Raw genomic sequence first — 57671 nt, forward strand, 5'->3', positions numbered from 1 at the left:
TATGGTGACCCGTGGGGGAATCGAACCCCCGATACCGCCGTGAAAGGGCGGTGTCTTAACCGCTTGACCAACGGGCCATGTTGTAAGTGGTGACCCACCCGCGACTCGAACGCGGGACACCCTGATTAAAAGTCAGGTGCTCTGCCAACTGAGCTAGTGGGTCATGATAGTATACTAACCGAAAGTAAGTTGGCTCCTCGAGTAGGACTCGAACCTACGACCGATCGGTTAACAGCCGATTGCTCTACCTGCTGAGCTATCGAGGAATGAACAAACTGGAGCGGAAAACGAGATTCGAACTCGCGACCCCCGCCTTGGCAAGGCGGTGCTCTACCGCTGAGCTATTTCCGCATGTATGCAATCCTAGTTTTCTTTCTTGCGACTGCTCATTTATAATACCAAAAAATTTGGATAGTTGTCAACATATTTTTAACAAATATTTTTTTCTTAAACAGCATATGATAACTTCATCCTATCAACATATAATATTGTTATATTTTCAATATATTAGACAACCTTGATAGACAAGATACAAAAAAGATTGTAGCACACTATCAGGGATATAGCTTGCTACAATCTTTACTATTTTTTAAAACATCTCATTTTCAAAACCATATTCGTCGTCCAATATGGCCACCAATTGTTCTCTCAATTCTGGTAACTTTTCTTTATACGTGCTCCAAATAAGTCTATAGTTATTTTGCCCATAATTATGAGACAACTGATTTCGCATGCCTTTAATATTTTTCCAAGGAATTTCAGTATGGCTATCCTTAAAATCTTGAGAAACCTTTCCTAATGTCTCTGCAATTACTTGAATTTTATAAGCCAAACCGTCTTGTTCTAATTCATCTCTACGCAAAAAATCTTCCTTATCTTGAATTTTATATAGCTTAACAGACGCATCTAACCTATCTATTAAATCCAATACATCAACTAATATATCTTTGTTCTCCATAGATATCACCATATATATGAATCATATCTCTATATAAATTTTCTTGAAATCGTTTAGTCAATTTATTTCCATCAGTAAGCAAATCTACATCCATTTGCAACACTTCTTTTAAAGTTTCTAAAAGACCGCCCACTTCAAACAAACTAATACTATCATTATCAAAAACTACAAACAAATCTACATCACTAGTTTCTGTAGCCTCACCACGAGCATAAGAGCCAAAAAGATAGGCTGATTTCACGTGATATAGCTCTAGAACCGGAGCAATTAAGTTACGAATCTCATCAAGTGTTTTCATACTACTTCCTCCTTTTCTATATTATACCACATAATTAGTAACTATTACCGTCCATCCTGACGCTTAGATCCTGGTCCATCGACGGCTACATTTACGCTAGCTTCGCCGAATGTTTTCATATCATTTAACATATGCATACCCGCATCAAGGACGGATAGCCCCATGGTGGATCCTAAGGCTTCATCCATTTCAAAGCCGTAGAACAGATGCGGCTTGATTCCCAAGTATTTCATTTGTGCTGCTTGCACTGGTTCCCCTGTATGGACAGATGGGAACACGTAATCCATGACTGCTTCGTTAATACATTTTGCAGCTAGTACGGCTGCTCCTGTTTCCGCCATGTCGAAGACCACTGCCATACGATGGCTAGCCGCCCCCAGGATAAGTCCTGTTAAGACCACCACGTCTGGAGAGCCTACGGTGGCTAATACATGCACGCCGTCTTGGCTCGGCAAATCGTGTTCTGCCAAACTGGCGGTCAACTGTTTTGCCTTTTCTTGAATGCTCAAAGTGCAATTATTCTCTGCCAACAACTCTGCCATCGGATATCCTGTGATTCCTGCTGTGACTGCCAACGCTGAAAGTAAGTTTCTTTCACCGACAGTACCGATAGCTATCGTTTGGTACCCCTTGTGGCTCAATTCATCTGCCAAGGCAAAGCCTACTTCTAAGCCTTGTTCTACGATGTCAGGTGTCAACGCCGCATGCATGCGGAAAAATTTAGATCCTTTGGCTAATTTATGTTGACGCACACCTTCGATGTGACTTGTATCTAATTCTAAGCCTGCATCCACTAAGAACACAGGAGCGCCAATTTTCTTCGCTGCTCCGTGGGTAGCAGAGTGCCCAGATGCTAACCGTTCCATAGCTTTCAAGCTTTCCACGCCATGTGTTTGGTTTTGTGGTCCATCTACAGCGATATCAGCTCCTACGATAACAACAGCATGACGAAGGTGGTTAGGTTTTTCCTCTTTCAGAATCCCTGCCATACGTTCTGTAATACCTTCTAGGCGTGCCAAGGAATACAAGGGTTTTGTTAAGTTATCTATGCGCAAACGGCATTCCTCCATGGACGGTTTGTGCAATGGTTCGATGACAAAATTACGCATGGTGCTCACCTCCTGCAACTTCGCGGAACATGTCCACGGCTAAGTTCAACATTTGCATTTGCATGGATCCGCCTGTGGCCTCACCCAAGCAGAATCCAAGGTCCACATAGGCCTCTAAGCCCAATGTTTTCAGCGCATCTTTATGAGCTTTTTCAGCGGACAAATGAGATGCCATCACGTAATCCATGGTGTGCGGGTTCATAGCATGCGCAATGAGGGCGCAGGCTGTGGTGTTGAATCCATCGATGACCACCAACGCATGGTTTGCCGCCGCTCCTAGGATAACACCTACTAGGCAAGCAAACTCCAAGCCCCCTACGGCAGATAAAACACCCAATCCATCTGTAGGTGGAATATCTGCATATTTTACTAGTGCATCGTAGACGACTTTTTGTTTCACTTTCAACCGTTCGTCCGAAATATTCGTACCTCGTCCCGTTGCTTCGTTCGCTGAAAGTCCGGAGAACTTCGCTGTAATGACTGCACTGGACGTAGTGTTACCAATGCCCATTTCACCCACTAGGAAAGTATTGAATCCTTCTTTCACCTTCTCTTCTACGAAAGCAATGCCCACCTCAACGGCCTCAATAGCTTTATCCATAGGCATAGCTGGTTCTTCTAACATGTTGTTCGTACCATTCGGCATTACCTTGTGATGGTGTAAGCCTGGCACAGCGGACATATCTGCCGCTACCCCTACGTCGATGACTTCAATTTGAGCACCACAATAATTCGCTAGCGCATTGGCTGCGGCCCCTTTTGGAATCAAGTAGTTCATAGTCATGTGCACTGTTACCTCTTGCGGGTAGGCACTGACACCGATTTTTGCCACACCATGGTCACCAGAGGCGATGATCATACAAGGCTTAGGAGCTGCTGGATTTACTTGATTCGTAGCTGCCGCATAATGCTCTACCATCGTCGCTAACTTACCATATGAACCGTATGGAGTCCCCTTACTCCACTGTTCCCCAATTGCTCGTTCAATCTCTTTATTCCGTGGCACAATCCGTGCCAATGTACTTTCATATAAACTCATACGTCCTCCTATGTGAAACCCATCATAAGAATACAAAAAAGCATAGCCCTAGACTATGCCAAGTTGATTCCATTATAAAGTATTTTTCGGTCAGTTTCAATTTTTATATTCATTTCGTTGTTAGAGTGGAATCGCCCACATGCATGTTGTAAAAACTGCCCTACGCGAAAGTTTTGACAACATACATGTGGGCTTCCTATACAGTAGCAAAGATGAAACTATAAAAATTGAAACAGACCGGGGGAAAATTGGTGGGGAAAACCCTAAATACCTAGCTCCGCCCAAACTTCTTCATGATCGTATATCGGCTCTTGGTGTAATACATGTATTGCATCAAGAATGCGTTGTTCGTCTATCATCGACTCTTCTTCTGAAGAATATAGTATTTCATTAGGTATGTCACAATAATTGATATCTTTAAACATAAAAATACCTCCATACTGTCAACTTTACTTTAGGCATTATTCACTTATCTCTAAAATCCCCATAACAGAAACCCCTCAGCCGCAATTTTTATTCATATCTACAGTATATCATACTTTTATACAATACCAATCTCCTTTAGCGACTCAAACCACACTCTTCCCTCCCCTAGGTCGCCCCCGCTCAGAGCGCTTTAAATTCCTCCTCGATAAACGCAAAGGAGCCCCCGTGTATTCTGTCAAAAACTTTCGCGTAGGGCAGTTTTCGGGGCCTACACGGGGGCTCTCAAACCACACTCTTCCCCTAGGTCGCCACCCCGCTCAGAGCCGTTTAAATTCTCCACAGAAAAGCCAGCATATGTTGCAATAAAAACTTTCGCGTAGGGCAGTTTTTATGTGACATATGCTGGCTTTAACAACCACAGGAATTTAAACCGATATGAGCGAACGACCTCTCCATTTGTTTGACTGCCACCGCCACACGAATATCAAGGCTCGTATGATCTCATCGATAGCCATAGCAATCCACACCCCTACAAGTCCCCAACCAAGGACGATACCAAAGTAGTAGGACAAGGTCACCGCAAAGGCCCACATGCCAAAGACCCCAACAAACATAGGGATTCGAATATCTCCTGCCGCTTGTAAACATTGCACCAATACGATATTAGCACCACGTCCAATTTCCAAGAAGATTTCGACAAACAAGACCGCTTTAGCCAAATTTATAATTTCTTGATTATCCGTTACAAGGCGCATCACCGGTTCACAGGCAAAATAAAAGAAGGTACTCAATCCAACACCAATGGAAACGCCTGCTGCCGTTGTGAGCCACACACGGCGGGACACTTCTTCTTCTCGTTTAGCCCCCATGAGGAATCCTACCACAATTTGCGCTGCATTGGCCAAGGCAATGGTGTACATATAGCAGAATGTAGCAATGATATATACATACACTTTTGTTGTAATCACCACGAGCCCCATGAGGTTGACCATTTTCATGATAACCGTCTGTGAAAGTTGGTAAGACAGCGTTTCTCCTCCAGATGGTACAGAGATAAACAGCAATTGTCGTAACGTTTCCCACCGGAATGGGCGCAAATACTCTACTTTCAGACGAGCTGTCAACAGTGATTGATGACACCAGATGATAAGACCCAGTCCCAATGCCTTGCTAATCACACTCGATACGGATGCGCCTAAGACACCCATGCTTGGGATGGAACCCCAACCGTAGATAAGTACGTAATTCAGAATAATATGGACCACGTTCATGACAAGGGCAATCCACATGGTGATACGAGGCATGGAGTGCCCCCGAAACACTGCTACATAGGTCATGTAGATACCCGTAATAGGAATGCTGGCAGCGGTGATATTTAAATAGAGTGCGGTTTCTTCTATAATCTCCGCTGGGACCCCAAGCCATTCGCAGAGAGTTTGATGAAAGATAATGACCACAGCCCCTGCGATAACACTGAACACCGTATGAAAGGCAACGCTAATCGTATATACTTCATCAATTTTATCGGCACGCTTAGCTCCCAAATATTGAGCGATTAAAATGGTGGTAGCTGTACTCATGACAATGAGCAAAAACAAGATAATATTGATAATCTGGTTCGCATTGGCTACGGCAGCCACTGCCGTTTCTGCATACTGGCTGAGCATGAATTGGTCCACATTGCCCAATAACATGAGTAAAAATAATTCTATAAAGATAGGGACACTGAGTGCCCCCACCGATAAAGGTACGCTTTTTGTTACTTTCATTCTAATTCAACTTTCTCTAAGGCGCCGTTCTCCACTAAAGATTCCCAGCTTGCTACCAAGCGATAGCGCGCCTCCACTTCTGCCTCTTTCCAATGTTCACCCACAGGGAACCATTCACTAGGTACCTTGCCACATTTCGTAAAATTCAAGGTATACCCCATGGAGCGCACTTCTTTAGACGCCCACCATGCACCTATACGGTCACGACTGTCTAAATAGACTGTATCTAAACCCGTTTCGGATACCCAAGATACAATCTCAGGCCAATACTCCTCAGGGATTACACTCGCTACCAATGTGTCTTGCAACGCTTGATTCGCCACTTCCGAGGGATTGTCTACTCCTACACCTGGCGTATTTTGTACTTCTTCTAGCACTTGATCCACTATACTTTGTGCTGTGTCCATCTTACTATCGCTCCTTTCTATGCTTGTCTTTTATATCTATCTCTTACTATTCCACATTTATAAGACCATGCTGAAAGTTCTCCCATAGACATGCCCTGTTTCATTCAAACATCTATTGCTATTATATCACAGGCTATGCGTATAGCCTATATTGAAAGCCTTCCCTCGTATTACATTGCAATGCATGCATCGTTCACGCTATTTCACTACTAAGCAAAGATATGGATAGGTACCTGGGTTGTACTATCAAGCACATTAGCTCTTATCTATGGGCAGGCATGGATAAAGAGCGAGGTTGCACTTTCAAATATATTAGTTCTTATCGATTGTCAGACTCGGCAAACGATCTCGTATCTGTTTCGCTCGCTCTAAGTACTGCCCTAAACTATCTCCATTGTCATCCGCATGGAGCAATTGTTTTACAGCAGCTAATTCTTGCTCTACTTGTTCAATGGCTTTCAACACATTCGTACGATTTCCGTAGATAATTTCTTGCCACATACTCGGCAGACCACTGGCGGTACGGGTGCTGTCTCGTAAGCCTCCCGCCGACAAGCTCATACGCTTATCTCCCAGTTCATCATTACCTACGGCAGTAATCATGACGGATGCCAACATATGCGGCATATGGCTCACCATAGCCAAACACCCATCGTGGCGTTTCATGTCCACGTATTCGATACGAGACCCTACGGCACGCCCCATATCGGCTAGTTCCTGTGCCACTGTGGCATCGTATGCTGGTTGTTCCTCATCTTCTAGGACAATCCAGCCCATTTTCTGAAAGAGGTCTTTATGGCCTTCTTCATAGCCACCTTTTTCAGAACCTGCCATAGGATGCACGGACACGAAGTGCACGCCCTCTGGGATATGAGCGTACACGGCATGAGCAAATTCATCTTTAGCACTGGACACATCGGTCACCACTTGCCCCGCCTGAAACAGATGGGCTACTTTCACAAAAAGTTCACTATTTGTCTGTGGTGGTAAGGCAAAGACCACAATATCCGCACCCATGATAACAGGTTCCACCGCTGTGAAAGCCTGTGACACACAACCATCAGCCAAGGCGAGGTCGCAAATTTCCTGACGCCGCGCGTAACCGATGACATCATATGTCGTATATGCTCGTAATGCTTTTGCTAGAGAGGCCCCTAGCAATCCTAATCCAATAATACCAACCGTTCGTGCCATCTATTCCTCCTACACGCAACCTCAAGAAACGTATCTATCTACCCTATACAGGCTTTAAGATGCCCCCACTTACTAATAAGGTACAGCTACTTTTACAAGCATCTGTACCCTTCATTCTGTATTTATTAGTTCTACCACGAATTATAGATTCGGTCAACTTTTATTTGTAGCGCGACCTTTATCCCATGCCAAGATAAATATTGTAACAATGATAAGGGTCATACCTATGATATCCCACTGTGTGAACTCATTGCCCAACAACAACCATGCCAGTACCGCTGCCGAAATAGGTTCTATGGATGAAAGTATGGACCCCGTCACAGCACCTACTCGTCGCACCCCTTCTAGGTATGCATTAAAAGAGACTACTGTGCCAAAAATGATGATACTCCAAAACCCACCATAGGTCCACAAATCCCATACAATTCCTTCAGAACTCGGTTGTGTAGCTATCCATGCAAAGGCCCCTCCGATAAGCATGCCAAAGCCCACGATAGGTGCCGTACCATACTTTTTCAATAGTGGCACTGGTTGCAGCGTGTAGATACCAACTGCTACAGCAGATAGCATCCCCCAGGTTAGAAGTGTATCATCTAACGCTGATATATCCCACACACCTTGTAAAGCAATAATCGCCGTCCCCACCGTAGCTAGTACTACACTGACTACTTCTGCCACCCTTGGTAACGTTAAGCGTGTAATAGATATGTATAAAATAATCAATGCAGGACCTACATATTGTAAGACCGTCGCAATCCCTGCCCCTGCATAGGCAATCGCTTTAAAATAGGTATATTGACACATCCACATACCAAGGACCCCAAATATAACCAACCGCAATGTATCTTTCCAGTCAGAAAAAACCTTAAAAATAGAAGCTCTTCCTTGGTAAAAGGCCGCTACTACCGTAATCACACCAGCAATGACAAGGCGCATAGCTACTACCCATTCTGCCGACATCATCCGCTGTTGTTGCACAAATTGTGAGCACATTCCAGAAAAGCCCCATAGAACGGCGCCTAATGCAATTAGTAACATACCTTTCATTACATATGCGTTCATAGTCCCTCCTTTTACAACCCTTACAAATTATTAACAATTCACGGAATATCTAACTATCATCATTGCTACACCCTATTAACGCCTAATCTTACTCGGCTAATAGACTTTTATGAATCTTTACCACGACCTTGCGAATTTCTTGTACCTCATTCGGTGCAATCAAGGTGCGATGTAATTCTCCAGGATAAAAAATACAATAATCCCCTGGGCGTACATCAATTTTTACCGTACCACTTTCTGTAGGATCGTAAAAGTAACAATCCTTATCATCGTAGGCCTCAACCACGTCCGGAAAAGTTTGACGAATGAGAATCTCCATTTGCTCTTCCCCAGCCACTAGAAATTGTACATCCATGTAATCCTTATGTCCTTCAATCTTCGTCTCCTCATAGACCCTTGTGTTTACAATATCCACATTGGCATACATCAAGTCACCCTCTATGGGGTAGCGACCACCTGCAAATGTCGTGAAATCATGCGCTTTCAAAAACTCAAGAGCTCGTTCTACCGCTTTCGGATACCGAAACTGTGTATAATCAATCGCAATATTTTGATATATCATGACTTACTCCTTTATCTCCGTATATAAAAGGCACCCCACAGCGCCCTATGAATCGTATCTATCTCTATCTACTATACTAGCAACACCATATAAGGTCAAACACAAATTCTGAGAATCCTAGTAATACAAAGCCACCCTACAGCATTCCATTATTCCCTAAATTATGCCACACAAGAAACTCTACTTTTATTCTCTCACAAACTATGCTATACTAAAAACAACAAAGGAAGAGCCACCAACGTGCAGCTAGCGTTAGGCTCATCTCAAAAAATAAGGAAATTGAAATTGCCTAACGTGTGAGGTCCGCAAAACCTCTATTCGTTAGGCGTTTTCATTAGCTATAAAAGCAACGAATAACTTCTACGATTAACATAGAAAATTGAATCAATAAAGATAATTTTTCATATGTAGTCATAGTAACACCCCCTCCCATATTAGAAAGAGATGAGCCCAACAACACGTCGTTGACTCTTCAATTAACATTATACTACAAATTACTCGTACTGTTAATTTTTATCAAAAAACCTACCCCCTAAGGAACGCCGTTACGAGTAGTAGCCTTATGACGTTCCTTACTGACTAAATTACACAAACGCAAGAAGAGCGCGACATGTTCCGAAGCAAACCTAACCACTGTATCAGTTTGCGTAGGAATATGTCGTGCTCTTTTCTTCCCTGAGGAACGCCATTATGCGTAGCAGCCTTGTGGCGTTCCTTTACTAACTAAATCACACAAACCCAAGAAGAGCACGACATGTTCCGGAGCAAACCTAACCACTGTATCAGTTTGCGGAGGAATGTGTCGTGCTCTTCCCTTTATCTAATTAACACTGCCACAGGCTACATAGCATAACAAGTTACGACTCTTCGTGCCCCGCAAATCCCGCAATGATTGTTTCTGCTTGTTTATGTGGCACTTCTTCGTATCCATTGAACTCCATATTAAACACACCTTGTCCTTGTGTCATGGAGCGCAATACTGTTACATAATCTAGCATTTCCACCAATGGAACTTGGGCTTTCACCACAGTGATTCCTTCACGCACACCTTGATCCATACCGAGTACGCGACCACGGCGGCTATTCAAATCACCCATGATATCGCCCATAAATTCTTCTGGACCGATGACATTCACATTATATACAGGTTCTAACAAAATTGGTTTCGCGTCAGGCACACCTTTTTTCAAAGCTTGGGCTGCCGCCATTTTGAACGCCAACTCCGAGGAGTCCACTGTATGATAGGAACCATCTAATAATGTCACTTGGATACCAATCATTGGATACCCTGCCAAAAGACCTTTTTCCAACGTTTCACGAACACCTTTTTCTACAGCTGGAATGTATTGACGTGGCACAGCACCGCCAAAGATTTTGTCGATAAACTCGAACTCACCTTCATATAATGGCGCAATACCAAGCTTCACATGACCATATTGACCATGACCACCACTTTGCTTTTTATGTTTACCTTCTACTTCCACTGTGCCTCGAATGGTTTCACGATATGGAATATACGGAGTTTCCAATTTTGCACGTACTCCATATTTACGTTCCATTTTTTGTAAAATATGTTCTAAATGGACATCGCCCATACAACGCACTTGCATTTGACGACCTTCCACATCTTTCACCACTTCACAAGTTGGATCTTCTTCAGAAATACGTCCCAAAGCGTTCGCTAATTTTTCCTCTTCCCCTTTTTTCTCAGGTACCATAGCTATGCGGTATAAAGGTTGTGGGAAACGGATTGGTGCATATTTCACTTTAAATTCAGCTGTACCAAAGGTATCCCCTGTTTTCGTTTCTGCTAATTTAGGGATGACCACGATATCCCCAGCTTTTGCAACCTCTACTGGCACTTGTTGTTTACCAATTAAGGTCATCATTTTGCCCCATTTTTCTTCTACATCACGGGTCACATTATAGAGTTTATCTCCTACTTTCAATTCCCCAGAGAACACGCGGATAAAACTTTGTTTTCCCGCAAATGGGTCAAGAATTGTTTTAAATACGAAGCCAGTAAATGGTTTATCTGCCACCACGATATGTTCCTCTTGGGAATCCACACCGATAGCAGTCATCACTTTTTTCGTTGCATCTGGCATATAACGAATCATACGATCTAAGACTTGGTCCATACCTATACGGCTCAAAGCAGTACCACACATGACAGGGCATACACGGCCCGTCAACATACCTTCCCGCAAACCTTGACGAATTTCTTCTAAGGTCAATTCTTGTCCATCTAAATATTTTTCTAATAATGTATCATTACCCTCTGCAGCCGCTTCCACAGTCATTTCACGAATTTCTTCTACTTTATCGGATAGCTCAGCTGGCACTTCCACTTCTGTCATATTACCGTTTTCATAGACATAGGCAGTTCGTTTTGCTACGTCTACGACACCTTTGAAAGTAGGCCCTTCACCGATTGGAATTTGCAATGGCATAATCGCTTTACCAAATAATTCCCGCATTTTTTCCAAAGTCCCAAAGAAGTCTGCTTTTTCAACGTCCATTTTATTGATGAAAGCCATACGAGGCATTTGCAATTCTACGCCATACTCCCAAGCACGAATGGTATCGATTTCTACGCCTGTACCAGCAGATAATACCATCAGCATACCGTCTGCTGCGCGCAAAGCAGACCGCACTTCCCCATGAAACTCAGAATAACCTGGAGTATCGATGAAGTTAATTTTATGACCTTTCCATTCACAAGGCGCCATGCCTAATTGGATAGTGACATTCCGTTTGATTTCTTCTGGCTCAAAGTCCATAATATGTTTATTATCTTGACCTTTACCAACAAAGTCTACAGCACCACAAGACAATAATAATGCCTCTACTAATGCTGTTTTACCCGCCCCGTCATGGGAGACCACCGCCACGTTTCTGATCAAATCACTAGTATATTCTTTCATGAACATCGTCCTCCTTTACAGCCGAAAACAGTCTATTGTTTAAGTAATTCTACATACTTTTATAAACTCCTTTGAATATACTGGATTTTATATATGCAAATTACGCATAGTATAGAGTCATGTATAAAAAAAACTAGTATCACTTATAGTTACCTATATATCCGTTACTTCTCTACTAAACTAAAATTTTACTAGGTTAATTCTATAGTTTATGGTATTCTATTAGATATATCATTTCAGAACATACATGGGAAGGGAGTTATATAGTATGAAAGATAATGAATCAAAGACGTCATTGCATCGTGGACTGAAAAGTCGACACATGCAAATGATCGCCTTAGGCGCCTCTGTGGGGACCGGCCTCTTCTACGGATCTGCCCCAACAATCCAATTAGTAGGACCAGGTGTTATTTTCTCCTATTTATTAACTGGTATCTTTATTTTCTTTTTAATGCGTATGCTAGGAGAAATGTCAGTTCGTGAACCTGTGTCTGGCTCTTTTACTTATTTTGCAAGTAAATATTGGTCTTCCTTTGCTGGCTATTTATCTGGTTGGAATTACTGGATTGTGTACATGCTTGCCAGTATGGCGGAACTTGCTGCTATTTCAGTATACTTAGATTTCTGGTTACCTGGTATTCCCCATTGGATGACTACACTAGCTTGTATTACATTAGTGACGGCGATTAATCTCATCAATGTACGTGCCTATGGAGAAGTGGAATTTTTTGCATCACTCATTAAAGTGGTTGCCATCATTGCTATGATTGGTTTCGGCATCTTCCTCATCTTCTTCGGAGATATGGGTACATTTCCGCAAAACTTCTCTAATCTTTGGGTTCACGGCGGATTGTTTCCAAATGGTGCGTATGGTTTCATCGCCTCTATCGCTGTGGTGATGTTCTCCTTTGGTGGGGTGGAACTCATTGGTATCACTGCTGGGGAAGCTGAAAATCCTGAAAAAACGTTACCAAAAGCGATTAACGAGTTGTTAGCTCGTATCCTGATTTTCTATGTAGGTACGATGACTATCATCATGGCACTATCTCCATGGAACGAATTAGGTACTCATGCGAGTCCATTTGTCCAAATCTTTACGAACATTGGCATTCCCGCAGCCGCACATATCTTGAACTTCGTTGTTGTAGTAGCCGCATTATCTGTGTACAATAGCTTGCTATACAGTAATTCTCGTATTTTGCACAGCATGGCATTATCTGGTGATGCACCTAAAATCTTCAAGAATTTAACAGCTACAGGAGTGCCATTGATCGCTACCTTGTTCTGTGCAGCCTTAGCCTTGATCGTTGTATTCTTAACATACATCTTCCCAAGTGCTAGTGATGTGTTCCTACAATTATTGGCTATCATCGTAGCTGGTCTCATCATTGCATGGTTCATCATTCCAGTGACGCACCTTAAATTCCGCAAACGCTTTGCTCGCGAAGGTCGCCTTGATGAATTGAAATTCAAATCCATCTTGTATCCATTTACAAATTACTTCTGCTTTGCCTTCATCGCTATGGCAGTAGGCGTTATGTTAACAATGGATTCTATGCGCACATCCATCTACATCATCCCAGTGTGGATTGGTGCTCTGTACATTGCGTACCGACTTAAGAAAAAATAATATGTAACGCAAAAAGGATAGCTGAGATTGACTCGGCTATCCTTTTTTTATGTCACTACTGTATGAATTTGTACACTTTAGCATGACTTGAGTCTATCTACATTTAATTTAAAATGCAATACTTTTCCACCTTAGTAATAAGACAAACTTTCAATGGAAATTTTCGTGCTTTTTGCAAATGAATTTTTCTTCAATGGAAAACATCGCTATGTTTGCAAATGAAAGTACTCCCTTTGTATTGGATAGTACTATATTTAGAATTTCCTACAAGAAGCGGTTTCGCTAAGTATGACAGATATGATAGTATACTAGTGATAACTAACGTCGTCATTAGTAACGGTGAACACGACTTCGAACTACAGATACGTTAGTATACATGATAATATAACCGCTTATGATTACGATTACATTATGTGTATATTATATTACACTATATGTATATTATATTTACGAGGTACCACTATGGCATGGCTAGAAATCACACTGACCACGACACATGAAGCGTCTGAACTTATAACAGATACATTGCTCGCACTAGGTGCAGAAGGGGGCTATACGGAAGATCCCTATGAATTTGATCAACTCACAGATGATGGATTTGGTATTATCAAACCAGACCGAGAGGAGCTCTACGATTCCTCTGATGTGACTGTGAAAGCTTATATCGATCCCGGCCTATATGCTGTCGATGACTTAGAAGCTCTCATCAACAGTGAGATTCAGCAGTTACAAAGTACTTTCACCATGGATTTCGGCCCCCTCAATCTATCTATTACTATGGCTGATGAGTCTGGTTGGGATGATTGGAAAACACAATATCCTCCGATTTCAATGACGGAACATTTGACGATTATTCCCGATTGGGCGGAGTATAGTCCTCGCGATGATGAACGTGTGATCCGCATCGAACCAGGCATTGCCTTTGGTACTGGCGACCATCCTACTACACGATTGGCGATCCAAACGATGTCTCAGCATTTAACCCCTAAAAGTACGGTTTTCGACGTGGGCACAGGGTCTGGCATTATCGCCTTATCCGCAGGAGCCCTTGGCGCTCAGTCTGTGACAGCCTTTGACCTAGATGAAACAGCCACAGCCAACGCTCGTAACCATGTGGCAATGAATCAATTGGAATCCGTTGTGACTGTACGAACAAATAATTTATTAGAAGGCGTGGCGGAAACAGCCTCTCTCATCGTGGCTAACATTATTACCCCTATCTTGTTACGTTTATTAGACGATGCCTACCGTTGTCTAGAACCTAAGGGCGTATTCATTATGAGTGGCATTCAAGAGGGAGAAGAACAAACACTTATCGATGCAGCCTCAGAGGCTGGATTTATCAATTTATCTACTACTACAGAAAACAACTGGGTGTGCATTACCTGCCATAAATAGTGGAGAGTGCTATGGTCATCCCTACAACATAATAGCGATAGCTTTTTATATCACACATAGAAACTAAATATGGAACAAAAAAGCACGATTCTAAAATTTTCACACACAAAAACCGCGATTTCGCGCACGATTTTAGTTTTCGTGTTTTTTGTGTTTTTTATATCATTGGTAAGAATTAGGTTAGTAACTACAGCTATAACAATATACGGCTATTGTACTTCTATTACGATTTGCTCACCTGTTCGCATCTGATAGCACACTAAACGATAGGCCCTAAGGGCAAACGTCTTGCCTATGTCTTCTATCTGTCCTTTCGATGTATTTGTTACCTCTTGTTGTAAGCCTTTGTAACATTGTGCCTCATCTATCCCCCATGCACTCTGTCTGGGTTCCAACACTCCCTCATCAGCATACAACGGGTCATGTACCAAAGGATGTCCTATATGTGCCATGGTCACTCGAATTTGGTGAGTCTTGCCCGTCCACAAGCGAATGCGCAGGTCTGTTGTATCTTGTGCCGCATCATAGTGTAGCACTTCATATTCCGTTTTTGTCATCACACCCTCTGGGTGTACCTCTTGATGGATGCCATCTGCACTTTTGCGGATAGGTAATTCTAGTACCTCATGCTGTTGTGCCAATCGCCCTTTCAACGTCGCTCGGTACCACTTTTCCAAACGATTATCATCCATCTGCTGTTGGTAAAAGTGTTGTGCTAATCCATGCTTGGCTACTACCACCAATCCAGACGTATCTCGATCTAAACGATTTAAAAACCGTACCTTTCCGCAGATGTTATGTACTTTAAAATAGTGAGCTACCCCATTTGCTAAGGAGACTTGTCCTTTTGAATTCATCGTGATTCCCGATGGTTTATCTACAATAAGAATATCTTCATCTTCATAGGCTATCGTTAAGGGCATTTCTATTGGGTCGTGGTCGATGCGTTCTTTTAAGGGGATAATTTCTAATACCATCCCCTTTGAAAGTTCAGATTTAGCTGTACAAATCTGTCCATCTAATCGAACAGCCTTGGCCCCGAAGAGTTCTTTCATCGTTTTCCGAGGAAATTGATGAATATCTAGCCATTCCCCTAACGTCGGTGCTATCGTATTTTCAATTGTATATGTTAACGTTCGTTTGTCTTTCATACAGTTTCCATTTCATCTTCGTTATTGGTGTCTAAGCCATCTTCCAATACGTACCTTTTGACTCCTATTGGGTCTATCCATACTTTGGTCAAAATATAACAAAAAACTTTTTCACGGTTTCCCACTTTATACTACCTTTTCCTCTGCTATTCTACCTATATTTTATCATATTTAACCTTATAAAACGTCTCTACGTAACAGATCTATTACATTTTCATGCCATCATTTTTATACATTCTTATGATAGCACTTATAGACGATTGCATTTACCTTTTTTACAAAATATGCTATCCTATATACAAAGAAGAGCAAAACGTGTGGCGCGTTAGGCTCATCAAAATTTGACTTTTGTGCCTAACGTGATGAGATACTTCTCTTTACATTAGGCACGGTTTCTTTTATAGGAACACTACTTACGTCGTAGCATTACATATAAGGTGATAATCGCTACTATGAGCATTAAGAAATTAATCCCTAGGGAAAGTATTTCAAATACTGACATAGCATCACCCCCTTTCGGAGATGAACCTAAACCACGTTTTACTCTTCATTAATAGTGTAACATATGTTCTTTGTAATATGTAATATATTTGATTAAGCAAATGTAAAAGCTGTAACGCAATGGTATATTGTGTTACAGCTTTTTATTATAACGATGCTAGCATCAATAGAATACTATCCTTCACCATCTTCCGAAATGCTTTTTCTGCCTCTTTATCTGGCTACACAAATCCGCTCATAGCTATCCCTCCTAGATTTTTTCTCTAATTATATTACCTAAAGTATACACCAACTCCCCAACTTATGACCATACATAACCTTGTAATACTCTCATAGAAACAGTACCATAATATAGTTACACCTTATCGCATTCATACCAATATCCTACACGCAGAAAATCACAACTTAGTCCAAAACAACCTCCCACTGAGGAACGCCGTTACGAGTAGTAGCCTTATGGCGTTCCTTTTTACCTAAATCATACAAGCACAAGAAGAGCACGGTGTGCCCCGAACAAACATCATGAAATGCCGTTTGAGAGGAGTATACTGTGCTCATCCCTTTTGCCATTAAGTTAAGAACGCCACAGGCTACATAGCATCATAAGTGACGACACAAATGACGACATAAAAAAAGAACCATCCGAATGGATGGTTCTTAGCTATGGTGGACGATGACAGGATCGAACTGCCGACATCCTGCTTGTAAGGCAGGCGCTCTCCCAGCTGAGCTAATCGTCCATATGGTGACCCGTGGGGGAATCGAACCCCCGATACCGCCGTGAAAGGGCGGTGTCTTAACCGCTTGACCAACGGGCCTTGTATGGCTCCTCGAGTAGGACTCGAACCTACGACCGATCGGTTAACAGCCGATTGCTCTACCTGCTGAGCTATCGAGGAATAATACAAGAGTTATTATATAGCACTTTCATATAAAATGCAAGCATTTTTTATATATTTTAAATTTTCACTTCGTGTAAATCAATTGTATTTGCTAAAAACTCGGAATTATCTATCTTGCTAGATTGCATAGCATCTTCGATGGCTTCGCACATTAACTCCGCAGCCAAAGTGCCTACCACATTCACATCAGCCACTATAGGCTTACTTGTACCACACAGGCTTTCGCTGACAACAGAATGTTCACAATGGGCAACACCATTTCCATCTTCTGCATCAACTGCTGTACTAGGACAATGTGTACCGCTACGGCCTCTCATGCTTTCAGTATCCACTGAGAACGCATAGATGGTGTCTCCATCAGACAGAGTTCCTACAGGTCGAATGGACCGTGCATAGCCATTAGTAGCCATCATAGCAATCTTGGTTAGTTCACCTTTATGAAAGGCTGCATTCGTCACGATAGCACCGATGGTAGTATTTCCTTTTTCCATACCTAGGCCCGCTTCACACGGGGAGTTACCATCCTGTAAAGTTTCGTTCCTCATCTTAGATTTCACAAATTTACCTAATAGAGGTTTACTTTCACTACGTCCCTCATATTGGTCAAACATCAACTGACAAGCATCCAATATGTTCTGGCGCCCTTCGTCCATGACGCCCCTTAAGGCATGTCCATGACGATCATACACATTGCCGAAGGCATTCACCACCACGACGGCGCCCACTACGAGGTTCCCTAGTTTCGCCGCCGCATAACCAATGCCACCCTTCATAGCCCGTTCCATGCCACATACCTTACCTACGGTAGCTCCTGTACCAGCCCCCACATTGCCAGACATAGGTTCTGTGCTTGTGAAAGTCCTTTCACAAGCATCACGGGCCATCTCTACCGTAGGGCGTGATTTTGGATTGCCATAGGATAAATCGTAAATATCACTTTGGCAAACAATTGGAACCACCCCATAAGCTGTGGGAAATCCAATATTCCGTGCTTCTAAAGATTGCATCACCCCATCGCTGGCACATAGCCCAAAGGCGGATCCTCCGCCTAGGACCAAGGCATTCACTGGAGTTGGCGCTGTCGTCGGATCGAGGACTCCACTTTCACGAGCCGCAGGACCTCCACCACTGATATGCAGTCCCCCTTGGGCACCCTGAGGAAAGCGCAATACGGTCAAACCCGTTTTACCTACAGCATCTGTAGCATTTCCTACCTTTACAAAATCTATTTCATTCCATGTTATGCGTTCCATCGTCATTTACTGCTCCTTTCTTCTCGTTTTTTTGCACTGAGTATCCTAAATGTGTACAAACTGTCTACTTTGAATTATAATTTCATTAGATTTGCTTGTTAGACTACTTTTCAATTTACCTACATTAGATATCAATCCTATGGAATTTAAACCTTTCTACTAGCAGGAATCACCTGTATATCTACCACCGTCATTTCATAGGCACAAAAATCTGACTCAAGTTCCTAACATACGCCATTCTAATGTATAGTGTAAACATACCCTCATCATAGCACAAACAGGTACCTCTTTCTACTAGAGATACCTGTTGATGATTAGTTATGCGCTTCTACTTTCAAAATGGCTTCTGTAAGCAATTCTTCTGTCACTACATAAGGGCTGATGACCACATCACGAACGGAGGCTGCTTTTTTCACAATTATTGGAATATGCTCTGTGGTTAATCCCATGTCTGAAAGTTTCGTAGGCCACCCAATTTGACGATACACTGGCAACCAGCGACTTAACTCGTCATCTTGCTTGTCTGCTGCAAATAACACCAATAAACCATAGGCTACCATTTCACCGTGAAGGTGGTGTTCTTCCGTATGAGAATCTTCGGCGCAGCCATAGCACACAGCATGAGCAATAGTACTATTGAAATCTCCTGGCATGCAACCAGATACAATACCTGTGGTCAGTACAACGGCCATCACCAATTCATCAAAAAGGCGGTTACGTTCTCCCTTTTCATTAGCCGTAAGGGCTTCACGACCATGTGCGAAAATTGGTTCCGCACACATCTTGGATAAAGACAAGCCCACTTGTACATTATAAGACAAGTTACGACCACGTGTAGCCATATGTGTTTCATAATGCTTCGCTATGGTATCACCCATACCTGCCCAGAAATATTGACTTGGGGCTTTCACCAAAATGTCTGCATCAATAAATGTATGCACTGCAGGACGTTTTAGGAAGGCTACGCTATCAAAGGTATGGTCCAAAGTATAAATGGCAATCGCCTCCGATGTAGCCGCACAAGTGGCGGCAATGGTAGGTACTGTGATGACAGGAATATCCCCTAATGCGATACTCGTCAATTTTGTGGTATCTAGGGCCTTACCGCCGCCCACACCGATAAGGAAATCCGCCGTCTGCAAAGATTCCTTTTTCGCTAATTCATTCGTTACTGCATAGGCGCATTCACCGCCAAAATGTACCACCTCTAGTACTTCAACCCCAGCTGTTTCTAGGGCTGGTTGCAAGAAAGGTAATGCCACAGATAACGATGTATCTCCACCGATAATGACAGTTTTCTTGCCTAACTGTTTCGTATACTCTCCTATGGTGTCAAAAATTTCATGTCCCCCAAAGCTATAGCTTGGTAATGTATGTACAGGTCTCATCCAATCATCCTTTCTATGAGTCCACTTAGGGCGTACTATTGTATGTTAAAACATAATACAAAGTATTATAGGACGATTGAAAGAAAATTGCAATCACTATAGGAGATAGGTATACATAGTTCTATGGTTATATATGTTTGCTATGAAAGTACTAGCACACCCGATTCACAGGCTCCCCTTTCAAAAATGCCACAATATTATCCATCACAATATGCGCTCGTGTGACAAAGGCCTCTTGGCTAGCAAAGGCAATATGCGGCGTTAATACTGTACGAGGTGCATCGCATAATGGATGATCTGTCGGGATTGGCGGTTCTACTTCAAATACATCGATGCCTGCGCCACGTAATTTACGGGCATGCAAGGCTTTCGCCAAAGCTTCGTTATCCACCACAGGTCCACGCGCCGTATTGATTAACACGGCTGTATCTTTCATCATATCAATGCGTGTTGCATCGATTACATGGCGCGTCTCTTCTGTTAATGGTACATGTAAGGATAGAATATCTGCTTCTTGTACTACTGTGTCGAGGTCTGTAAAAGTAATCCCTTCTGCCACTAACTCAGGTTTTTCTGAACGGTTATAGGCGATGACCTTACAGCCAAAGGCTTTAGCAATGCGTGCCACTGCACTACCGATTGCGCCAGTTCCCACGACACCAAAGGTTTTTCCATGCAATTCAAATCCAGGTAGTCCATCTTTGGTACCGCCTGTCCGTGTGCGACCATCACAAGGCAATACATGACGTAGTACGGAAATGGCTAACCCAAATACCAACTCTGTAACGGCTTGCGTAGAATAACCGGCCGCATTACTCACAACGATACCTTTTTCACGACATGTTTCCAAATCAATATGGTCTACTCCTGTGAAAGCCACAGATATGAATTCTAGGTTTGGACATTGGCGAATAATCTCCCCTGACAAAGGTTGATTCGCCATGATAATGATAGACGCCTGACGAACACGGTCCAATAATTTAATTTGATTGGTTTCCTTTGTGCCGTATACGACTAGTTCATAGCCTTGTGCCTTAAATGGTTCTGCTAGGGATTGCAACAATGTTTCGGATACACCTAATGGTTCCATCACAACAATTTGTTTCATGAGATAACCTCACTTTCATACTTAGTATACAGGTATTAGTTAGTCAAACTACGTACCGGCGCCGGAATACGACCACCACGACGAATGAACTCTTCCGAACTAAATGGATGCACTTTTATAATCGGTGCATATCCCAAGAGTCCACCAAACTCTACAATATCCCCTACCGTCTTATTTGGTACAGGAATGAGTCGTACAGCGGTCGTTTTATTATTAATCATACCGATAGCTGCCTCGTCTGCAATGATAGCTGAGATAGTGGCTGCCGACGTATCCCCAGGGACAGCAATCATATCTAGTCCCACAGAGCAAACACAAGTCATAGCTTCTAATTTATCTAAGGACAAACTGCCTAATGTAACCGCATCAATCATGCCCTTATCTTCACTGACAGGAATGAAAGCACCACTTAATCCACCTACGTGAGAAGATGCCATAAGGCCACCTTTTTTCACAGCATCGTTCAACAAGGCCAAAGCTGCCGTAGTACCATGGGTACCGCACGCTTCTAACCCCATTTCTTCTAGCACATGTGCTACAGAGTCCCCTACGGCAGGTGTGGGTGCTAAAGAAATATCGATAATACCAAATTGTTTATTCAATCTACGTGATGCCTCTTGTGCTACTAATTGTCCCACACGAGTAATTTTGAAAGCTGTCCGTTTAATCGTTTCCGCTACTACATCAAATGGTTCACCTTTTACAGATTCCAAAGCATGTTTTACTACTCCAGGACCACTGACGCCAACACTAATGGTTGTCTGACCTTCTGTGACACCATGGAAAGCCCCTGCCATGAACGGATTATCTTCTACAGGATTGCAGAAAATCACTAGCTTCGCACAACCCAAAGCATCTCTATCGGCTGTGAGACGGGCTGTTTCTTTCACAATGTGTCCCATGTCAGCCACTGCATCCATATTGATGCCAGCCTTGGTAGAACCGATACCTACAGAACTACACACGATATCCGTGGTAGCTAAGGCCTCTGGAATGGAGGCAATGAGCTTGCGATCTCCCTCTGTATACCCTTTCGATACTAAAGCAGAAAAACCGCCGATAAAATTTACACCTACTGCTTTTGCTGCTTGATCTAAGGCACGAGCGATGGACACATAGTTGGGTAAGTTGGAGGCACCACCAATTAAAGAAATTGGTGTCACAGAAATACGTTTATTAATAATAGGTACTCCTAGTTCACGCTCTAAATCTTCCCCTGTTTTCACTAAATATTCTGCTTCCTTCGTAATATGGTCGTAAATACGAGTGCACATACGCTCCCCATCTTCCGAGATACATCCTAATAGGCTAATCCCCATCGTGATGGTCCGCACATCTAACTTATTATCTTGAATCATCCGATTCGTTTCTAAAATATTTTCAATACTTAACATAGGTACCCTCGCTTATCCCACTCGATGCATGCTTAAAAAGATTGCTGCATTTTGCGCTAAAATTTGAACCCCTAATCGTTCTCCTTCTGCTGCTAACGCTTTTTGGATACCACTTAAATCAGCGGAGTCACTGACCTCACACATCATGATCATATTAAAGATACCATCTAAAATAGTTTGGTTAATGGATACTACATTTACTTCATTGTCCGCTAACACACGAGTCACTCCCGCAATAATACCTACTCTGTCTTGCCCTACCACTGTCACAACTAATTTCATATTTTCATCTCCTATCAAATACGTATCCAATTGTAGTTTCATTATAAATTATAGTCATTCAAATTTCAACGAATATATAAAGTTCTTGACTTTCACTATAAACTATGAAATAATAGTACGATTTGTGAAACAAGGAGGTTCCTATGGCAGATGATCGTTTAATTGTAGCCTTAGATGTGTCCTCACTAGAGGAGATGAAATCCATCGTAACATCCTTAGGCGATTCCGTCAGCTATTATAAAGTTGGTATGGAATTATTTTATGCAGCAGGTGAACAAACTGTAGCATTTTTACGGGACCACAATAAATCCGTATTTCTTGACTTGAAGTTACATGATATTCCAAATACGGTAGCCCATGGTATTAAATCATTAACTCGTTTGGGGGCCAAGTTAATCACCATCCACAGTCAAGGTGGCAAAGTGATGATGGAAGCGGCTATGAACGCTGCCAAAGAACAAGCTGCTGAACTAGGCATTGAGCGTCCTAAACTATTGGCGATTACAGCGCTAACTAGCTTTGATGATGAAAACTGGTCCGCTATTGGTGGGTCTTTACCAATTTCAGACCATGTAGTAAAACTAGCTAAGCTAGCTAAAGAGGCTGGTGTAGATGGCGTTGTCGCTTCTCCATTAGAAGCAAAACTAATTCGTGAAGCCTGCGGAGAAGATTTCTTAATCGTCACACCAGGTATCCGTCCATCTTTTGCGGCTACTAACGACCAAAAGCGTATTGCTACCCCTAGTAGCGCTTTACAAGATGGGGCCTCTCGCATTGTGGTAGGACGACCAATTACACAAGCAGAAAATCCACAAGAAGCAGTTCGTTTAATTGTTGAGGAAATGGAGACAGTTTAAAAATGATGACAGAAGAGAATGTAAAACAATTATTGATCGACACACAAGCTATTTTAGAAGGACATTTCTTGCTAACATCTGGCCTTCACAGCCCTATGTATGTAGAAAAATTTAACGTCTTATCCCATCCAAAATATACAGAACAATTATGCCAAGAGTTAGCTCGTCGTTTTGAAGATCAAAATGTAGAGCTTGTGATCGGACCTATGACTGGTGGCATCTTATTGGCTCACGAAGTAGGTAAAGCCTTGGGTACTCGTGCTATCTTTACAGAACGAGAAAAAGGTAAAATGACATTACGTCGTGGTTTCCGCATTGAAAAAGGACAACGTGTTCTTATCGTAGAAGACATCGTAACCACAGGCGGATCCGTTCGTGAAGTAGTAGATGTTGTAAACGAAGCTGGCGGTGAAATCGTTGGCGTAGGCCTTCTTGTAAACCGCAGCGGTGGTAAAGCAGACTTTGGCGTACCAAACGAAAAAGTACAAGCCTTGTTAAACCTAACAGTGCCAACATTTGAAGCTAGTGACTGCCCACTTTGCCAAAGTGGCACTCCAATGACAGAGCGCGGTAGTAAACATATTAAGTAAAACTTTGCTGTATACCTAATAGGTCTCTCGTCTATTGCAAAATAAACGGGGGACCTATATGTCTATTGTAAGCTGTTTAGAATGTAAAAAGGAACTATACCAAGACGACTAAGTCTTGTATAGTTCCTTTTCTTATATACTGCTACAATCTATGTTTTCATCTGATTATCTAGTGATAATTACAGCATTTAGCTTACTAGGAAGTATGACATCATCTAAGATACATAAATAGGAAAATATATTACCCGTTATATCCTTTAATTTTCAATGCCTCTACTAAACGACGTAATGCCACCATGTACGCAGCGAGTCTTGGGTATACTTTGAATTCTTCTTGCATAGCCCATACTTCTTCAAAGCTTTTTTTCATATTCTTCGCTAATTTTTCGTTTACTTCTTCTTCAGACCAGTAGAAACCAGCTTTATTTTGTACCCATTCATAGTAAGATACAACCACGCCACCGCCATTGGCTAATACATCTGGCAATACAGGAATGCCTTTTTCAAAGAAGTATAAGTCTGCATCTTTCGTTAATGGTCCGTTAGCACCTTCCAAGATTAATTTCGCTTTTACATCTTTCATATTGGCTTCGTTCACTTGGTTTTCCAAGGCTGCTAAGTATAACACGTCTACGTCTAACAACAATAAGTCTGGATTCGGAATGCGTGTCATGCCTGGTTCTTCATAGCCTTCCAAAGAACGTCCATGGGAGTTTGCATATTCGTAGGCTTTTTCTACATCGATGCCGTTTGCATTATACAGAGAACCATGTACGTCACCGATGGCAACGATCTTAGCGCCTTCACGGTGCATCAACAAAGCACCAACAGATCCTACATTACCAAAACCTTGTACAGCAATCGTCAAATCTTTAATAGATTTACCTTGTTTTTCCAAGTAGGAAAGTAATGTAAACATACAGCCACGACCTGTTGCTTCATTACGACCTAAAGAACCACCGATGGCTAATGGTTTACCTGTTACAATCCCTGGTGTCCATTGACCAGTTAACGCACTGTACTCATCAACAATCCAAGACATAATTTGCGGATTTGTGTTCACATCAGGAGCTGGCACATCTCGTTCTACCCCAATGATAGGAGCAATTTTACGAACGAAACCACGTGTTAAACGTTCCAACTCTCTTTCACTTAGTTTTTTCGGATCTACCTTGATACCGCCTTTGCCACCGCCATATGGTAAATGAGCAATCGCATTTTTGATGGTCATCCACGCACCTAAAGCGCGCACTTCATTTTCATCTGCATCTGGATGAAAGCGAAGACCACCTTTAGATGCGCCAAGAACAGAGCTATGTTGGCAACGGTAACCAGTAAATACTTCCACATGTCCATCATCCATTTGTACTGGAATAGCCACGTTCATTTCACGTTCAGGGTGCCGCAACACTTCATAGTCATTGCGTGGAATTCCCAATGTGTCCGCTGCTAAGTCTAATGTTTGCAGCATATTTTCATAAGGGTTGTAATTTGCCATAATACCACCTCGTTTTACATATAAATAGAATGTGTATACCCTAATAGTAACACAACTCATTCCTTATGACTATAGGTTTTCAAAAATTCCTACTTAATTAACAGGTTTATAAACAGTAAATAAATAGTATGTATATAAAAAGCTGATTCTATCACGAATCAGATAGAATCAGCTGTTCTTTGGTATTAAAAAATTGTCGACAACTCAAGTATCCTGCTATGGCAATGGCAATGGATACGGTTGAAAAAGTCATGAAAATGACGATAATTTGGTATTTGATGGCCTCCATAGGACTCATGCCTGCCAAAATTAGGCCTGTCATCATCCCTGGCAAGGCCACAATGCCCAATGTTTTCGCACTATCGATGGTCGGTTCTAAGCTAAATATCAGAGCTTCTCGCAAGATTGCTTTACAGGACTGCATAGGCGTAGCTCCCAAGGCTAACTTAATCTGAATCTCTTGTTCGCGTCGCTTAAAGCTCGTTATAATTTGGCGGAAACACAATCCTACTGCCACCATAGACCCCGACATAACCATGCCTCCTACAGGAATCATTTGATACGGTGTAAAGGATAAGACCTTAGCACTCAATAATACTGTTAACGTAAAAACAGCACCAATACCAATGCTGACACCTGCAATCCATGAGGCATGTTTGATGCCCTGTCCCCGTTTACCTCCATTGATAGCAGCACTGATCAACATCACCAACAATACTCCGCTAGTAAACAAAGGATGGTCCGCACCAAAAATGAAATTCAATAGATAGCCTACGACTACAAGTTGTACGACCGCTCGCAAGGCGCTGTGCAATATTTCTAGCTCCAATCGCATCCGTTGTTGATAGGACACGATAACAGTCATGACGATGAGTCCTGTTGCCATCAGTAAGGATTCATTAGATAAGGTATTAAAGCTCCCCATGTAGCACCTCACATTCTGCAATATGTCCATCTTTCACAGTGATACGACGTTGCCCCATACGAACACTTTGGTCTAGATTATGGGTCACCTGTAACAAGGTTAAGCCTTCTTTATGCAACTGCATAAGACCACGTTCTACCCACTCCGTATTTTCTGTGTCCAAGGCAGACGTCACCTCATCTAATAGCAACACCTCAGGGGCAAACAGCACGCTACGAATCAAGCAAATTCGTTGCATTTCGCCACCGGATAACTCTGTATTCGACTTCTCTAACAACTGCAGATCCACATGAAACAAATCGAATAGGTCTTTGATTCTTGCTTCGTCAACAGAACGACCTCGCATGGTAAAAGGAAAAGCTAGATTCCCTCGCACCGTTTGCCCAAACAAGTAGGGTTGCTGGAAACAGTATGCCACTCGTTGGCGATACTCTGTCGGTGCATAGCTTTCGATAGGCCTACCTCGAAAGAAAATCGTACCTTCCGTAGGAGATATCAAGGAACTTGCCAATTTTAATATCGTACTCTTACCGCTCCCAGAAGGACCTACGATGGTGATGCTTTCACCTTGTTGAACCTCAAAAGAAATATCCCCTAAAATCTGGCGACCATGAAGCATTAAAGAGATATTTTCAAAACGTAATAGTGACATAATGCACGCTCATTATAAAAATTATAAATCAATAACTAGTTCCACTGGGCAATGGTCAGATCCAAATATATCCGTATGAATCTTCGCCTCTTGGATTTTATCAGCAATGCTGTTGGATACTAGGAAGTAGTCAATTCTCCATCCTACGTTCCGTTCACGAGCTTTGCCCATATAAGACCACCAGCTGTAAGCATCTACCGCATCAGGGTATAAATAGCGGAATGTATCTGTAAATCCAGCCGCTAGTAGTTCTGTCATTTTTTCACGTTCTTCATCACTGAAACCAGCATTTTTACGATTTGTTTTAGGGTTTTTCAAGTCGATTTCTTGATGGGCTACATTAAGGTCACCACATAGGATGACTGGTTTTTTCGCATCTAATGCTAGTAAATACTCACGGAATGCCACTTCCCATTCCATGCGATATTCCAAACGAGCCAATTCACGTTGGCTATTCGGTGTATAGCACGTAACTAAGTAAAACTTTTCATATTCCGCTGTGATCACACGCCCTTCTTGGTCATGTTCTTCAATGCCAATGCCATTCACTACGGAATTTGGCTTTTCTTTTGTGAAAATGGCCGTACCGCTATAGCCTTTTTTCACTGCACTATTCCAATATTGTTCATGGTTCGGCAAGACTATTTCAATTTGTTCTGGTTGTAATTTTGTTTCTTGTAAGCAGAACATATCTGCATCTAATGCATTGAATGCATCCATAAATCCTTTTGTCATGGCTGCACGCAAGCCATTCACATTCCAAGAGATTAATTTCATTATTAGTACCTCATAGTATTTAGTAACAAAAATATATATTGATTATATCATAAACTCTTATTATGTATTATTTAGTTTTTTATAGGTATTTATTATTTAAAATCAATAGATTTTGTCCGTATAATCCATATTATTTGCCCCAAAAAATTTAACCCATAAATTTAGGTCAAAAATTGGTCATTTTTTTATGATGAATTGATCTATCTATTATATTACAAAAAGCTCTCTGACCGCAAAATTCCGTTAATTTACTACCTTATTCCTACTTTCTATTTTCGATTTTACTTTTCTGATAAATTAAGATTATAATAAGGAGTAGTTATTTTCGGAGGTTTTTATGTCATTTCTATCAAAAAATTGGGCAGGACTGTTAGCCTGTCTGATCATTTCTATCATCTCTTGGGTTTTAGGAGACTTTCTGCCTGTTGTGGGAGCACCTGTTTTCGCCATTTTTATCGGAATGATTCTCCATCCCTTTCTCACTTCCTATAAACAACTGGATGTCGGCTTGACTTATAGCTCAAAAAAATTGCTTCAGTACGCTGTTATCTTACTGGGATTTGGACTCAATATCTCTCAAGTTTTCGAGGTTGGAAAATCTTCCCTTCCTGTCATCCTCTCAACTATTTCAATTGCTCTGATTATAGCTTTCTTTTTCCAACGATTTTTTAACCTTGATAGAAAGCTAGCTATCCTAGTTGGTGTAGGCTCTTCTATCTGTGGCGGTTCTGCCATTGCAGCGACTGCTCCTGTTATTCACGCCAAGGAAAAAGAAGTGGCCCAATCCATTTCTGTTATCTTTTTCTTCAATGTCTTGGCAGCTCTTATCTTTCCAACTCTAGGTTCTTGGCTCCATCTTTCCAACGAAGGTTTTGCTCTCTTTGCGGGTACTGCAGTCAACGATACGTCCTCTGTAACAGCCGCAGCTAGCGCTTGGGATAGTCTTTACCAAAGCAATACTCTCGAGTCTGCCACTATTGTCAAACTGACCCGTACTCTAGCTATTATCCCTATTACTCTCTTCCTCTCCTATTGGCAAAGCCGTCAACAAGGAAACAACCAAGGAGTAAAGCTTAAAAAAATCTTCCCCGTTTTCATTCTCTACTTTATCCTAGCTTCTCTGCTAACTACTCTTCTCACATCTTTCGGTGTCAGCAATAGCTTCTTTTCACCTCTCAAACAACTCTCCAAATTCCTCATCATCATGGCTATGAGTGCTATTGGTCTCAAAACCAACCTCATTGCTATGATCAAATCCAGTGGAAAATCCATTTTTCTTGGAGCCCTTTGCTGGATTGCTATCATCCTGACTAGTCTTGGCATGCAATTACTCATCGGTATTTTCTAAGAAAAAAGGGAGCCTAAAGGCTACCTCAGAACGTAGACAGACGTCATTTTTGGCGTTTGTCTTTTTGTATGTTCAAAGATATTTTGTCTTATCATCTACTATTCCATCCAAAAATCTGATTTAAAGCAAAATAAAAAGGGATATTCCCTATCCATTTCACTTATTTTTCTATATGTTGTGGTAGAGACAATTTTGGTACAACATACAACTTTCCGAAAAATTGTACTTTTTCGGAAAAATGTACTCCTTTAGGAAAGTATCTAAAAAGTGCCCAAAGTCCTTGGCGCTGTAGGCGTTTCAAGTGATAGATACATCACAAAAGTATCTGAAAAAGCTCCAGGATCATCATCTCAGCACCTAAAATGCGCTATTTTTGCATGAAAAAACGAAAATTCGGGGTCTGCATACAAAAAAATCGGAGGTGTTAGCCTCCAATTTGTTCTATTTATTTTTTATTGTTTTTTATTGTAAAGTAGACCCAACCGAATGAACATAGGTTGTAAAAAGCAAATGAAAAAACTGCGAGGATAATAGCTTCTGTGCCAAAATAGCCCATTTCTAGACCTCTTTTCAACAACAACAAGCCTATAGTTTCGACAACGATCAAAAATAAAAATATATAAAAAATTTTTGCCTTAAGCATATTGTTACCTCCTTAAACATATGGAAAAACGGCAATCAGCATTCACTAAATTACCGTTTTGTTTGAATTCGCTTACATTTTATCATATATTTTCGATATTTACTTTCCCAATATTTTAGGTGACAGTGGCAAATCTTTGTTGGAAAATGAAGCAAAATTTCTTACTTTTTCTATCTGTTAAATTAATAGATTTCTTTAAAGAAATACTATAAAATTTTGGTATAATGTTAAGGCTAGGCTGAGCGATACATAATGGATAACTTTCAATAGAATAACCGGTAAGAATTAAAACACAGAAGATTAGACAGAAGGCTCTACCACCACCCATGCGGAAACAAGATTATATGAAATAAAAGGAGTAACCAATGACAGGAAACTATTCAGCACGTGAATACCGTGATAAATTATATGATGATCTTCATGTTCGATTAAGCGATACAGTAATTTTGATGTGCGCGATTTTTATTGCCTCTATAGGTTTAAATATGAATTCAACAGCTGTTATTATTGGAGCCATGCTGATTTCCCCTCTTATGACACCGATTGTTGGACTGGGATTCGGCTTAGCTATTTTTGATACCCGTTTGATCAAACAATCTCTAAATGTTTTATTGACTCAAGTAGTGGTCAGTTTGCTTGTCTCAGCTCTGTATTTCTGGATTTCTCCCATATCTTATGCAAGTAGCGAGTTGATTGCTCGAACCTCTCCAACTATTTGGGATGTTCTCATTGCTATTGCAGGTGGGATAGCAGGTGTAATTGGTTCAAGAAAAAAAGAAGCGAACAATATCGTGCCAGGAGTAGCCATTGCAACAGCTCTGATGCCACCTATCTGTACTGCAGGCTATGGTTTAGCTAATGGAAATGTACAATTTATATATGGCGCTCTCTATCTTTTCTTAATTAACTGTGTCTTTATCATGCTAACCAATATTGTTGGAACAAGAATTTTGATGAGAAAATCGCCCTTACGCTCATTTAAAGAACTAAATATTAAAATGAGAATTGGGTTGATATCCTTGATTGTATTATTAATTCTTCCTGCCACCTATTCAGCAGTCACGCTAACGATAGATCAGGCACGAAAAGAAGGAATCAAGCAGTTTGTAGGAAAAGAGTTCACCAATCATACGGTCATTAGTCAAGTCTACAAGTCAAGCAAAAATGAATTGGTCTTGACGATTGTTGGCAATCCGCTTTCAGAAGAACAATTAGAAACGCTCCGCCAAAAACAAGCCTCTTACGGTATTCAATCTGTTCATTTAAAAGTCAATCAAGTGAATCAAATTCATAATTCGACAAAATTGGATAGTGAAACGACCAAAGAATTTTATGAAAATATTAATAAGTATATCGATCAAAAACTCTCTGAAAAAAATTCACAAAAAGATCTTCTAAAAGAAAATGAAGAAGACAAGGATTAATGATATTGAACTTATCTCAAAAAAAAGCAACGGATTTGCCGTTGCTTTTTTTCATAGTTGCGATAGTCTTGCTAAACCAGAATCGCCCCATATACCATTTACAGATGCCACTTTTATACGAATAAGAGAATACAATATGAATATTGCTACAAACCTATTTATTGTAAATGAATTTTTTCTTTCCATTGTTGGATTTGTGCCACTTCTTCTGCCACGATTGTTTGTCCAATCTGCATTTGACGTGCTACGCACTCTGGCGCTGTACCGCTGTAGTTACTACGACCTGCTACGCAAGCTTCGATGGTAATGGCATCCAAGATATCTGCTTCAAAGTGGTGTGAAATAGCTTTGAAATCTTCCACTGACAAATCTAACAACACACAACCTTTTTCAATGCAATGTTGTACCGCTGCCCCTACAATGGCATGAGCTTCACGGAACGGTACCCCTTTTTTCGCCAAGTAGTCCGCCATATCCGTAGCATTGGAGAAATCATCGTCCAACACTGCTTTTGTATGGTCTCCATTAACTTTCATATGGCGTAACATGTCAGCTGTAATAGAGATAGCAAAATGCAAGGTATCGATCGTGTCGAAGACGCCTTCTTTATCTTCTTGCATATCCTTGTTGTACGTCATTGGCAGGCCTTTCATGGTTGTAAGAAGTCCCATCAAATGTCCGTAAATACGACCTGTTTTACCACGTACGAGTTCACATACGTCTGGATTTTTCTTTTGTGGCATAATGCTGGAACCAGTGCAATGGGCATCGTCTAATTCGATGAACCCAAACTCTGTGCTAGACCATAGGATTAATTCTTCGCTTAACCGACTTAAATGCATCATCACTTTTGCCCCAAAGCTGAGGAACTCTAGTACATAGTCACGGTCGCTGACAGCATCCATACTATTTTCATAGATGGCATCGAAATGCAACAATTCTTTCGTCATATTTTGATCGATAGGATAGGTCGTACCTGCCAAAGCCCCTGCCCCTAATGGCATCACATTGGCATGTTTAAAGATTAACGGTAAATTATCAAAGTCACGACTGATCATGGAGAAGTACGCCATCATGTGGTGGCTAAATAACACCGGTTGCGCCCGTTGTAAATGGGTATATCCAGGGATAATCACATCTTTATACTTCTCTGCTACTTCTAAGAAGGCTTGTTGCAAGTTCACTAGTTCCTCGCCCATGTGTACCACCGCCTTGCGGATGTACATATGTAAATCCACTGCTACTTGGTCATTCCGACTACGTCCTGTATGGAGACGTCCGCCTGCCTCACCGATGGCATCGGTTAAGCGTTTTTCTATATTCATATGGATGTCTTCTAATGCCACAGAAAACTCGAAATCTCCAGCATCGATCTGCTTTTCAATAGCCTGTAAACCTGCTACGATGGCATTTTTATCTTCCTTAGAAATGATGTGTTGCGCTGCTAGCATTGTGGCATGGGCAATACTGCCTGCCACATCTTCTTTATACATACGGGAATCAAAGGAAATAGAGGACGTGAAGTCCTCTACTGCCTTATCCGTCCCTTTGGTAAACCGTCCGCCCCAAAGTTTCGCCATTATTTTAAACCTGCTTTCTCTTTCATTAATGCATTAATTGTTAAAGGCAATCCGAATAAATTGATGAACCCTTCTGCATCAGCTTGGTTATATACATCATCTTCTTCAAATGTTACAAATTCTTGGTTATACAAGGAGTATGGAGATGTAGATCCTGCGCTGATAATATTACCTTTGTACAATTTCAATGTCACTTGACCGGTTACTATTTGTTGTGTGCTATCCACGAAAGCTTGTAAAGCGCTCATCAATGGGGCAAACCACATGCCATCATACACAAGTTCCCCGTATTTATTCGCCACCAATTCTTTATAATGGTATGTGGCTCTGTCTAGGCAAAGATATTCTAATTCTCTGTGCGCATACATGATGATAGCTCCACCAGGATTTTCATAGACACCACGAGATTTCATGCCTACTAACCGATTTTCTACAATATCCACGATGCCGATACCATTAGCTGCGCCGATTTCATTTAAAGTTTGTAAGATGGTAAGTGGAGACATGGCTTGACCATTCACCGCTACTGGCACACCTTCTTTGAAGTCGATGGTCACCATAGTTGGTACATCTGGAGCTTCTTCTGGAGATTTGCTAACTAAATATACATCATTTTTAGGTGCATTCTTAGGATCTTCTAAATCACCACCTTCATGAGATAAATGCCATACGTTTTGGTCCATGGAGTATGGGTGTTTTTTAGTCGCCACTACTGGAATATCGTGTTTCGCTGCATATTCCATGCAATCTTCCCGAGATTTCAATTCCCACTCACGCCATGGAGCAATGATTTTTGTATTTGGTGAAAGTGCTTTGATAGTCAATTCAAAACGAACTTGGTCGTTCCCTTTACCTGTCGCACCATGAGCAATGGCATCAGCACCTTCCTGTGCGGCAATTTCTACTAATTTTTTAGCAATCAATGGTCTTGCAAAAGAAGTACCTAATAGGTATTTGCCTTCGTATACAGCACCTGCTTTGACCACTGGCCAAATGTAGTCAGATACAAATTCTTCTTGCGCATCAATAATGTATGCTTTTGTAGCGCCAGATTTGATGGCTTTTTTCTCTACTGCCTCATAATCTTCTGGTTGACCTAAGTTTACGCATACTGCAATGACTTCTGCGCCATAGTTTTCTTTTAACCAAGGAATAATAACAGATGTGTCTAAACCGCCGGAGTAGGCTAATACTACTTTGTTAATGTTGCTCATAATAAACCTCTTTCTTTGTGTAAATGACTGCTATGCAGTACCTGTTTCTATCTTATGAACGTATTATACAACCACCTGCATAATAATGCAAGTATTTTTTATAAAAATTCTTTTATATACATTTTTAATCTATATGTTGCTATTCCATAGCCATTTCCTATAACCTATCATTTCATAATTGCTAAGGGCTAAATCATAATGTCTATTGTTTTTTACTAAAAATACTATAACTCTAACAATCTCAACGTTATCACTACTCTGTTACATTACAAATATCTTACGTGTATATAACAAGGACAAACCACTTTACTATAAGATTCTATAAGTCCTATTGTTGATACCCCCTAGATGTGATATGATGAACCCATGAAAACACTTTTTAAACTCATTCTTGTACTTGCCATTGCTGCTGGTGGTTTATATTGGTTCGCTGGGTATACCCCAGAGGACGCTAAAACGACTACGCAACATGTAGCTCATACGATAAAAGAACAAACCATTGAACAAGGGGAAGATCAACTTTCCAGAATCGACCGCATCAAACGTCTCTTTCATTTTAAAGAAGCTGTAGAGGAGGCCATGGATAAACGGGTGCCACTAGAGCATCGCGTTCGCAGCGAAGACATTAGCCCTATAGTAAAACAAGCTTTAGTGGCTACGGAAGATAAACGTTTTTATGAGCATGGAGCGGTAGACTTCTTTAGCATTGGTCGCGCCTTGTATACAAATACCATAGCCGGGCAAACCGTAGAAGGTGGTAGTACCATTACCCAACAATTAGTAAAAAATTTATTCTTATCCTCCAAGCGTATCATGTCTCGTAAGGTGGAAGAAGTATTTCTTGCCTATTTGATGGAGCATTATTACAGCAAAGATGAAATCATCACCATGTATTTGAACACCATTTATTATGGTACCGATTACTATGGTATTAAAGCAGCCTCTGAAGGATACTTTAAGACAGAACCAAAGGACCTTAACTTAAGTCAAGCTGCTGTGCTGGCAGGCATTCCACAAGCGCCGTCCTACTTTAACCCAGTAAGCAACATAGATGCTACAAAACAACGACAACGGACAGTATTAACCTTAATGGCACAACAAGGGATTATCTCCTATGCAGATATCGATAAAGCCTATTATAAGAGACTTGACGCTCCGAAGAAACAACAGAATCACTAAATAAAAATAGAGGAAAGTTGAACAAAACCTATCAACTTTCCTCTATTTCATTTCCTACTTATTTTTTACAATCTCTAGCTGTACATATACTTTCTATATTTGATACCACTAGGCATGACTACTTAACAGTTGCAGAGTGGGCTTATGATTTTTAACTTATTTCCCTAAGTTTCCTACTGGCACATAAATGCTACCACTAGACATAGGGGCAATAGTCCCTTGGTCGTAAATCAACACAATCTCATGATTTTCACGGGCAAAGAAACTATTTGGCTTGCCTACTGTGGCATCTGCATAGATAGATTTTTTACCATCTTTCGGTAGTTGTTGTATTCCTGCTGTAATCTTCTCTTGTGGAAGTCCACCAAAGTCATTTAAGGACAGCGTACGGCCTGTGGTGGTATTAAAAGTAAATCCCTTTTCCACGTTTACCCCATGAGACGCATTGTCTTCTATTGTATAGGATGTGATAGTGACAGAAAAAATACCATTCCCATCTGCTTTAACATCATAACTCATATACAGATTTTGTTTTTCTCCATCTACTGCTTTTTCATTCATCTTTTGGACTTGCTTACGAAGCTTTTCTACATACTCTGTAATCGTCTTATTTATTGCTTTCGTCACGTAAGGACTTACAGATTGCACTCGTGGGTATGTCAAATCCATATGATTTTCTTTCACTGTCTCTGGTTTGACTGTTACTTGCAAACGATCTGTAAACGCTTTTGCCGCTGGTGCTACGATTTGTTTTTTATCTTGTCTAGCTTTCATCGTTTCTTCACGGATGATGCGATTGGTTTCTGGCGATGCTGTTATAGAGATACGTTCACCTACAGCAATCGGTGTTTCTTTCACCACCGTAACATCTGCTGCCTGTAACGCCATCGGTAAACAAGCGGCCATGAATAGAGCGCCAAATATCTTTCTTTTCATAGTCTGTCTCCTTATGATATAGGAATAATTATTTCTTTATATATACACTAACTAGATGAACCTTATATGAATATTTTAACTATATTCTCTCAAAAAGACGTATGTATACAATATTTACTATATTTTTTATTGAAAGTCTATGAGAATACTGATACAATGGATGAGATAGTAGTGTATTTTAAGGAGGTATAACTATGAAGCATGATTTTATGAGTCATGATATTAGCTTACCGGAATTAACAGTCAGAGGTATGTTACTAGGTGCGATTATTACATTAATCTTTACTGCATCTAATGTATACTTAGGGCTAAAAGTAGGTTTGACGTTCTCATCCTCCATTCCGGCTGCCGTAATATCTATGGCAATCTTACGCTTCTTCAAGGATTCCAATGTTCTTGAAAACAACATGGTACAAACGCAAGCATCTGCTGCTGGTACCTTATCTGCAGTCATTTTCGTATTGCCAGGTCTATTGATGATCGGTTATTGGCAAAACTTTGACTTATTGGAAACATTGTTATTATCCGCCTGCGGTGGCTGTCTTGGGGTATTATTTACCATTCCATTACGCCGCGCTATGGTTATGAACAGCGACTTACCATATCCAGAAGGTCGTGCCGCTGCTGAAATCTTGAAAGTAGGCTCCAGTGTTCCTGGTGAAACAGTAAAACAATCTGGTGGTATGAAAGAAATCGTATCTGGTGGCGCATTGGCTGGTATCATCAGCTTTGTTACACAAGGTTTACGTGTCTTAGGCGAATCTAAATCATTCTGGTTCCCTGTAGGTGCTGGTGCTACACAAATTCCTTTCGGTTTCTCCTCTGCCTTATTAGGCGCAGGTTTCCTAATTGGTATTGCTAGTGGTATCGCTATCTTAATCGGTATGATTATTGCTTGGGGTGGTTTCGTACCATACTTAACAAATCATCTACCAAACCCAGATAATTTGCAAGCTATCAAATTCTCTAGCACAGTTTGGAAAACAAAAGTCCGCTTTATCGGTGCTGGTACTATCGGTGTGGCAGCGATTTGGACATTGCTAACATTGATCAAACCAATTATTGAAGGTATTAAATTATCTATTAAGTCCATGACGGCAAGCGCTGAATATCGCGACACACACCGTATGGATACAGATATGAAACCATCTACTATTGGCGTTGTATTTGCATTAATTATTATTGGCTTAATCATTTGCTTCTACTCTTTCGTGTCTGCGCTTCCAATGTCTGCAGGTCTTGCTTGGACATTAGTGATTGCAGGTATCGTAGTGGCATTGTTAATCGGCTTCTTCGTAGCTGCTGCTTGTGGTTACATGGCTGGTTTGATTGGTACTTCTGCAAGTCCAATCTCTGGTATCGGTATCATCGGTATCATCGTATCTTCTCTAGTAGTATTTGCCATCGGTTCTGCCAATGACTTATTATCTACTCCAGAAGGCGTAAAATTCTCCACTGCCTTGGCGATCTTCATGACATCCGTGGTTATCTCCATTGCAGCAATTTCCAACGATAACTTACAAGACTTGAAAACTGGTCAATTAGTAGGTGCTACACCTTGGAAACAACAGGTAGCTCTATTAATTGGTTCCTTAGCTGGTGCCGTAGCGATTGCTCCAGTACTTGACTTGTTATACCATGCATATGGTTTTACAGGCGCTATGCCTCGTGAAGGAATGGATCCTGCTCAAGCATTATCTGCTCCACAAGCTACTTTGATGCGTCAAATCGCAGAAGGTATTTTCAATGCTAATATGGATTGGACATACATTTTCTACGGCATCGTAGTGGGTATCGTCGCTATCGTTGTAAACTTAATTTTAAAATCTACAACAAAATCCTTAACATTACCACCACTTGCAATTGGTATGGGTATCTACTTACCTCCAACTTTGGAAATGCCTCTTGTAATGGGTGCCATCATCGGTTACTTCGTAAATCGTTACATTACAAAACGTGCGAAAGAACGTGCTGGTGCTTATGCAGATGCTGACGTAGAACAATCTAACCGCCGTGGCGTATTGTTCGCTTCTGGTTTGATCGTTGGTGAAAGTATCATCGGCGTTATCATCGCTGGTATCATCGCCTTCTCCGTAAGTACAGGTGGTAGCGAAGCGCCTCTTCAATTAGCTTTCACTGAAGCAAAATCCTATGGTGATACAGCTGAATGGTTAGGCTTTGCAGCATACATTTTCGTTGCACTTTGCTTAATTCGCATCGTTATTGCTTCTAAATTCAACAAAGCAGAAGCAGAAGCAATCGAAAACATGAATAAATAAAACACTACACATATCACAAAATAGGCTGTAACCATTTGGTTGCAGCCTTTTTTACTTCGCTAAAGAAATACACAAATAATAAAGGACTGAAGTAAATTCTAACGCATCATTTTACTTCAGTCCTTTTATATTTGTATCATACTAGCATATACAATGCTACCTTAATGTATTCTTTCTAGCATATACAATGATACTATTATCCATTGTTTCTACCATATTTATAGATCCACACCAGTCCATAGATACATCCGATGACTGTGGCAATCATACCACCAATGGATACATCCCAAAGAAAGGCTAATGCCACACCGATAGTAGTAGCTACGGTAGATACTATCATACTAATGAATAGCATGGCTTTCACAGAACGAGCTAGCATAAATGCCGTTGCTGGTGGACCAATCATACAACCCGTTACCAAGATAGCCCCTACCGTTTGGAAGGATGCCACTGTGGTTAAAGAGGTTAACGTCATCAGCCCATAGGATACTGCCATTGGCATCGCTTGATATACCTTAGCACACACTGGATCAAAGGTGGTAAGGATTAATTCTTTCTTAAACAGCGCAATACATACCGCATTGATAAGGCATACCAACATGGCAATCCATAACAACATAGGTCCTAAGTCATAGGCATCTACGGTAAAGCGTTGGAACGTGGCAAAGGCTAAATCGCCTAAAATCGCCGTATCTACATCGAGATGTATGTGTTTACCAAATAAGGTAACTAACACAATGGCTAAGGCAAATAAGAAGGGAAACACAATACCGATAGCTGCATCTGGTCTAATATAACGACGCCGTTGCATCCATTCCACTGCATACACCGTCCCTACTCCCATAGCAGTAGCACCAATGATGAGCCAAGGGGAGTTCAAATCTTTTGTCACCAAAAAAGCTAATACAATACCTAAAAAAACAGTATGAGTAATGGCATCCACCATCATAGATAAACGACGCAACACCAAGAATGTACCTATGAGGCTACAGCTGATACCTGTCACTGTGGCGATACCCCATATTTCTAAGATATGACTCATCCTAAACACCTCCTCATGAGGCGTTTACCATTAGCCAATACTAAACTTAATAAAATCATACCAGTCATAACAATGATGATAATAGGGCCCGTAGGAAGATTGCCCCATAGGGCGCTCACAAAAGTTCCCATAAAGGCGACTACACTACCACAGATGGCAGCAATAATTACCAAGGTCCGCAAGGAATGAGTCCACTGGCGACCAATCATGGCTGGACCAATCAGCAAGGAGCTAATTAAAATAACACCTACCGTCCGTATGCCTATCACAATAGTCACTACGAGCGCCGCTCGATAAAAAAATCGTACCTTTGACACAGGGATACCCATCAACTGCGCCTCAATAGGGTCAAATACGGTAAGACTCAATTCTTTCCAAAGTATAATAACCCCGCCTACAATGCAGGTTCCACAAATGGCCATCACCCAAATGTCACTTTGCATCATGGTTACAGCTTGTCCAAAGATAAACGTATTCAGACCTGCCTGTCCAGCATTTTCCATAGACTGTACTCGCGTTAATAACACTGTCCCAAATCCAAAGAAGGTTGCTAAAATCGTAGCTAAGGCTGCATCAAAACGAACTCCTTTTTGGGATGTTTTATACATAATCCATTCTGACAAACAGGCCGTGCAAATCGCACCTAGTAATAGCACTGTGGTGTCTTTCACACCTGTTAGAAGAAATCCTGCCACTACCCCAGGTAGTGTGGAATGGGCTACGCCATCACCTAGTAAGCTTTCTTGACGCAATACTGCAAAGGTTCCTATGACGCCACATACCAAGCCTAACATCACCGTCCCCAGTGCTACGATTTGAAATGTATATTGTTGTAATAATTCCATGGTGCCTCCTAGTATGAATATGTCTCATCTAGGATAGGGGATCCCACTATATCTCGAACCGGCCCCATGCCCACCAATCTACGATTCACGCAGAGAACTTGATCAAAATAAGCTTCCAAAGTTTGCAAATTATGATGTACGATTAGCAATGTTTTTCCTGCTGCTTGCATTTCTTTCATAATCTTTACTAACACAGATTCTGTGGTCTTATCAATGCCTTTAAAGGGTTCATCTAGCAAGTACACCTCTTGGTTCTCCACCAAAGCACGAGCTAGAAATACACGCTGTTGCTGTCCTCCTGACAATTGTGAGATAGACCGCTGTGCATAGTCTAACATGCCTACCGTTTGCAAGGCTTTTGTCGCCTCATCTCGTTCACGTTTCCCTGGGCGTGTAAACCAACCTAGTCTGCGGTAGGTGCCCATCAATACCACCTCAAACACCGTAATGGGATAATCCCAATCTACCGCTGAGGTTTGTGGTACGTAGGCAATATGATTATAAATACTATTCCTTTTCACGCCTCCATAAGCAGAAACTGTTTTAGTATCTAATGTTAACTCAATCGTTCCTTCTACTAATGGCACAAGCCCTAACATGGCTTTCACCAAGGTTGATTTGCCGGCACCATTAGGACCAACTATGGCCGTCATCGTTCCTTGTTCAATCTGAAAGGATACATCTTTCAGCACCACCGTATCATCATAGGCTACTGAAAGATGATTCACTTTCAAAATACACTTGCTGTCACTCATCATTTAAGAGCGCCTACAATGGTATCGATGTTGGCTTTGACCATGCCAATGTAAGTGCCGCCTTCTGTGTTAGGAGAACCTAAGGAGTCGGAGTATAATTCACCGCCGATAGCTACGTCCCAACCTTTAGCTTTACATGCTTCTTGTACAGCTTCGATTGTTTTATGAGGAACAGAAGATTCTACGAAGATAGCTTTGATTTTGTGGTCTACAATAAATTGTACTAAGTCGTTCATATCTTTTGTGCCCGCTTCTGTAGCTGTGCTCACACCTTGCAAACCTTTTACTTCAAAGCCATAAGCACGAGCAAAGTAATGGAATGCATCATGCGCTGTAACTAATACACGAGATTGTTCAGGAATTTCTTTTGTTCTATCTTTAATATATTGATCTGCTGCATCTAATTCTTTCATGTATGCTTCGTAATTAGCCACATAATCTTTTTCATGTTTAGGGTCTTTCGCTACCAATGTATCTTTTACCACTTTGGCAGCTAATTTCCAGTTTTGTACATCGAACCAAATATGAGGGTCTTTTGCATCTGGACCTTCTTCTTCAAAGGCTAACAATGTGGATGGATCCATATCTTTAGACACTTCCACTACTGTTTTGTTGGATTTTTTTAATTCTTGGAATACTTGGCCCATTTTACCTTCTAAATGGATACCATTCAAGAAGATTATATCGCCTTTTTGTAAAGTAGATACATCACCTGCACTAGCTTGGTATAAATGTGGGTCTACCCCAGCCCCCATCAATCCTTGTACTGTTACATGGTCACCACCAATTTTTTGTACTAAATCTGTAATCATTGTTGTAGTAGTTACCACTTGTAATGGCTTACTATCTTGTACCGTATCCGCTTGCTTTCCACAGCCTGCAATAGCCATAATACAAACGGCAAACACAATGAACAGCCGCCATAATTTAAATTCTTTCATGGTCTTTCCTCCCTTACTAAACATGTGGGATGTCCTGTACTATCCCTAAATTAAAAATTCCATGAGTCTTACTTATGTATACTATATCACAACTGATAGCATTTCTCAATATAGATTTTTAATTATGTCTTTCAAAGAATGAAAGAATTAGCTATTACCTTTATTATCATTTATATTTATGATAATGGGTATTGTTTATTTGGATGTAAATATATTATTTTCAACTTTTTTATCGCACCTAAATTCCTATCATATAGATGACAAGCTTCTATAGGTGTGATATACTATGGATATAAACGTTGATTAAGTCCATCGGGACAACGAACCCCCACAGTTCCAGCTGTGGGGGTTCTGCTTTTTATAGAGAGCGACCTCTATATGAGGCTAGTTACCTTTAAATCTCTTGTCTAGCCATTTGCAAAAATAATAACTAATTACCCCTGCCACAACAGAGACTGTTACGTTGATTAACAAATCCATCGGTGCACCCCCTTCCTGTCACCAGTATTGGGGAGGTAACATCTATAGTATAACAAAATTTTACGTATTGCAAAATATTAACTAATCAATTTTACAACATAAATAAGATATCCAGATCTTTATAAAACAGTAAACACGGTCACTTCTCTAGCACAGTTCAACCGCACAGGGAACCAATGTCCCGACCCTCGGCTTACATAGGCAAATAATCCTTGCTCTTCGTAGAGTCCTTTCCAATATGGCTTGTACACTGGCACTAGGTTCACGCTCCACAGATTGATCTGTCCACCATGGGTATGTCCAGATAAGGTTAATGGGATATGTCTACGAAATGCTTCAGGGATATAGTTCGGATGGTGCGCCAACAAGATAGGATATGCATTGTCGGGCATACCTTTCATGGCTTTGTCCAACAAGCGTACGTTTTCCTCTTGCACATCATCTTTAAAGTGGTAATCCATGCCCACTAAATACACAGGGCGAGGTCCACCGAATATCTGTTGATGGCTATTGCGATACATATGCATCTTCGTTTGGTGTAACCGCTTCCACACACGCTCTACATCGACACGGTATTCGTGATTTCCTAAAATATAATCAATGCCATCAGGAAAATCTTGTACACGGCTATCTAGATAATCTGCCACTTCATCAAGATACCCCAAATCATCGATTAAATCTCCAGTGATAACCAGTCGATTCGGGTGTTCACTAGCAATGGCATCCACCATTTCTTTCAACTTATCCATGCCGATGAAAGGGCCTATATGAATATCGCTGAGTTGTCCAATTTTATATCCTTTCAGCACCTCTGGTCTATCTTTCAAAGCCAATTGTATCTTGCGTAGTTGTAGTTCACCATTCCCTTGAAAGGCCGCTACTGATCCTGTGACACCTACTACAGCAGGTACCACCACAGCAGTACGTTTAAAGAAATTCCTCCGTGATTCGTCGATAGGACTATCCCCGCTGTCAGAGCGAGCCCCTAAACGCATAAGTCCATAGAATACACCGAAGATCGTCAATACTGCAAAGCTGCCGAACAGTGCTACAACCAATCCATTCAGTTCGATTAGGACCGGGCGCACTAGATCCATCACCATACCACCATGGATACTGTACATAAGACGTTGTAGGACAATCGTTCCTACTGCAAGGGCTAACCCCAGTACACCACCATAGATTAGTCCCTTTCGTTTCGAACCGTTTCTAAATAAGGCTACCCAGTATCCTGTCATAGTTCCAAAAAGAGCCATTCCAAGCACCAAGATTCCTATTAATATATATATTCTCATCTATATCACTCCTCGGTATAGATTAACAAAGATCAATGAATTTACCATGAGGCCCTGCCCAAGGTAAGACGTGAAAGGCCTCTTTACGACAGAGAATCCAATCCTCCTTCAGAGGAATAATCTGACCTTCTGCTATAGCTTGTTGCACCGCTTCATCACCTTCTAGCATAATTGTATTCGACGAATCTATTGCCACCTCTGTAGCTTCTCCTCGGTAGCCTTTCATCGTCCATTTGCGATGGCTAAAAATATGGGTTACTTCCTTTGCCATAGGTCGTTCCATAGTGACGGTAACCCCAATGGATTGTAACCCCTCAATTAATTCTACTTTGCGACTCTCTGCTGTGCCACCTTCTACGCTGGGAAACTCCCACATATTCTGCAGCAATCCTTCTTTGGGTCTTCGATGCAATAGGTAGTACCCATCTACTGTAGAAATAATCCCTACGTATAATTGGACAGATTGTACCTTTGTTTTCTTAATCCGTATAGGTAACTGTTGCTCTGTTCCTACTGCTTTTGCTGCACAATCCTGTACTAACGGACAGGCCTCACAACGAGGTGTTTTAGGAATGCAAATAGATGCCCCAAAGTCCATAAGGGCTTCGTTAAAGTCGCCTGGTCGATCGTAGGGCATAGTATCCTCTACCAAGGAAGTAATCACTTTTTTCCCTACGGTCCCTAAAATATCTTCGTGGATATTGTATAGACGAGCATAGACACGAAGTACATTCCCATCGACAGCAGGTTCACGAAGGTTATACGCAATGGAGAGTACTGCCCCAGCTGTATAGGAGCCTACGCCTTTTAAAGATTCCATTTCCTTCCGCGATCTCGGTACTTGTCCCCCATAGGTTTCCACCACTTCTTTCACACCTTGATGCAAATTACGAGCCCTAGAATAATACCCCAAACCTTGCCATGCGCGAACCACCGTATCTTCTTCGGCACTAGCTAAACTTTCAAGTGTTGGAAATTGTATTACCCAGTTTTCAAAATAAGGACGCATGGCCTCAATTCGAGTTTGTTGAGACATCACTTCCGACACCCAAATCCGATAGGGGTCTTTACTTTCACGCCAAGGCAAATCACGCTTATGCACATCATACCAATCTAATAAATGTCTCGTCCATGCCACTTGGCTTTGCTGTTCTACTTGTTTCACTTCATGCCCTCATATATCCAAGCCGTCATACGGTCTACATCGTCGCTTTCTAGCACCTTTTCTACAGTTATAAATTGCATGGATTCTATCGTACTATTATCTTCTTTGAAAGTAATGATACCTTTCAACTTCTCGCCACGCCAAACCCGTGGAATCCACTCTTCATCACCAGCCCACATATGGTCAAAGGGAGTGTTCTCCAACGTAAACCAATGAGGCTCCATCTCTTCTGATTCCAAAGGAATGCCTTGAAATTGTTCTACCATATATACATAACTAATATGGCTCAACTCCGGTGAGTAAGGAAACTGAAAGTCCAATAGCGCCACTGCCTGTAGGTCCTCTTCTTTCACCAGTAAGGATACTTCTTCGAAGACTTCTCGCACGGCGCAAGCACGGAAACTTTCACCATCCTCAATTTTACCACCAAATCCATTATAATAGCCGGCTCCAAAGCCGCGTTTTTTACGTCCTAATAAAAATAAATTTTCCCGTTTTGGAAAACATAATGTTGTAGGTCTCATTAGTTCCTCCTATTCTTTTTTTATTATATCATGTTTCACACTTTCATAAACCTCGCCCCCTATGATACTATAGTAATAGTGAGGTGAACTATGAAAGAACCATTAATTTTTGATATTGCTCTGGGACAAACAAAGCCCAACAGCATGCACAATCGCGACAGGCACTGCCCATTTTGCGAACCCTCGCAATTAACCGATATACTAGATACATCTGGGTCCATCATTTGGCTCATGAATAAATACCCTGTATTAAAACACACATGGCCTACAGTTATCATCGAAACTCCACCCCATGTGCATACAGAATATTCTAAATTGCCCTTGTTAGATGCGGTCCATATTTTAGAGTTTGGGAGAATGAAATGGGAAGAGGTAAAATCCGACCCTCGTTTTACCTCCGTCTTATTCTTTAAAAATTACGGCCCCATGTCTGGAGGCTCTATTTATCACCCTCACAGCCAAATCATTGGCCTAGAGGACTATGATTACCGTGAAGATATTCACAGAGAACATTTTAAAGGATGGATCATCTATGAAGAGGATGGTCTTCGTATAACCTTATCCAATCATCCTATCCATGGATTCTTTGAATTTAATATGCGGTTTGATCCCCAATTAGATACATCCATATTAGCCAAGTATTTACAACGTACCTTACGCTATGTATTAGAAGGATTTTCTAAATATGTAAAATCTTATAATCTATTTTTCTACGATATAAATGACGGTTATCACTATCTAAAAATTGTGCCACGCTATATAACATCACCACTTTTCATCGGTTATGGAATTCCACAAGTGTGTCATGAAACACGCGCCTTAGAGGTCATCCGTCATATACAGTCATATTTACACAATTCTTTGGAGGTTTAATGAAAGTTTTTGCCATTGGCGATTTACACCTATCTGGGCAACCACCAACAAAACCTATGACCATCTTCGGTCCACACTGGGATAACCACTGGGAACGTATCCAAGCACACTGGCGAGAACATATAGAGCCTGATGATCTAGTCTTTCTAGTAGGTGATATGTCTTGGGCTATGCGCCTTAGTGATGCAAAGGTAGATCTAGATACCATTGCAACCCTGCCTGGGAAAAAGTTTATGATTCGTGGCAATCACGATTATTGGTGGACAAGCCTGCAAAAAATGAATACTCTTATGGAAGGACGTATCACATTCTTACAAGGTAGAGGTTTGTACCATAATGGCATCGCCTTCGGTGGCACGAAAGGCTATATCTATCCACAAGACCCTTTCTTTAAAGAAGCTGATGACCGCCACATCTATGAGCGGGAATTAATCCGTACTAAAGCAGCTCTAGACGCTATGGAAACTGCTATTACTGAAAGTGGTGATGACCCATCTCAGATAACACGCATACTGTTACTGCACTATCCACCCACCTTAGAAAATCATGCCAATGGATTTACGGACCTACTAGAACAGTACCAAGTAGATCACTGCGTGTTTGGTCATTTACATGACAAAGCATCATTTCAAAAAGTACCTTCTCATTGGGGGCATACACAATTACACTTAGTCTCAGCAGATGCTGCTAATTTTATGATGAAGGAGATACCATGAGCCGTATCCACAAAGAACACTTACAAGCAGGGTACATCTTTGGTGACCCTCATAACTCAGAATACCTATACCTACCCGCCGGAGAAGTTGGCTCCAGCGACCCTCGATGCATATTCGAACAAGGGCCTACAAAAGAAGACCTAACCCTAGACGAAGCGTGCCGTATCATCGATCGATATACACTAAAACCATGTAAGCACCCAAAACTAGGCAAACGGTCATTTTAAGGTACCATCTACCTATATTGGTTGCACTATATTTTGACAAATTCATTCATGTATATACTATGGCAATATTATATGTCATTCATAATAGAGTACCACCTATAATAAAATAAGTAGCCTTACGCGACAAACTATGTTACACTAAACATAATAAAAGAAGAGCCATCAACGTGTCTTAGGCGTTAGGCTCATCTCAAATACTAGAAATTTGATTTGCCTAACGTGTTAAGTACTTGCAATACTTATCTTGACGTTAGGCTTTTCACTGACATATTTAAGTAAGTTAAAAATGCTATAACCAACATTCCAAATTGTATTAGTAAACTAAAAAACTCGAATGGTGTCATAGTATCACCTCCTCCCATTAGTTAGGAAGAGATGAGCCCAACTCACGTTGATAGATCTTCTATATTTATAGTATAGCGCATTTTTACATTTCGTTGATATAGATTAAAATAATTATCAATTCCCTAAGAAACGCCGTTGCGTGTAGAACACCAGTGGCGTTCCTTTTTTGTCTAAATAAAGTAATACTAGAAGAGCAGGACATGTTCCGGAGCAAACCTAACCACTGTATCAGTTTGTGGAGGAATATGTCGTGCTCTTCCTTTTGCTAGTAAAAGAAACGCCACTGGTTTCATAACGAAACCAGTGACGTCTTAAAAAGGGGGGTATTTATGTTGTTTGTGTTATGTTTGTGTTATTTGTATTTATATAGTAAGGGAGTTTTAAGGAGAATAATACTAAGATTAGTATTTGCTAGTTTTTGCTTTTACATTGATAACTTCGCCAGTCATTGCATCTACTTTGACTTCAGCTTCTTTACCACTGCCATCGATCATATCTAATTCATATACTAGACGACCATGTTCTTTTTCTACAGACCAATCCATGGCTTCAAAGGCACCGCCCACTTTTTCTTGAGCTTTTGTTTCTGCTACTTCTGGCATGATAATATCATTCACATCAAAGGCTTTAGACATACTATGGCTACCTTTCATAGCTTGCCCATACATCATGGAACCTTGTTGTTTCATATGTTTACCTTGTTTCATTGGTTTTACTTCTGTGTTTAAAATATCTCCATTTTCACGGATATGCATTTCAATTTTTAGACCGTCCACAATACCATCTACTTCATAGGTTGGATTATGTTTTCCATCATAAGAAATACCTACAATTTGTGCATCTGGATATAAGGATTTGAAAGTTGTTACAACCCCTTTATAATCTACATCACTCAATGGTAATACGCTAGGTACCACACTACCTACACCATTCCAAGAATTAATTTTTGCCATTTGATCCGCAGGAACACCTTGTACTTTCGCAGCATTTGCTACACCACTTGCCATCATAAGTCCTGCACCTAGAGCCATTACAGCAGCTCCTAAACGAAACATTTTTTTCATAATTTCCTCCTTCACGTGCCCTATGCATCGTGTCTTATTTTTCTATTAAGGAATATTCGTTATTTCTAACTTGCTTATATCTTACCTTTTATATATGAAAAAAGCATGAAAAAAATATGAGCCTTCTATGAAATTATTATGAATATTACATGAGCTTTAGTAACCCTTTATATCCTTACACAGAGTATCCTATATGCTCATCTACTACATTATATCAAATTTCGATATATATAGGATCTATACTAAATGTTGGGGCTACTCATATAAGAGTAGATGTCTGTTTTATATAAAATGTATTTATAAGGTGCTTTAACTGACCTTTAAGCAATCTTGTATTAAATGTTATAGCTATCTTCCAATCTAGATGTTGGCATGAAGATAATCTGATTTAAGAGCAATTATGACGTGTTAATTTATAATAATATATTTTTGTTGTCCTGAAGATGTCTTTTCTAATATTTTTATATTAGAATTCTCGCTATTTACGTAATTCAGAAAAAGAGATCCCAACAATAATCTATCTTTTCTTTCTATCCTATTCCATTCGTAACCCTTAAATAATTCTCTAAGTAAAAATACCTCATTCGTCTTTAAATTTATCGTTTCTTTAATTGCTATTTCCAATAAAAAGTTCACATCCATTTTTATCACCTCGTATCAATGTTATTAACAACGTTGTTGATAACATTATACCATTTAGATATTCAAATTGCAATAGTCATAAAAATGATCTTACACCTCGAAGTTGGAAAATACATTTACTGCCATTCATAACTGTTATCTCATCTTGGCTCATCAGCTCCTTTCCTGTCTTTTGTAATTGAGTCCATAACTATTAGCATTGGAGCGTGTTTCTGATGTGTTAAATAGGCCGATAGTTTCTTTACCCAGTGTTTTAGATAGCGCTTTAAGTGCGATCTTTTCCTTTCCACTAAGAAAGAAGGTGCTGTCACAGTTACCTACAATAGTATCTCCATTATCCTTGTAGATTGCCTTTAGCTGAAATTGTACCTGCCTGCTCTCGCAGACTATTTTTTTAATCATCATCTTTTTAGTGGTTTTAAGTTATTTGCATAAGGTTTTTAGTTCAGATAAGGCCTTTTCTATAGAAGCTAGAGAGCAGGTTAAATACGTTGTTATGGATATGTCTTTACTATTTAAGTTAGTGATACAAACTATATTCCTTCATGCGCATATCGTGGCAGATCGTTACCATGTGTGTCGTTTGGTAGATTGAGCTCTCGAGCGAGCAAAGCTACTAGAAATATTGCGTATATCCAATGACCTACGCCTGGCGTATGGACTTAGATTAACCTTTAGAAGGATGTAATAACAAAATTAAAGTATTAAAGAGAATAAGTTATGAGGTACGTCATTTTGAATGATTCAGAGTTCGTATGCTTCTATTGAGCAAAAAATAGCACTAGCTATTTAAATAGCTAGTGCTAGGAACTTTCCCCACATTTGACAAAGAGCCCAAATACAAAAAGAGACAACACCGAAATGTTGTCTCTTTATCTGTTTTAGTATGCTAGATAGTAATTAGTGCTTAACCATTGTTAAGATACCTTCCAATTGTGGGAAGAACTCTTGACCAAAGTAAGCAAAAATACCAGAAATAACTAAGTATAACAAGAAGTATTTAGCTACATGAACCATGATGGAACTTGCATCGATGGAATGACGTAATTGGTCAGCTTTTTGTGCATCGATTTTGTGTTCTTCGATGAATGTGTTAAGAGCAGGACCTACGGCACCGATGGCAATCGCAATACTTTGTGGGGAGAACATTTTACCAACACCAGCGGAACCAGAGTTAGTTGCTGCCAACCACAATGCTAATGTATCATGACCAGGTGTCAATTGATGAGCCGCTGCTGTTTGCAATGGTCCGAACAATACGTTCGCATTTGTACCAGAACCTGTCAAGAAGGCACCCAATGCACCAATTACAGGAGCAAATGCAGGGTACATACTACCGGTAGCAGCTACTAATGCATTCGCAATCATGCCAGTCATACCAGAGTATGTCATCAATTTTGCAGTTACTACTACAGAAATGATTGTTACATACGTTAATTTCAAAGTTTTGAAAGTATTAGTTAATACTTGTTTTTGAGTTCCAAGACCTGCTTTTTGGATAAAACCACCAATTAAAGCGGAAATGAAAATCATGATACCAGGAGTCGCAATCCAAACGAATGTGTAAGGTTTTGCATTTACACCAGCATGGATAGGTACAGATGTTTTAAATACCATCAAAGCATTATATACAGCTGGCACCAATTTAGATGTACCAATTAACAAGATGAAAATCAAAATGAATGGAGATGCTGCAATTAAACCTTCTTTAGCAGATACTGTACGTGCAGCGCCAGTTTCAACTTTGTATTCTGGATCATTAACAGGCATTAATTTTGCGATAGCAATGATGACACCCATGATTACAATAGAAGAACCCATAACGGCTAACTCAGGACCACCTGCATACATGCTAATCAATAATTCAGGAATCGCCAATGCTAAACCAGCTAATAAAGTTTGTACAAATACACCTTTAATTGCTTTCACACCGCCCGCAATGATGCCTACGATGAAGAATGGAGTAATTACGTTTAAGAAGAATAATTGCACTGCAATGAATGTACCCAATTCAGCTGGTTGTAGACCAGTCAAAGATGCCAATGTTGTTGTTGGAATCGCAATAGAGCCAAATGTAGTTGGTACGGAGTTTGCTACTAAACAAGCCAAGATGGATTTCAATGGATCAAATCCTACTGCTACCATCATCGCTGCTGGAATCGCAACGGCTGTACCGAAACCTGCCATACCTTCCATGAAAGCACCAAAGCCCCATGCTAACAATACGGCTAAGATACGCATATCACTAGTTACGGAAGATAACATAACTTTAATAGTTTCCATAGCTTTTGTATGAACTACTAATTGATATGTAAAAATTGCTGCTGTAATAACCAAAAGAATTGGCCAAACTGCAAGAGCTACACCTTCCATAGCTCCTGTGTACATAATATATGCATTTTCTCCATAGTAGAATACAGCTAAAATATATGTACCAATTGCTGCTGCCAAACATGCTTTCCATGCAGGCATTTTTAATACTGCCAATGCTACGATAAGCCATAGGATCGGCAAGACTGCTAAAAATATATCCATATTAACAATCCCTTTCTATAGTGTGAATCACTGTAATTCAATTCTAGCATACGCACAGTGTGATATAAACAAAAAGAGAGGAAATCCACAGATTCCCTCTCTCATATGTTCAAAGATGTTGACTGTTACCAGTCTCTAAGAAGTATTCCTTAGGGATACAAAACTACTGATTCTGCATCGATAAAGATTTGTAATTGTCAGCTATTGAACTGCAAATTAGTAGTTGGAAGCAACTGCTTTAGGTGGTTCATAGTCGCCGAAGTATTTTTTAGGATCCAATTTCAACAAGTTACATACGTCGAACAATTCTGCCACAGTTTTGTCGATAACTGGCACACCTTCTTTACGGCAAACTTCGATAGCTTCTGCTTCTTTTTCACCATGAGTATAGATGCGTTCAGCACCTTCAGCTTTAGGAGCTTCACGAAGTTCTTGTAAGAATGTGGAGAAGTGTTTTTTAACTTCTTCTGGGTTACCAAAGATTGCTGGGTTAATAGCCATGAAACCATGACAAATATTGGAACGGCCACCAGTCATACATTTATTGGATGTACCACCTTGAGAGAAGATAGATGCGAAGATTTCGCAAAGCATACCGTAACCATAACCTTTGTGGGAACCTAATTGTTCAGTGTTGCCACCTAAAGGCATGATACCGCCACCAACGTGGTCGGAGATGTTGCCCAATACTTCTGCAGCATTTTGAGATGCTTTACCGTCTTTATTTAATGCCCAACCGTTAGGCAATTCTTTGCCTAATTTATTGTACATTTCTAATTTACCACGAGTTACTACTGTTGTAGAAGCGTCGAAGAAGAAGTTGTATGGTTCAGCTGGCATTGCGAAAGCGATTGGGTTGGAACCAAGCATTGCTTTACGAGCAAATGTAGGAACCATGATTGCTTCAGAGTTAGTGCAAGAGAAACCAATTAAGCCTTCTTTTAAAGCAAGATCAGCATAGTAACCAGCGATACCATAGTGGTTAGAGTTACGAGCGGATACGATACCAATACCAGATTCTTTAGCTTTTTTAATTGCTAATTCCATAGCGAAATGACCAACTAATTGACCCATTGCATCATGGCCTTCAACAACTGCGGACACTGGAGTTTCGAATACTACTTCTGGTTTTGCTTTAATATCGATAAGACCTTTTTCAATACCTTTGTGGTAACGAACTACACGTTGCATACCGTGGGATTGGATACCGTACATGTCAGACATCATCAATACGTCTTTAATGATGCCAGCTTCTTCAGGGCTGAAGCCAAATCCTTCAAATGCGTCTTGACAGAATGCGTTAAGTTTTTCTTCTTGGATGTAAACAAAATTTCCCATCTTTAAAACCTCTTTCCCTAACCATAAAATAAATTGTGACATCTTGTAGTACTCCTCAACAGATTGTCACTACTCTTGATACGTAAATTATAGCACACATGTACACCACATGGAATAGAAATCCCCTTGTTATAGGTGTTTTACTCTTATCATATATGCATAGTTAAGAGACAATTTAATTAATTCCTTTAAAAAATAACCTAAAAACAGCTATTTTATAAGGTTAAAGCAATCATTACTTTTAGTTATGCTTCACTTATGTTCTTCCTCATAAGTCCATATATATTCATATCTATATCGAATTCCATAAAAGAACATCTATATTTATCGTTTTTCTCTATCGATATCTATCGATAATAATGACCTATTGTATAGTCTACTATAACGGTTAGTTTTATGTACTCTTTATTTCTTATCTTTTTTATCTTTTTTATCTTTTTTATCTTTTTTGTCCTTTTTGTCTTTTTTATTATTATCTGCTACTACACCAGACTCATCACTAATAGCTGCATTCATTTGTTTTGCTATATGAAAGGCTGCCTCATAGGTTGGCATAGTCACAATATTAGTAGAACCAATAGCCACTGTAGAGCCATCTACACGAGCACCACCAATAGTATTATCGTGATATAATCTAGCTAGTTTACCAGCTACTAAATAAGCTCGCATAGGTGCCGTATAATTACCTTTTGGAGTACCTTCATACACAGGTTTTCCATTGATCATTACGGTTTGTTGTTCTACTTTTACATGATTTCCAGAGTATGCATATAAGCGTTGTAAATTATCCAATACTCGTTGCGATGTTTTGGGATGATCATTAGGATTTAAAATTTTACCAAATCCCTCACGATACGTATCGCCGTATTTATTTTTAATCACTTCCATGGCAAGAGCTGCCCCACCTACATTGAAGGAGGAATCCGACAATATCATGAATCCTAATTCATCAGCATTTTTTTCTTGGGACATCGTAAATACTTGGCTATCTAAATATTTTCCCGTAAGTCCAGCCGCAATTTGGCCTAAATCTCCTGAATTAAAGGTAGCCGCTCCAATAACGGTAGATAAAATACTACTTTTTTTGGCTCCATTTACTAAATCTTTATGCTCACCGTGGCTTAACTCGTGACCAATTACTGCCGCTAAAGCATCATCATCTAGTAAATCCATAGTGCCTTTGTTAATAGACATAACTCGACCAAAGGTCATAAATGCATTGAAATCTTCATCTGGGTTAACGTACACCACATAACTGCGTTTCACATGAGGTGATTTTGAAAGCTCATCCACAATACGCTTCGCTCGCATTTGATAGGCGTAATTATCATAGACGCCTGTACGGTCTTTTGTTTTTTCCAACATTTCTTGTTGCCCTTTTTCTGTATTGTCTAGATCACTCAAATGTTGATGCACAGAAATGCCTCCTAATACACTTTTACCAAGAGCCTCCCACAATCCATGAGCTTCTACTGTAAGTATTCCTGTAGATGTAATACCCATAGTCAACACTGCTGCACACAGCATACGTTTCCAAGTCTCTTTCATTAGCTCTCCCTCCTACTTCTATATACCAGGGTCATCTTCACGATACGCCAGATCTCTAAACCGTGTATATGCCCCTTCAAACCATAGTTTTACAATCCCTAACTCACCATTACGATGCTTACGGATGATAACTTGTGTTTCTACACCATCACTAGTATCTTCTGTATCTTGATAATTTTCACGATTCAAGAAAGCAACGATATCCGCATCTTGTTCTAGAGAGCCAGATTCACGCAAATCACTTAACATCGGCGTTTTATCGGCTCGGCTTTCCACACCACGACTTAACTGTGACAAGGCAATCAATGGCACATTAAATTCTCGTGCCATAATTTTTAATTGTCGAGAAATGGCAGATACTTCTTGTTGGCGATTATCCGCTATTTTTTTACCGCCATTTTCCATGAGCTGAATATAGTCCACCACCACAAGTCCTAATTCACCATGCTCTTGAATTAAACGGCGCAATTTTTTCTTCATTAACTGTGGCGTCAAACCTGAAGTATCATCAATATATAAGGGAGCTTCTGCTAAATCATTCAAGGCACTAATTGCTTTTCCCCAATCTTCTTGACTCAATTGACCATTCCGGATTCGTCCAGAGTTAATACCTGCCACAGCTGCCAACACACGGGCTACAAGCTGTGTCTTAGACATTTCTAGAGAGAAAAAGGCTACATTTTTCTTCGATTTCATAGCTACATTTTGAGCAATGTTCAATGTAAATGCTGTTTTACCCATAGAAGGGCGGGCTGCTACTAAAATTAAATCCGATTTTTGCAATCCACTAGTCAAGTTATCTAAATCTTTAAATCCCGTAGATACGCCAGTCAATATCCCTTTATGCCGTTGTAATTCATTGATACGATCAATCGTTTCATACACCACATCTCGCATAGAACTAAACGAGGATTCTCCTTTGGTGGTGCCGCTTACATCTAATACCATTTGTTCTGCTCGATTGACGATATCTTCTGTCTCTTCTTCTTCACGATAGGCCATAGATTCCACTGCATTCGCTACATGAATAAGTTTACGCAAATGGGCTTTATCTCTCACAATTTTTGCATGATCTTCTACATTGTATACATCTACAATATCTGTTGTAAGATTTGTAAGGTATAAAATACCTCCTACAGCCTCTAATTTTTGGGATTTTTTTAATTCTTCAGATAATAAAACATAGTCTGCTCGCTGATTTTTTCCTACAATACTAGCAATCGCTTCATAAATTACACGATGATTATCACTGTAAAAATCTTCTGCTTTTACAATAGAGCTAACTGCATCAAAGGCATCTTTATTGAGCAAAATAGCTCCTAGTACGGCTCGTTCTGCTTCTATACTATGCGGTGGTATCCGTCCTGACATACATACTCTCCCTATATACAATTACATATTTTATACAAAAAAGAGGGGCCTAGCCCCTCTTTCTATTAACCTGCAACTACTTCTACAGTAATCTTAGCTGTAATTTCTGGATGCACTCGAATTAACACTTCATGAGTACCCAATGTTTTGATTGGCTCTTTTAAGTCAATTTTCTTTTTATCTACATCAACTTTTACTTGCGCTTGCAATGCATCAGAAATATCTTTACCTGTTACAGAACCGAATACACGGCCACCATCTCCCATTTTTACAGGGATTGTAATAGATACTTTCGACAATTGGCTAGCCAATACAGTAGCTTCATCAGAGTCCACTTGTTTTTTATGAGCTTGAGCCCCCAATTTTTGTTTCGCGTTGTTCAAATTCTGAGGAGTTCCTTCAAGGCCAACACCTTTTTTAATAAGCACATTGCGACCATAAGCTTCAGAAACTTCTATGATTTCGCCACGTTTACCAACTTTTTTAACATCTTCTAATAAAATTACTTTCATGTTAAGTCCTCCTTCGTTTCTCTTTGTAATTCTGTCATATGGGATACGGCTACTTCAGTCACCCATTGACGCGCCTCCTTCATAGACATATTGTAAATCTGAGCGCCCGCCACGGTACGATGACCTCCGCCACCGACAGATTCCATAATTAACTGTACATTTAACTTGCCTTGTGACCTAGCACTGACTCCAATGCCACCATCTGGCAATACATAAAATACAAAACTAGCTTCAATACCCTCTAGCGTAATTAATTTATCACCTGTTTGAGCTGCTATCACTGTTGCATTCTTCGCATCTTGTGGTGCCTCTGTAAAAGCCATATTTTCTATTTCTTCTGCAGAAGCTAGCATAGCAGAACGTATACGCATACCTTCAAAGCTATCCATAAATAAATGACGTACTAAGGATACATCTGCACCTGATCGGCGCAAGAAAGAGGCTGCTTCAAAGGTACGTGCCCCTGTTTGGACCACAAAGTTTTTTGTATCTACTACAATACCTGCATATAAACCACTAGCTTCAATATGCTTAATCTCTACATGTTCTGGGAAATATTGAATTAACTCTGTTACCAGTTCACTAGTAGATGATGTAGATGGTTCCAAATAGGTCAATAATGGAGACTCAATAAAGTCTGAACCCCTTCTATGATGGTCGATGACAACACGACGATTTGCCTTTTTCAAAGCTGATGGAGCTGCCACCATCTCAGAACGATGCACATCTGTCACAATCACAACTGTATTATCTGTTACAAACTGAGCTGCTTCTTCTTCATCAATAATTAGAC

At 40.6% G+C, this 57671-nt stretch carries 55 protein-coding genes, 7 tRNA genes and 1 pseudogene (1 of these 63 running past the window's edge); 12 read left to right on the forward strand and 51 right to left on the reverse strand.

The features are described 5' to 3' along the window. Window positions 1-2 precede the first annotated feature (2 nt). The 16 genes from EO119_RS04305 to fusA all read right to left on the reverse strand — a co-directional run bounded on the left by EO119_RS04305 (window position 3) and on the right by fusA (window position 11751). A tRNA-Glu gene (locus EO119_RS04305) sits at window positions 3-77 on the reverse strand. A 10-nt stretch (window positions 78-87) separates the two neighbouring features. After that, a tRNA-Lys gene (locus EO119_RS04310) sits at window positions 88-163 on the reverse strand. A 27-nt stretch (window positions 164-190) separates the two neighbouring features. After that, window positions 191-266 (reverse strand) — tRNA-Asn (locus tag EO119_RS04315). Between the two features lie 10 nt (window positions 267-276). Beyond that, window positions 277-351 (reverse strand) — tRNA-Gly (locus tag EO119_RS04320). 238 nt (window positions 352-589) lie between these two features. Beyond that, a complete protein-coding gene (locus EO119_RS04325) occupies window positions 590-958 on the reverse strand; it encodes a DUF86 domain-containing protein (protein ID WP_164725678.1) in 369 nt (122 codons plus the stop codon). Beyond that, on the reverse strand, window positions 933-1256 hold the full coding sequence (locus tag EO119_RS04330; protein WP_009352801.1) for a nucleotidyltransferase family protein: 324 nt from the start codon (window positions 1254-1256) through the stop codon (window positions 933-935). The genes EO119_RS04325 and EO119_RS04330 overlap by 26 nt, the downstream gene beginning before the upstream one ends. 44 nt (window positions 1257-1300) lie before the next feature. Continuing rightward, window positions 1301-2365 (reverse strand): nicotinate-nucleotide--dimethylbenzimidazole phosphoribosyltransferase, encoded by a 1065-nt coding sequence (locus EO119_RS04335; protein WP_126940794.1) that lies wholly within the window; start codon window positions 2363-2365, stop codon window positions 1301-1303. After that, a complete protein-coding gene (gene cobT / locus EO119_RS04340; RefSeq protein WP_062403690.1) occupies window positions 2358-3404 on the reverse strand; it encodes a nicotinate-nucleotide--dimethylbenzimidazole phosphoribosyltransferase in 1047 nt (348 codons plus the stop codon). The genes EO119_RS04335 and cobT overlap by 8 nt, the downstream gene beginning before the upstream one ends. 263 nt (window positions 3405-3667) lie before the next feature. Then, window positions 3668-3829 (reverse strand): hypothetical protein, encoded by a 162-nt coding sequence (locus EO119_RS08120; RefSeq protein WP_164725679.1) that lies wholly within the window; start codon window positions 3827-3829, stop codon window positions 3668-3670. A gap of 426 nt (window positions 3830-4255) precedes the next feature. Then, complete coding sequence (locus tag EO119_RS04345; RefSeq protein ID WP_126940795.1) at window positions 4256-5599, reverse strand: MATE family efflux transporter; 1344 nt, start codon at window positions 5597-5599, stop codon at window positions 4256-4258. Further along, window positions 5596-6006, reverse strand: coding sequence for a hypothetical protein (locus EO119_RS04350; RefSeq protein WP_126940796.1), 411 nt, complete (start codon window positions 6004-6006; stop codon window positions 5596-5598). Before EO119_RS04350 ends, EO119_RS04345 begins: the two co-directional genes overlap by 4 nt. A gap of 312 nt (window positions 6007-6318) precedes the next feature. Continuing rightward, on the reverse strand, window positions 6319-7200 hold the full coding sequence (locus tag EO119_RS04355) for a prephenate dehydrogenase/arogenate dehydrogenase family protein (RefSeq protein WP_126940797.1): 882 nt from the start codon (window positions 7198-7200) through the stop codon (window positions 6319-6321). Window positions 7201-7353: 153 nt separating this feature from the next. Further along, window positions 7354-8262: a DMT family transporter gene (locus EO119_RS04360; protein ID WP_009353172.1), complete on the reverse strand. Its 909-nt coding sequence runs from the start codon at window positions 8260-8262 to the stop codon at window positions 7354-7356. Window positions 8263-8350: 88 nt separating this feature from the next. Beyond that, window positions 8351-8824, reverse strand: a complete 474-nt coding sequence (locus tag EO119_RS04365) for a YhcH/YjgK/YiaL family protein (RefSeq protein WP_009353158.1) — start codon at window positions 8822-8824, stop codon at window positions 8351-8353. A gap of 334 nt (window positions 8825-9158) precedes the next feature. Further along, entirely contained in the window at window positions 9159-9257 is a 99-nt protein-coding gene (locus EO119_RS08275) for a putative holin-like toxin (RefSeq protein WP_370106795.1), read from the reverse strand. Between the two features lie 424 nt (window positions 9258-9681). Continuing rightward, a complete protein-coding gene (fusA, locus tag EO119_RS04370) occupies window positions 9682-11751 on the reverse strand; it encodes an elongation factor G (RefSeq protein WP_062403703.1) in 2070 nt (689 codons plus the stop codon). Between the two features lie 268 nt (window positions 11752-12019). On the opposite strand from fusA, the gene EO119_RS04375 reads away from it, so the two are divergent. Both EO119_RS04375 and EO119_RS04380 read left to right on the forward strand, forming a co-directional pair. Then, complete coding sequence (locus EO119_RS04375; protein ID WP_062403664.1) at window positions 12020-13381, forward strand: amino acid permease; 1362 nt, start codon at window positions 12020-12022, stop codon at window positions 13379-13381. A 462-nt stretch (window positions 13382-13843) separates the two neighbouring features. Then, window positions 13844-14779, forward strand: coding sequence for a 50S ribosomal protein L11 methyltransferase (locus tag EO119_RS04380; protein ID WP_062403661.1), 936 nt, complete (start codon window positions 13844-13846; stop codon window positions 14777-14779). 209 nt (window positions 14780-14988) lie between these two features. Here the strand turns inward: EO119_RS04380 and EO119_RS04385 are convergent, their stop codons facing one another. The 10 genes from EO119_RS04385 to EO119_RS04425 all read right to left on the reverse strand — a co-directional run bounded on the left by EO119_RS04385 (window position 14989) and on the right by EO119_RS04425 (window position 22758). Further along, window positions 14989-15930, reverse strand: a complete 942-nt coding sequence (locus EO119_RS04385; RefSeq protein ID WP_062403658.1) for an RluA family pseudouridine synthase — start codon at window positions 15928-15930, stop codon at window positions 14989-14991. Between the two features lie 409 nt (window positions 15931-16339). Then, window positions 16340-16432: a putative holin-like toxin gene (locus EO119_RS08225; RefSeq protein WP_231723418.1), complete on the reverse strand. Its 93-nt coding sequence runs from the start codon at window positions 16430-16432 to the stop codon at window positions 16340-16342. Window positions 16433-17095: 663 nt separating this feature from the next. Beyond that, a tRNA-Val gene (locus tag EO119_RS04390) sits at window positions 17096-17171 on the reverse strand. Window positions 17172-17174: 3 nt separating this feature from the next. Next, window positions 17175-17249, reverse strand: a tRNA-Glu gene (locus EO119_RS04395). A gap of 5 nt (window positions 17250-17254) precedes the next feature. Continuing rightward, a tRNA-Asn gene (locus EO119_RS04400) sits at window positions 17255-17330 on the reverse strand. Between the two features lie 59 nt (window positions 17331-17389). Further along, window positions 17390-18586 carry a P1 family peptidase gene (locus tag EO119_RS04405; protein ID WP_164723977.1) on the reverse strand — a complete coding sequence of 399 codons (1197 nt, stop codon included), beginning with the start codon at window positions 18584-18586 and terminating at the stop codon, window positions 17390-17392. 314 nt (window positions 18587-18900) lie between these two features. After that, window positions 18901-19974: an iron-containing alcohol dehydrogenase family protein gene (locus EO119_RS04410; RefSeq protein WP_126940799.1), complete on the reverse strand. Its 1074-nt coding sequence runs from the start codon at window positions 19972-19974 to the stop codon at window positions 18901-18903. Between the two features lie 151 nt (window positions 19975-20125). After that, the gene (locus EO119_RS04415; protein ID WP_126940800.1) at window positions 20126-21082 is read right to left on the reverse strand and encodes a 2-hydroxyacid dehydrogenase; all 957 of its coding nucleotides are present in this window, start codon (window positions 21080-21082) and stop codon (window positions 20126-20128) included. Between the two features lie 35 nt (window positions 21083-21117). Next, complete coding sequence (locus EO119_RS04420; protein ID WP_009353184.1) at window positions 21118-22476, reverse strand: PFL family protein; 1359 nt, start codon at window positions 22474-22476, stop codon at window positions 21118-21120. Between the two features lie 12 nt (window positions 22477-22488). After that, window positions 22489-22758 carry an ACT domain-containing protein gene (locus EO119_RS04425; RefSeq protein WP_009353203.1) on the reverse strand — a complete coding sequence of 90 codons (270 nt, stop codon included), beginning with the start codon at window positions 22756-22758 and terminating at the stop codon, window positions 22489-22491. A gap of 143 nt (window positions 22759-22901) precedes the next feature. Between EO119_RS04425 and pyrF the strand changes: the two genes are divergently transcribed. Next, window positions 22902-23615, forward strand: coding sequence for an orotidine-5'-phosphate decarboxylase (pyrF, locus tag EO119_RS04430; protein ID WP_009353169.1), 714 nt, complete (start codon window positions 22902-22904; stop codon window positions 23613-23615). Between the two features lie 2 nt (window positions 23616-23617). Then, complete coding sequence (gene pyrE / locus EO119_RS04435) at window positions 23618-24205, forward strand: orotate phosphoribosyltransferase (RefSeq protein WP_126940801.1); 588 nt, start codon at window positions 23618-23620, stop codon at window positions 24203-24205. Between the two features lie 241 nt (window positions 24206-24446). Here the strand turns inward: pyrE and EO119_RS04440 are convergent, their stop codons facing one another. The 4 genes from EO119_RS04440 to EO119_RS04455 all read right to left on the reverse strand — a co-directional run bounded on the left by EO119_RS04440 (window position 24447) and on the right by EO119_RS04455 (window position 28057). Beyond that, window positions 24447-25703 carry a Glu/Leu/Phe/Val dehydrogenase gene (locus EO119_RS04440; RefSeq protein ID WP_126940802.1) on the reverse strand — a complete coding sequence of 419 codons (1257 nt, stop codon included), beginning with the start codon at window positions 25701-25703 and terminating at the stop codon, window positions 24447-24449. 151 nt (window positions 25704-25854) lie between these two features. Continuing rightward, complete coding sequence (gene fetB / locus EO119_RS04445) at window positions 25855-26628, reverse strand: iron export ABC transporter permease subunit FetB (protein WP_126940803.1); 774 nt, start codon at window positions 26626-26628, stop codon at window positions 25855-25857. Then, a complete protein-coding gene (locus EO119_RS04450) occupies window positions 26615-27280 on the reverse strand; it encodes an ATP-binding cassette domain-containing protein (protein WP_126940804.1) in 666 nt (221 codons plus the stop codon). Before EO119_RS04450 ends, fetB begins: the two co-directional genes overlap by 14 nt. Before the next feature lie 21 nt (window positions 27281-27301). Beyond that, the gene (locus EO119_RS04455; protein WP_126940805.1) at window positions 27302-28057 is read right to left on the reverse strand and encodes an exodeoxyribonuclease III; all 756 of its coding nucleotides are present in this window, start codon (window positions 28055-28057) and stop codon (window positions 27302-27304) included. 337 nt (window positions 28058-28394) lie between these two features. Here EO119_RS04455 and EO119_RS04460 point away from each other — a divergent pair, with 337 nt between their 5' ends. Then, the gene (locus EO119_RS04460; RefSeq protein ID WP_126940806.1) at window positions 28395-29405 is read left to right on the forward strand and encodes a YeiH family protein; all 1011 of its coding nucleotides are present in this window, start codon (window positions 28395-28397) and stop codon (window positions 29403-29405) included. A gap of 445 nt (window positions 29406-29850) precedes the next feature. Here the strand turns inward: EO119_RS04460 and EO119_RS04465 are convergent, their stop codons facing one another. Then, entirely contained in the window at window positions 29851-30048 is a 198-nt protein-coding gene (locus EO119_RS04465; protein ID WP_062403614.1) for a hypothetical protein, read from the reverse strand. A 365-nt stretch (window positions 30049-30413) separates the two neighbouring features. On the opposite strand from EO119_RS04465, the gene EO119_RS04470 reads away from it, so the two are divergent. Then, window positions 30414-31472, forward strand: coding sequence for a TIGR00341 family protein (locus tag EO119_RS04470; protein ID WP_126940807.1), 1059 nt, complete (start codon window positions 30414-30416; stop codon window positions 31470-31472). 158 nt (window positions 31473-31630) lie between these two features. On the opposite strand, the gene argH is transcribed toward EO119_RS04470, so the two are convergent. Together argH and EO119_RS04480 are read right to left on the reverse strand one after the other, a co-directional pair. After that, on the reverse strand, window positions 31631-33052 hold the full coding sequence (gene argH / locus EO119_RS04475; RefSeq protein WP_126940808.1) for an argininosuccinate lyase: 1422 nt from the start codon (window positions 33050-33052) through the stop codon (window positions 31631-31633). Continuing rightward, window positions 33052-34266 (reverse strand): argininosuccinate synthase, encoded by a 1215-nt coding sequence (locus EO119_RS04480; protein ID WP_126940809.1) that lies wholly within the window; start codon window positions 34264-34266, stop codon window positions 33052-33054. The genes argH and EO119_RS04480 overlap by 1 nt, the downstream gene beginning before the upstream one ends. A 366-nt stretch (window positions 34267-34632) precedes the next feature. On the opposite strand from EO119_RS04480, the gene EO119_RS04485 reads away from it, so the two are divergent. Further along, window positions 34633-35445: a transglycosylase domain-containing protein gene (locus EO119_RS04485; RefSeq protein WP_126940810.1), complete on the forward strand. Its 813-nt coding sequence runs from the start codon at window positions 34633-34635 to the stop codon at window positions 35443-35445. Window positions 35446-35601: 156 nt separating this feature from the next. Here EO119_RS04485 and EO119_RS04490 read toward each other — a convergent pair whose 3' ends face one another. Continuing rightward, a complete protein-coding gene (locus EO119_RS04490; protein ID WP_126940811.1) occupies window positions 35602-36381 on the reverse strand; it encodes a PdaC/SigV domain-containing protein in 780 nt (259 codons plus the stop codon). A gap of 194 nt (window positions 36382-36575) precedes the next feature. Between EO119_RS04490 and EO119_RS04495 the strand changes: the two genes are divergently transcribed. Further along, window positions 36576-38660, forward strand: coding sequence for an OPT family oligopeptide transporter (locus EO119_RS04495; protein ID WP_126940812.1), 2085 nt, complete (start codon window positions 36576-36578; stop codon window positions 38658-38660). A gap of 196 nt (window positions 38661-38856) precedes the next feature. On the opposite strand, the gene EO119_RS04500 is transcribed toward EO119_RS04495, so the two are convergent. From EO119_RS04500 to EO119_RS04530, 7 genes are all read right to left on the reverse strand, one after another. Continuing rightward, window positions 38857-39702, reverse strand: a complete 846-nt coding sequence (locus EO119_RS04500) for a metal ABC transporter permease (protein ID WP_126940813.1) — start codon at window positions 39700-39702, stop codon at window positions 38857-38859. Then, complete coding sequence (locus tag EO119_RS04505; RefSeq protein WP_126940814.1) at window positions 39699-40547, reverse strand: metal ABC transporter permease; 849 nt, start codon at window positions 40545-40547, stop codon at window positions 39699-39701. The genes EO119_RS04500 and EO119_RS04505 overlap by 4 nt, the downstream gene beginning before the upstream one ends. A gap of 8 nt (window positions 40548-40555) precedes the next feature. Then, window positions 40556-41305, reverse strand: a complete 750-nt coding sequence (locus EO119_RS04510) for a metal ABC transporter ATP-binding protein (RefSeq protein WP_126940815.1) — start codon at window positions 41303-41305, stop codon at window positions 40556-40558. Beyond that, window positions 41302-42243 carry a metal ABC transporter solute-binding protein, Zn/Mn family gene (locus EO119_RS04515; RefSeq protein ID WP_062403587.1) on the reverse strand — a complete coding sequence of 314 codons (942 nt, stop codon included), beginning with the start codon at window positions 42241-42243 and terminating at the stop codon, window positions 41302-41304. The genes EO119_RS04510 and EO119_RS04515 overlap by 4 nt, the downstream gene beginning before the upstream one ends. A 599-nt stretch (window positions 42244-42842) precedes the next feature. Beyond that, entirely contained in the window at window positions 42843-44018 is a 1176-nt protein-coding gene (locus EO119_RS04520; RefSeq protein ID WP_126940816.1) for a metallophosphoesterase, read from the reverse strand. A gap of 22 nt (window positions 44019-44040) precedes the next feature. Then, entirely contained in the window at window positions 44041-45183 is a 1143-nt protein-coding gene (mutY, locus tag EO119_RS04525) for an A/G-specific adenine glycosylase (RefSeq protein WP_126940817.1), read from the reverse strand. Then, window positions 45180-45707 carry an 8-oxo-dGTP diphosphatase gene (locus tag EO119_RS04530; RefSeq protein WP_062403579.1) on the reverse strand — a complete coding sequence of 176 codons (528 nt, stop codon included), beginning with the start codon at window positions 45705-45707 and terminating at the stop codon, window positions 45180-45182. Before EO119_RS04530 ends, mutY begins: the two co-directional genes overlap by 4 nt. A 90-nt stretch (window positions 45708-45797) precedes the next feature. On the opposite strand from EO119_RS04530, the gene EO119_RS04535 reads away from it, so the two are divergent. Genes EO119_RS04535 through EO119_RS04545 form a run of 3 tightly spaced genes read left to right on the forward strand, consistent with a single transcriptional unit; the run spans window position 45798 to window position 47523 of the window. Continuing rightward, window positions 45798-46580, forward strand: coding sequence for a DUF4931 domain-containing protein (locus EO119_RS04535; RefSeq protein WP_126940818.1), 783 nt, complete (start codon window positions 45798-45800; stop codon window positions 46578-46580). Further along, the gene (locus EO119_RS04540) at window positions 46580-47296 is read left to right on the forward strand and encodes a metallophosphoesterase (RefSeq protein ID WP_126940819.1); all 717 of its coding nucleotides are present in this window, start codon (window positions 46580-46582) and stop codon (window positions 47294-47296) included. The genes EO119_RS04535 and EO119_RS04540 overlap by 1 nt, the downstream gene beginning before the upstream one ends. After that, window positions 47293-47523: a hypothetical protein gene (locus EO119_RS04545; protein WP_038144502.1), complete on the forward strand. Its 231-nt coding sequence runs from the start codon at window positions 47293-47295 to the stop codon at window positions 47521-47523. The genes EO119_RS04540 and EO119_RS04545 overlap by 4 nt, the downstream gene beginning before the upstream one ends. Window positions 47524-47762: 239 nt before the next feature. Here EO119_RS04545 and EO119_RS08280 read toward each other — a convergent pair whose 3' ends face one another. From EO119_RS08280 to EO119_RS04560, 4 genes and pseudogenes are all read right to left on the reverse strand, one after another. Further along, the gene (locus EO119_RS08280) at window positions 47763-47885 is read right to left on the reverse strand and encodes a putative holin-like toxin (protein ID WP_371666342.1); all 123 of its coding nucleotides are present in this window, start codon (window positions 47883-47885) and stop codon (window positions 47763-47765) included. A gap of 384 nt (window positions 47886-48269) precedes the next feature. Then, window positions 48270-48932, reverse strand: a complete 663-nt coding sequence (locus tag EO119_RS04550; protein WP_126940820.1) for a PepSY domain-containing protein — start codon at window positions 48930-48932, stop codon at window positions 48270-48272. Between the two features lie 408 nt (window positions 48933-49340). After that, on the reverse strand, window positions 49341-49574 hold the full coding sequence (locus EO119_RS04555; RefSeq protein WP_126940821.1) for a single-stranded DNA-binding protein: 234 nt from the start codon (window positions 49572-49574) through the stop codon (window positions 49341-49343). Between the two features lie 79 nt (window positions 49575-49653). Further along, a pseudogene (locus tag EO119_RS04560) lies at window positions 49654-49946 on the reverse strand (TraM recognition domain-containing protein); the annotation flags it as partial. Between the two features lie 130 nt (window positions 49947-50076). Between EO119_RS04560 and EO119_RS04565 the strand changes: the two are divergent. Continuing rightward, the gene (locus EO119_RS04565) at window positions 50077-50169 is read left to right on the forward strand and encodes a transposase (RefSeq protein ID WP_240632825.1); all 93 of its coding nucleotides are present in this window, start codon (window positions 50077-50079) and stop codon (window positions 50167-50169) included. A 305-nt stretch (window positions 50170-50474) separates the two neighbouring features. Here the strand turns inward: EO119_RS04565 and EO119_RS04570 are convergent, their stop codons facing one another. The 6 genes from EO119_RS04570 to EO119_RS04595 all read right to left on the reverse strand — a co-directional run. After that, window positions 50475-52109, reverse strand: coding sequence for an L-lactate permease (locus EO119_RS04570; RefSeq protein WP_062403562.1), 1635 nt, complete (start codon window positions 52107-52109; stop codon window positions 50475-50477). Between the two features lie 216 nt (window positions 52110-52325). Next, a complete protein-coding gene (locus tag EO119_RS04575) occupies window positions 52326-53447 on the reverse strand; it encodes an Ldh family oxidoreductase (RefSeq protein ID WP_062403699.1) in 1122 nt (373 codons plus the stop codon). Window positions 53448-53852: 405 nt separating this feature from the next. Then, window positions 53853-54995, reverse strand: coding sequence for a M48 family metalloprotease (locus tag EO119_RS04580; RefSeq protein WP_126940824.1), 1143 nt, complete (start codon window positions 54993-54995; stop codon window positions 53853-53855). Between the two features lie 18 nt (window positions 54996-55013). Continuing rightward, window positions 55014-56366, reverse strand: a complete 1353-nt coding sequence (gene dnaB, locus EO119_RS04585) for a replicative DNA helicase (protein ID WP_062403557.1) — start codon at window positions 56364-56366, stop codon at window positions 55014-55016. Between the two features lie 65 nt (window positions 56367-56431). Beyond that, on the reverse strand, window positions 56432-56878 hold the full coding sequence (rplI, locus tag EO119_RS04590) for a 50S ribosomal protein L9 (protein WP_009353218.1): 447 nt from the start codon (window positions 56876-56878) through the stop codon (window positions 56432-56434). Further along, window positions 56875-57671, reverse strand: partial view of a DHH family phosphoesterase gene (locus tag EO119_RS04595; RefSeq protein ID WP_126940825.1) — the end only. It continues 1228 nt past the right edge of the window; the window shows 797 of its 2025 coding nt (coding positions 1229-2025); its start codon lies beyond the right edge, outside the window; the stop codon is at window positions 56875-56877. Before EO119_RS04595 ends, rplI begins: the two co-directional genes overlap by 4 nt.

The organism is Veillonella sp. CNR 79/14, assembly GCF_003992185.1.
GTDB lineage: Bacteria > Bacillota > Negativicutes > Veillonellales > Veillonellaceae > F0422.

What these genes read in the sequence shown, in the direction of transcription:
- EO119_RS04325 (WP_164725678.1), bottom strand. Translation starts at nt 958, where the DNA reads ATGGAGAACAAAGATATATTAGTTGATGTATTGGATTTAATAGATAGG.
- EO119_RS04330 (WP_009352801.1), bottom strand. Translation starts at nt 1,256, where the DNA reads ATGAAAACACTTGATGAGATTCGTAACTTAATTGCTCCGGTTCTAGAG.
- EO119_RS04335 (WP_126940794.1), bottom strand. Translation starts at nt 2,365, where the DNA reads ATGCGTAATTTTGTCATCGAACCATTGCACAAACCGTCCATGGAGGAA.
- cobT (WP_062403690.1), bottom strand. Translation starts at nt 3,404, where the DNA reads ATGAGTTTATATGAAAGTACATTGGCACGGATTGTGCCACGGAATAAA.
- EO119_RS08120 (WP_164725679.1), bottom strand. Translation starts at nt 3,829, where the DNA reads ATGTTTAAAGATATCAATTATTGTGACATACCTAATGAAATACTATAT.
- EO119_RS04345 (WP_126940795.1), bottom strand. Translation starts at nt 5,599, where the DNA reads ATGAAAGTAACAAAAAGCGTACCTTTATCGGTGGGGGCACTCAGTGTC.
- EO119_RS04350 (WP_126940796.1), bottom strand. Translation starts at nt 6,006, where the DNA reads ATGGACACAGCACAAAGTATAGTGGATCAAGTGCTAGAAGAAGTACAA.
- EO119_RS04355 (WP_126940797.1), bottom strand. Translation starts at nt 7,200, where the DNA reads ATGGCACGAACGGTTGGTATTATTGGATTAGGATTGCTAGGGGCCTCT.
- EO119_RS04360 (WP_009353172.1), bottom strand. Translation starts at nt 8,262, where the DNA reads ATGAACGCATATGTAATGAAAGGTATGTTACTAATTGCATTAGGCGCC.
- EO119_RS04365 (WP_009353158.1), bottom strand. Translation starts at nt 8,824, where the DNA reads ATGATATATCAAAATATTGCGATTGATTATACACAGTTTCGGTATCCG.
- EO119_RS08275 (WP_370106795.1), bottom strand. Translation starts at nt 9,257, where the DNA reads ATGGGAGGGGGTGTTACTATGACTACATATGAAAAATTATCTTTATTG.
- fusA (WP_062403703.1), bottom strand. Translation starts at nt 11,751, where the DNA reads ATGAAAGAATATACTAGTGATTTGATCAGAAACGTGGCGGTGGTCTCC.
- EO119_RS04375 (WP_062403664.1), top strand. Translation starts at nt 12,020, where the DNA reads ATGAAAGATAATGAATCAAAGACGTCATTGCATCGTGGACTGAAAAGT.
- EO119_RS04380 (WP_062403661.1), top strand. Translation starts at nt 13,844, where the DNA reads ATGGCATGGCTAGAAATCACACTGACCACGACACATGAAGCGTCTGAA.
- EO119_RS04385 (WP_062403658.1), bottom strand. Translation starts at nt 15,930, where the DNA reads ATGAAAGACAAACGAACGTTAACATATACAATTGAAAATACGATAGCA.
- EO119_RS08225 (WP_231723418.1), bottom strand. Translation starts at nt 16,432, where the DNA reads ATGTCAGTATTTGAAATACTTTCCCTAGGGATTAATTTCTTAATGCTC.
- EO119_RS04405 (WP_164723977.1), bottom strand. Translation starts at nt 18,586, where the DNA reads ATGGAACGCATAACATGGAATGAAATAGATTTTGTAAAGGTAGGAAAT.
- EO119_RS04410 (WP_126940799.1), bottom strand. Translation starts at nt 19,974, where the DNA reads ATGAGACCTGTACATACATTACCAAGCTATAGCTTTGGGGGACATGAA.
- EO119_RS04415 (WP_126940800.1), bottom strand. Translation starts at nt 21,082, where the DNA reads ATGAAACAAATTGTTGTGATGGAACCATTAGGTGTATCCGAAACATTG.
- EO119_RS04420 (WP_009353184.1), bottom strand. Translation starts at nt 22,476, where the DNA reads ATGTTAAGTATTGAAAATATTTTAGAAACGAATCGGATGATTCAAGAT.
- EO119_RS04425 (WP_009353203.1), bottom strand. Translation starts at nt 22,758, where the DNA reads ATGAAATTAGTTGTGACAGTGGTAGGGCAAGACAGAGTAGGTATTATT.
- pyrF (WP_009353169.1), top strand. Translation starts at nt 22,902, where the DNA reads ATGGCAGATGATCGTTTAATTGTAGCCTTAGATGTGTCCTCACTAGAG.
- pyrE (WP_126940801.1), top strand. Translation starts at nt 23,618, where the DNA reads ATGATGACAGAAGAGAATGTAAAACAATTATTGATCGACACACAAGCT.
- EO119_RS04440 (WP_126940802.1), bottom strand. Translation starts at nt 25,703, where the DNA reads ATGGCAAATTACAACCCTTATGAAAATATGCTGCAAACATTAGACTTA.
- fetB (WP_126940803.1), bottom strand. Translation starts at nt 26,628, where the DNA reads ATGGGGAGCTTTAATACCTTATCTAATGAATCCTTACTGATGGCAACA.
- EO119_RS04450 (WP_126940804.1), bottom strand. Translation starts at nt 27,280, where the DNA reads ATGTCACTATTACGTTTTGAAAATATCTCTTTAATGCTTCATGGTCGC.
- EO119_RS04455 (WP_126940805.1), bottom strand. Translation starts at nt 28,057, where the DNA reads ATGAAATTAATCTCTTGGAATGTGAATGGCTTGCGTGCAGCCATGACA.
- EO119_RS04460 (WP_126940806.1), top strand. Translation starts at nt 28,395, where the DNA reads ATGTCATTTCTATCAAAAAATTGGGCAGGACTGTTAGCCTGTCTGATC.
- EO119_RS04465 (WP_062403614.1), bottom strand. Translation starts at nt 30,048, where the DNA reads ATGCTTAAGGCAAAAATTTTTTATATATTTTTATTTTTGATCGTTGTC.
- EO119_RS04470 (WP_126940807.1), top strand. Translation starts at nt 30,414, where the DNA reads ATGACAGGAAACTATTCAGCACGTGAATACCGTGATAAATTATATGAT.
- argH (WP_126940808.1), bottom strand. Translation starts at nt 33,052, where the DNA reads ATGGCGAAACTTTGGGGCGGACGGTTTACCAAAGGGACGGATAAGGCA.
- EO119_RS04480 (WP_126940809.1), bottom strand. Translation starts at nt 34,266, where the DNA reads ATGAGCAACATTAACAAAGTAGTATTAGCCTACTCCGGCGGTTTAGAC.
- EO119_RS04485 (WP_126940810.1), top strand. Translation starts at nt 34,633, where the DNA reads ATGAAAACACTTTTTAAACTCATTCTTGTACTTGCCATTGCTGCTGGT.
- EO119_RS04490 (WP_126940811.1), bottom strand. Translation starts at nt 36,381, where the DNA reads ATGAAAAGAAAGATATTTGGCGCTCTATTCATGGCCGCTTGTTTACCG.
- EO119_RS04495 (WP_126940812.1), top strand. Translation starts at nt 36,576, where the DNA reads ATGAAGCATGATTTTATGAGTCATGATATTAGCTTACCGGAATTAACA.
- EO119_RS04500 (WP_126940813.1), bottom strand. Translation starts at nt 39,702, where the DNA reads ATGAGTCATATCTTAGAAATATGGGGTATCGCCACAGTGACAGGTATC.
- EO119_RS04505 (WP_126940814.1), bottom strand. Translation starts at nt 40,547, where the DNA reads ATGGAATTATTACAACAATATACATTTCAAATCGTAGCACTGGGGACG.
- EO119_RS04510 (WP_126940815.1), bottom strand. Translation starts at nt 41,305, where the DNA reads ATGATGAGTGACAGCAAGTGTATTTTGAAAGTGAATCATCTTTCAGTA.
- EO119_RS04515 (WP_062403587.1), bottom strand. Translation starts at nt 42,243, where the DNA reads ATGAAAGAATTTAAATTATGGCGGCTGTTCATTGTGTTTGCCGTTTGT.
- EO119_RS04520 (WP_126940816.1), bottom strand. Translation starts at nt 44,018, where the DNA reads ATGAGAATATATATATTAATAGGAATCTTGGTGCTTGGAATGGCTCTT.
- EO119_RS04530 (WP_062403579.1), bottom strand. Translation starts at nt 45,707, where the DNA reads ATGAGACCTACAACATTATGTTTTCCAAAACGGGAAAATTTATTTTTA.
- EO119_RS04535 (WP_126940818.1), top strand. Translation starts at nt 45,798, where the DNA reads ATGAAAGAACCATTAATTTTTGATATTGCTCTGGGACAAACAAAGCCC.
- EO119_RS04540 (WP_126940819.1), top strand. Translation starts at nt 46,580, where the DNA reads ATGAAAGTTTTTGCCATTGGCGATTTACACCTATCTGGGCAACCACCA.
- EO119_RS04545 (WP_038144502.1), top strand. Translation starts at nt 47,293, where the DNA reads ATGAGCCGTATCCACAAAGAACACTTACAAGCAGGGTACATCTTTGGT.
- EO119_RS08280 (WP_371666342.1), bottom strand. Translation starts at nt 47,885, where the DNA reads ATGGGAGGAGGTGATACTATGACACCATTCGAGTTTTTTAGTTTACTA.
- EO119_RS04550 (WP_126940820.1), bottom strand. Translation starts at nt 48,932, where the DNA reads ATGAAAAAAATGTTTCGTTTAGGAGCTGCTGTAATGGCTCTAGGTGCA.
- EO119_RS04555 (WP_126940821.1), bottom strand. Translation starts at nt 49,574, where the DNA reads ATGGATGTGAACTTTTTATTGGAAATAGCAATTAAAGAAACGATAAAT.
- EO119_RS04565 (WP_240632825.1), top strand. Translation starts at nt 50,077, where the DNA reads ATGTCTTTACTATTTAAGTTAGTGATACAAACTATATTCCTTCATGCG.
- EO119_RS04570 (WP_062403562.1), bottom strand. Translation starts at nt 52,109, where the DNA reads ATGGATATATTTTTAGCAGTCTTGCCGATCCTATGGCTTATCGTAGCA.
- EO119_RS04575 (WP_062403699.1), bottom strand. Translation starts at nt 53,447, where the DNA reads ATGGGAAATTTTGTTTACATCCAAGAAGAAAAACTTAACGCATTCTGT.
- EO119_RS04580 (WP_126940824.1), bottom strand. Translation starts at nt 54,995, where the DNA reads ATGAAAGAGACTTGGAAACGTATGCTGTGTGCAGCAGTGTTGACTATG.
- dnaB (WP_062403557.1), bottom strand. Translation starts at nt 56,366, where the DNA reads ATGTCAGGACGGATACCACCGCATAGTATAGAAGCAGAACGAGCCGTA.
- rplI (WP_009353218.1), bottom strand. Translation starts at nt 56,878, where the DNA reads ATGAAAGTAATTTTATTAGAAGATGTTAAAAAAGTTGGTAAACGTGGC.